Here is a 57,671-nt window from a genome sequence, read left to right on the forward strand (position 1 = left end):
GATCCTCGGCGATCCCGCGCAGGACGACCATCGGGGCGTGCGTATGACAGTTGATCAGTCCGGGCAGCGCGACCTGCCCCCGCCCGTCGATGACCTCACCACCCGCCATCCCCACGGCATCGGCGGCATCGACGAGGGCGTCGACGACCCCGCCCCGCACCACGATCGTGACACCCTCCCGAAACCCCACCTTCTCGCCCTCGCCCTCGCCCTGCACGAGCACGGTGCAGGAGGTGATCAGAAGATCGGCACTCGGGTTCATCGCGCCACGGTACGGCGGTGGGGGCCTGGGGGGATCCGAACCGGGCGTCTGGTCGCCGGGCTGCCGTGAGGACGACGCCTTCCCGACCACGAACCCGAACCCGAACCCCGACGAATCTCCGGGCGGCGGCAGCGAGGTCGAATCACGCGCCGGTACGGGTGGGGCTCGGGGAGCGACGACGATCGGGCGCCGGAATGCTCGGCGTGAAACCCGGCGTCTTTTGCCCCCACACGGCCCTCATCAGCTCCCGCCGCTGCTCCGGCGCCGGCAGCCGCCGGAACATCGCCGGACCGCCCTCTCGGTGGACGCAATCGATGCCGTAACGGTGCAGAAGTTCGACATCCCATGGCTGGGGCGCTTCCGGAAAGAGCGCGGCGAGACTACGGGCGGGCTCAGGACTGTGCGGCGCATAGTCGAGCAACTGCCCCAGTGCCTCCCTGACATGCCCGTGCGCGGCAGTGCTCTTCGCCTCGACCACCTCGGCCCCCGCCGCTCCCCGCACATAGAGGTCGGTGATGCCCGAACGGCAGTAATACCGCTGCGCCGACTCGCCCCGCGCATGGAGAAACGCCCGATACTCCTTGACCAGTTGGGCTTCGAACCGATCGACGACGACCATCCGCCGCGCCCGCTGATAGCCCGTCCGGCGCGTACGCATCTCCTCGGCAGCCGCGACCCGGACCGGGTCCGGGACCGGGACAGGGACCGGGACAGGGACAGGGACCGGGACAGGGACCGGGACAGGGACAGAGACCGGATTCCAGTCCGGGTCCCGGTCGTCCGGATCACTGCCCGGCTCCCCAGCCCCACCGGCCGACACGAGCGCCGACTCCCACGCCACACTCGTCGTGATCATGAAGTCCTCCAACACCGACCGTGCCTTGTCGCCCCGCAGAAGCAGCTGGCCGGGGTAGCTGAAGGCGGGCTGATAGCCGAGGGACGCGTTCAGTTCCGCGTACGGAATCTCGGCGTCGACCAGGTCCAGCAGGCTGTACACCGTGTGCCAGCTGTCCCCTCCGGGCTGCGGCGGCCAGAGCAGATCGGCGAGCGAGCGATTGCGGAAGACGGCTCCGACCTCTCCTATAGCGCGCACCTTGCTCTGCCCGGTGAAGAGCACGACGTCGCCCGTCCGCACCTCGCGGAACTTGCTGTCGTGGGCGGGAGTCGCACCCCAGAACCGGGCCGTCCCCTCGGGATGCAGGCCGAGCAGCAGCGCGCGGTGCTCGGCCGTCAGCTGGGTGTCGTACCGGTGCTCGGTGAACGCGACCTGCTGCTCGACCGTGTCCTTCCAGTGTTGCCGTGTCGCGGCGCTGCCGTACGACGGTGAAACAAGCACCCGGGCCATATCTTTCGCTCCCGTCATGGCTCCATGTGGAACCAATGGATCTCTCGGATCTAGTGGATCTAGAGGTCTGTCGTCCCTGCGGGGCTCATGATCCCAATGAGCTGCTGTGTCCTGGTGATCGCCGCGGTGAGAACATCACCCGCGCCCGCGCCCGCGTGCTCGTCCTTGTGCTCGTGCTCGGCCTCGTCCGGGCCGGTGGTCAGGGACGTGATGATGTCGTCCACCGTCCGTAGGTCCGCCCGTTCCAGGAGCCGCTTCTCGTTGGTCACCCATTCTCCGCGTGCGGCCAGGACGCCGTGGGCCGCGTGGGCCGCCGCGACCGCGATGAAGCCCGCGGTCTCCGTACGGCGGCTGGCCGGGGCGTGGTTGGCCTGCGCGTAGGCGAGGGTCGCCCGCGCTGTGCCGAGCCAGCGGGTGGGGGCGGTCACCCGGAGCCTCTGCGGATAGGCCGCGGGCCGTGGCAGCGACCCCCGCAGCACCCGGTTGATCGCCAGTTCCGCCAGCAGCAGATAGGTCGGGATGCCCGCCAGGTGGAAGAGCAGGGGCTCGATCTGGAAGTCGCCGTTCTCCGCCTCCGCCGTGACGCGGTCCACGGTGTCCAGGTCGCGGTAGTGCACGTCCACCCGGCGCCCGTCGATCGTCAGCCAGGCGCCGCCGTTGAAGACGCCGCCGCCCCAGTCGCCGATCTCGGAGACCTCGCCCGGCCAGCCGATCGCGCGCAGGTCGGACGGGGCGAAGGGGCCGCGGTAGTAGACGGCCATGTCCCAGTCGCTGTCGGGGCGATGGGTGCCCTGGGCACGGGACCCGCCGAGGGTGACGGCGCGGACGGTGGGGAGGGCGGCGAGGCGGTCGGCCGTGTGTTCCAGGAACGCGGCGTCGTTCTCCCGGAACACCTCGTCGGAGGGGGCAGGCATACGGGCTCCCGGTGCCGGTCGGGCAAACGGGGGCAGCCTATGGGGGGATTCGGCGGCACGCGAACCATAAATCGTCGGCACGCGTACCTCGATACCGCTGACCGGTAATTCGCGTGCGCCCGGCGCCCCCGCGCGGCAGCATCGACCGCACGATCGACAAATGCCGCACAACCGAGAAATGGAGCCCCCCTTGCTCAAGCGCGTCACCGTCCCGTCCCTCTTCCCTCCGCCCACCTACTCCCACGCCACCGTCGTCGAAGCCGGTACCAGACTGGCGTTCCTCGCCGGGTCCGTCCCGGTCGACGGGGACGGGAAGGTCGTCGGAGAGGGTGATGCCGTACGGCAGGCCGGGCAGGTCCTCGCCAACCTCGGCGAGCAGCTCCGGGCCGTCGGCAGCGATCTGGAGCATGTGGTGAGCACCGACGTCTACGTCGTCAGCCCCGACCCGGCCGTACTCGCCGCCGTCTGGGAGGTCGTACAGGCGTCCGAACTGAGCGCCGGACCGCACTCCTCGACGCTCATCGGCGTCGCCGCCCTCGGCTATCCGGGGCAGCTCGTGGAGATCACCGCCACCGCCGTCGTACCGGAGAGCGACCCCAGCGAGGGCGACCGTACGGAGGATTCCGTACGGGACTAGAGCCCACCCGGCGGCGGCTCGGGCTGCGACATCGAACGACATCGAACGACGCGGACGGCGCGGACGGCGCAAACGGCCCCTGCCGTGCCCGGCGAACGCCCCGTGGTCTCCTCGCCCTACTCGGCGAACGCCGCGCGGCCGTCCGGGGCCAGCCCCGCCGCCCGTGCCGCCGCGCGGAGCGCCTCGCGCAGCATCTCGGGGGTGAGCCGGCCGGTGAAGGTGTTGCGCTGGCTGACGTGGTAGCAGCCGAGCAGGTCGGGGCCGCCGTCGAGCCGTACATGCGTCCCGTGGGCGAAGGCCGGGCGGGGGCGCGGCACGGTCCAGCCCGCCTCGGCGAGGGCGGGCAGCGTGGCCTGCCAGCCGTAGGCGCCGAGGACCAGCACGGCCCGCAGGGTCGGCCGCAGCAGGCGCAGTTCCTCCACCAGCCAGGGGCGGCAGGTGTCCCGTTCGGCGGGGGTGGGCTTGTTGTCGGGCGGGGCGCAGTGGACCGGCGCGGTGATCCGGACGCCGTGCAGGACGAGACCGTCGTCGGCGGCGACGGACGTCGGCCGCGAGGCCAGGCCGACGTCGTACAACGCCCGGAACAGGACGTCTCCGGAACGGTCGCCGGTGAACATCCGTCCGGTCCGGTTACCGCCGTGCGCGGCGGGCGCCAGGCCGACGATCAGCAGCGGCGCGTCCGCCGGGCCGAAGCCGGGGACCGGGCGGCCCCAGTACGTCCAGTCCGCGTACGCGGCCCGTTTCGTGGCGGCGACCTCCTCACGCCAGGCGACCAGCCGGGGACAGGCACGGCAGCCGGCGATACGGCGGTCCAGGGCGGCCAGCGCTGAAGCGGCGCACGCGCTCCCGGGGGAGGCGTCCGCGCCGGGCGCGCGCCCGCCGGGAACCTGGCCGCTCTCGTCCATGCCACCACCGTACGACCGCCCCGCCGCCCCGCCTCCCTCCTCCCCTCCCCCGGTTACGTCCAGACCGCCCCCACCGCAACGAACCCGCAGATCAGCACGAACAGAATCCCCAGCAACGGCGTCACGAACCGCAGATATCTGTCGTAGCCGACCTTCGCGAGGGCCACGCCACCGATGGTGACGGCGGTCGTCGGCACCCACAGGTTCATCCAGCCGCTCGCCGACTGCCACGCGGTGACGACGACCGCGCGCGAGACGCCGGCGAAGTCGGCGAGCGGGGCGAGGATCGGCATGGCGAGCGTGGCGTGGCCGGAGGTGGACGGGATCAGGAAGGCCAGCGGCAGGTTCACCACGAACACCAGGATCGCGAAGACCCCGGAGGAGGTGTCCGCCACCACGCCCTCGATGGAGTGCAGCACGGTGTCCGTGATCTCGGCGTTGTTCATGATGACGGTGACCCCGCGAGCCAGCACGATCACCAGCGCGGGCGAGATGAAATCCGCCGCCCCCCGCACGACCGTCGCACTCAGCTTCTGCTCCCCCATCCGCGCCACCAGCCCCACCAGCACCGCCGCGCACAGGAACAGCGCGGCCAGCTCCGGGAAGGACCAGCCCAGCTCGAAGCCGTACGGGATGGCGTCCGCGTCGCCCGTGAGCGCGCTGGACCAGGGCACCACCGAGAAGATCATGAAGGCGAAGACCAGCACCATCACGCCCAGCACGGCCTTGTGCAGCCCGGTCAGCTCGGGCACCTCGTCGCTCGGCTCCTGGTCCCGGTCGCCGGGCAGGAACCCGGTGAGCGAGCGGGCCGGATCACGCTGCACCCGGCCCGCGTACCGGATCACATACGCCACCGTCACCACCGTCAGCACCACCCACATCACGAACCGCAGTACGATCCCGTCCCCCAGCGAGATACCCGCGGCGGACGAGGCGACCCCGGTCGCGAACGGGTTGACGGTCGAGCAGAGCACCCCGATCCCGGCACCCAGGATGATCGTGCCGACGGCGACCATCCGGTCGTAGCCGAGGGCCAGCATCAGCGGCACGATCAGCCCGTAGAAGCCCAGAGTCTCCTCGGCGAAGCCCTCGACCGTGCCGAGCACCGAGAACACCACCATGATCCCGGCGATCAGCAGCGCCCCGCGCTCCCGCAGCCGGTGGGCGAGCCGGGCGATCCCGCGATCGAGGGCGCCGGTCGCGAAGACGACCGTGATGAACGCCCCGATCGCCAGCACGAACAGAAACACCCCCGCACTGCCGTACAGCGCACCCACCAGCTCCGGCCCGACCCGCCCGGTCCGCTGGTCTTGGATGCCGTACAGACCGTTGACCGGGGAGAGGAAGAGGTCGTTCAGCCGGTCGGCGAAACTCTGCCCGGAGTCCACCCGGTGGTACGTGCCCTGGATCGGAGCGCCGGACCTGTCCCGGTCGTACACACCGGACGGGATCAGAAAAGCGAGCAGCCAGACCGCGATCGTGACGATGACCAGGACCGTCAGCGCACTCGGGAAGCTGAACTTCCGCCGTGGCTCCCCGATCTCCGCCCCGGCGCCGTTTCCGTTTCCGGCGCCGTTTCCGTCCCCGGGCTCACCCCCACTCTCACCCCCACCCCCACTCCCCTTCGCGCTCCCTTTCCCGTTCCCGCCCGGACTGCCGCCACCGGCACCCCCCTGGGTGACCGTCATCCGGACGCCCCGGACGTCCCGGAGGCCCTCGACGCCCCGGACCCTCCGGACGGCCTGACCTGGGCCTCCGGCCCGGCCTCCCCCGTCGCCCCGCCCCGGTGGAATCCACTCGCATACCGCTCCACGAACCCGCACATCGCCACGACCGTGTTCCGCAGCTCCGAGAAGAGCACCCGTTCGTTCGGGGCGTGCAGATTGCAGCTGGCGTCCTGCGCGCCGAAGAGCAGCACCTCCGCGTCGGGCGCGGCCTGCGCCAACCCGTTGACCAGCGGAATCGACCCACCGGTCGCCACATACGACGTCTGGCTCCCCCACGCCGCCGCGAGCGCCTCCCGCGCGGCACGGTAGGCGGGCCCGTCCGTCCGCGCCTCGTACCCCGGCCCGGTGTCACCGGCCGTCACCGTCAGCGGCACCCCGAACGGCTGGAGCGGTCGCAGATGCTCCAGCAGCAGCGCCTGCGCCTCATGCGGGTCCTGGCGCGGATGGAACCGCAGATTCAGCTTCGCGCGGGCGTACGGTACGACGGCCGACGCGGCGTGATCGACGCTCGGCGCGTCCAGCCCGATCACGGTGATCGCCGGCCCGCTCCACAGCCGTTCGCCCAGACTCCCGCTGCCGATGAGCGGCACCCCGTCGACGACCCCCGCCAGTTCCCGGAACTCCTCCTCGGTGTACCCGGCACCCTCCCAGTCCTGCCGCCGCAACCCCTCCACGGCCACGTCCCCGTGCACGTCGTGCAGGGTCGCGAGCGCCTTGAGGAGCACGAGCAGCGCGTCCGGCGCGGCGCCCCCGAACTCCCCGCTGTGTCTCGGCTCCGCCAGCGTCCGCACCTCCACGACCACCTCGGCCGCCCCGCGCAACCCGGTCGTCAGCGTGGGCGTACCCGGCCGGAGGTTGCCGAGGTCGGCGATCACCATGGCATCGCACGCGAACCGCTCCGGATCGGTCGGCGGATACCCGTCGAACGGGCTGCCGTACTCCTCCTGCCCCTCGAACACGATCTTCACCCCGACCGGCGGACGCCCCTCGAACGCCCGCAACATCCCCAGGTGCGCGATCACATTCGCCTTGTCGTCCGCGATCCCCCGCGCCCTGAGCCCGCCCGCCACGGCCGTCGGCTCGAACGGCGGCGACAGCCATAGCGACTCGTCGCCCGGCGGCTGCACGTCGTAGTGCGAGTACAGCAGCACGACGGGCGCCTCCGGATGCGGCGGCGGAATCTCGGCGTAGATCACCGGCGCGGTGTCGGGCAGGTCGATCCGCTCCACATGCGCCACCCCGGCATCACGCAACAGCCCGACCAGCAGGTCATACGCCTGCTCCACCGGTCCCGCCGGAAATCCGGGAAACGCCACCGAGGGAATCGCCGCCAGCCGCTCCAGATCGGCCGTCAGTCCATCCATCAACCCGTCGACCTTGGCCACCACGTCCACACCGGCCTCCCTCACTCACCGTCGATGCCCACCGTCGAAACCCACCGTCGAACGGCCCACAGTCCAACACCCTCGACCACCCTCGACTCCCCGTCCCGCCCCCGCATCCGGGGTGGACCGCCGGAGTGTCCGGCACCCTGGAAAAGGGCTCCGTCGCACCGCCCGCCCCCGACTAAGGTCGAAGCCATGAGCACTCGGAACCGCACGCAGGCCCCGACCGGTGACCACACCACCGCCCCCGGTCCCGAGCGGCCCACCGGAGGCCCCCATCACGGGCGAGTTCCGACGTCCCGGCGCGGCGACGACAACGCCCGCGACACCGTCGGCGCCGGACCGACCGGGGAAGCCCGGCCGACCCGAGAGGCCGGTCAGGCCAAGGAAACCGGTCAGTCCAGGCAGACCGGCCCGACCGAGAACGCCCGGCAGGGCAAGCCGGACAAGCAGGCCAGACGGGCCAAGCAGGGCAAGCGGTCCCGGCAGACCGACATGGCCGAAGGCGACCAGGACGACACAGTCGCCGAAGCCCGCAGCGCCGACGAGCCCGACGACCCCAGGGACCACTGGCCCCCCAGTCACGCGAAGCCCGGCCACGCCGACCTGACGCCCCCCGCCCACCGAAGCGGACAGGCCCGCACCCGCGACAGCGCCACGGAGCCGACACAAAGCACCGCCGGGCCGACCGCTGACGCCCCCGAGCCGATCAGCGACGACTCCCAGCCGACCGGCAACGGCTCCGAGCCGCACGGACGCCCTGCGTCCTCCCCCTCCCCCGAACCCGACGCCCCGGAGAACACCGCCGCCATCGCCGCCGCCGACGCCGCCCGCCCAGCGACGGGCGAAACCGTGCGCATCGACAGCTGGATCTGGTCGGTGCGCCTGGTCAAGACCCGTTCGGTCGGCGCCGCCGCCTGCAAGGGCGGCCATGTCCGGGTCAACGGAGAGCGCGTCAAGCCCGCGCACTCCGTCCGGATCGGCGACGAGGTGCGCCTGCGCCACGAGGGCCGGGAACGGGTCGTGGTCGTCAAACGCCTGATCCGCAAGCGCGTCGGCGCCCCGGTCGCCGTCCAGTGCTACATCGACAACAGCCCGCCGCCCCCGCCCCGCGAGGCCGTCGCCCCCGCCGGTCTGCGCGACCGTGGCACCGGCCGCCCCACCAAGCGCGACCGCCGCGAGTTGGAGCGTCTGCGCGCCCTGCGCGAGCAGGGCACCAACTTCGGCGACCCCGATCGCCGTCAGGGCCGGTGACCGGACGCGAGCGACTCGGTCTCAGAGGAGGAGTGGGCCCCTGCTCACGCCTCCCCCTCAGCACACCCCCAGAATCCCCAGAACCCCCCAGAACCTCCATCACCCCCGCAGTACACCTCCCAGCACCCGCCCCAACTCCACGTTCCGCCCCCGCCGCGCCCAGGCGATCAGACCCAGCGGCACAAGGAGGATGAGAGGTGTCGCCGCGTTCTCCCCATGGAACTCGGTGAGCTGGACGACGAACGCCCCCACCATCAGCGCCCCCAGCCCCATGGCCGCCGCCGACTGGAGCAGCGGAATCACCAGCCCTATCGCCCCGGCCAGCTCCAGCGCCCCGATGGTGTACATCCCCGCACTGCCCCAGCCCATGGCGTCGAAGGAATCCACGGCCGACGGGTGGGCGATCAGCTTGGGCAGGGCACTGGCGGTCGCGTAGAACAGCGCGAGCAGTATCTGGATCGCCCGCAGCGCGATCCGGGCCCGCCGACCCCTGGCCGGGGACGATACGACGGCACTCACCACGGAGGCCGTGGCAGCCGCAGAGCCCGCAGGAGCCACGGAGGCGGCGGAAGCCACCGAGGCCGTGGGCGCGGTGGAAGAAGAAGGGGAAGTCGTGGCAGCCGGGGACTTGGGCATCGGGTCTCCTATGTGAAGCGGTCCGTTCATCCGTCACAGAGGTAGACCCCCAACGCGCCCGAGACTCATCGGTGCCGGGCACCTTCAGCACCGAGGCGTTCACGAGTCATCGCACACCCCACTCGGCTTCCCCGACTCAACGTCGGCATCCCGCTTCGGCCGGGCCCCCTACCCCTCCACCGGCACCGCCCGCACCCATATCCGATCCTCCGTCAGATACTCAGCCACGCGCAGCCCGCTCTCCACCAACGTCTCCTCGAACTCCTCCCGCGTCATCGGGCGGACGACGAACGTGTGAGTCCAGGCGGCGTCCGGGAACTCATACTCCGCCCGGACCGAGTTCGTCCCGTCGCCCAGCGGCTCGGACGCAGCGATCCGGATGGTGAAGCCGTGGGGGTCGACGCGCTCGCGGGGCACCTCGGTGTGGTAGTTCTCCCCCTCGCGCTGGATCAGCACGCTGCCGCCCGGCGCGAGGTGCCGCAGGCAGGTCCGCAGCATGCCGCGCCGCACCTCGGGGTCTCCGGTGTGGACCAGGAACGAGGCGAGCAGCACCGCATCGAAGGTCTCGTCCAGGGCGAGGCTCTCGATCGGGCCGCATATGGTCCGGGCCCCCTGGACGCGTTCGAGCATGTCCGGGGACTCGTCCACCGCCGTGACCGTGAAACCGCGCTCCACCAAGGGGTGGGTCGTCCGACCGACACCACTGCCCAGTTCCAGGATCCGCGCGCCCGCCGGGACGGCTGCGGTGATGATGTCGGGCTCGTTGCCCACCGGCAGCCGCGAGTACAACTCCACCGCGCAGCCGTCCGGCGTGATGGCACCGGGTCCCGTGCCTTCGTATCCCTCTCGCATTTCCAGCCTCATGCCCGTCCAACGGCCCGCCCTCGCACCCCCGTTCCCACCCCACCCACCTTCACCCGTACGTATGAACCAACCTCGCACAAGCAACCCTCACGACCGCCCGCCCCACCCCAGTCAGGGCAAAGTCCCCTATACCTCCCACGGAAGCGCTGCCGGACGCACGCACCGGCCACCGCATCGCGGCGAGGTCCCGCAGCGCCTCGGAAAGATCACCGACGCCCGGCAGCATGTGCACACACCCTCGCCGAAGAGTACGTTTCCAACAGGAGCAGTGATCCCGATGCCGATGCGTACGGGCAACGAACCGCGGACGGCGCGCAGTGCGCTGCGGGCCCGCTTCTGGCTGAGCGTGTGGGGGATGTTCTGGGCGATCTTCGGGACGGCCGTCTTCATTCTGACCGGTCACCCGGGCTGGGCCGCCGCGTGCGGTGTCCTGTGGCTGGTGGTCACCATCGACATGACCATGATCCTCCGCCACATCCGCCAGGGCCCGCACTACCAGCCCGGCCGGGACGTCCCCCCGTACGAGCCACCGCACGAGCCACCGAGACACCACCGTACGTAACCGATCGACCACGTTCGATCGCCGAGACGCACCGGAAACGAACTCGCAGCGACAGCGGGCCGCTCACAGATCGAACCGTGCCGCCTTCACATACTCCGGGTTCGGGTCCAGCGCGGCGGCCAGCCGGAAGTGGCGGCGGGCCTGGTCGGGCCGCCCCTGGCGTTCGTAGGTGCGGGCGAGGGCGAAGTGGGCGAACGCGTTGTCCGGCTCGCGTTCCAGGACGACGCTGAATTCCAGTTCGGCGGGCCGCAGTTGCGCGGCGGCGAAGAAGGCCCGCGCGCGCAGCAGTCGCGCGGCGGTGTTCTCGGGGTGCGCGGCGATGACACGATCCAGCAGCTTCACCGCACCCCGCGGATCCCGCGCGGCGAGCAACTGCTCGGCGGCGCGGAAGTCGATGACATGCGTCTCCGGCGTACGTCCGGTCGATCCGCTGGTCTCGGGCACGGCAGAGTCCTTCCCTCGATAGAGGATTTCAACGCCCGCAAGGGACGCCGCTATTCCTCCGAGGGCCACGGGACGAGCAGAAATCAACGGGACCGGAAGAAACCCACGGCACCGACCGAGGACTACCGGCCGACGACCGAGACCTACGGAACCGGCCGCGCCCGGCGCTCCAGCTCAGCCCACACCTCCCGCACCCGGCCGCGCAGCTCGTCCAGCGGCACATCGTTGTCGATCACGATGTCCGCGATCTCCAGCCGCTTCTCTCGGGTCGCCTGCGCGGCCATCCGCGCGCGTGCGTCGTCCTCCGTCATGCCCCGCAGCCGTACCAGCCGGTCCAGCTGGGTGGCGGGGGCCACGTCGACGACGATCACGACGTCGTACAGCGGGCCCAGCGCGTTCTCCGCGAGGAGGGGTACGTCGTGGACGACGACGGCGTCCTCGGCGGCGGCCGTCTCCAGCTCCCTCGACCGCGTGCCCACCAGCGGGTGCACGATGGAGTTCAGTACCGCCAGTTTCCCGGCGTCGGCGAAGACGATGGATCCCAGCTTCGGCCGGTCCAGGCTCCCGTCCTCGGCGAGCACGTCCGGCCCGAACGCCTCGGCCACGGCCGCGAGTCCGGGCGTACCCGGCGCCACGACCTCACGCGCGATACGGTCCGCGTCGATCAGCACCGCCCCGCACTCCACGAGCAGCCGCGACACCTCGCTCTTTCCGGCGCCGATCCCGCCGGTCAGACCAACGGACAGCATGGCCGCGCCTCCACCTCACCACCCCCGCCGAAACGGGGAACACCCATCGAGAACCGACACCTGAGCCGACACACACCGACACCCACCCCGCCGACCGGCGCCACCAGCCACCAGCCGACAGCCGACAGCCGACAGCCGACAGCCGACAGCCGACAGCCGACAGCCGACAGCCGACAGCCGACAGCCGACGCTACCGGATCAGCCGTCCCCCTCCCGCTCCGCCAGGAACCGCTCGAACTCCCGCCCGATCTCGTCCGCCGACGGGATCTCCACCGGCTCGGCGAGCATGTTGCCACGCGTCTCGGCGCCCGCGACGGCGTCGTACTGGTGCTCAAGGCCCTGCACCAGCGCCGTCAGCTCCTCGTCGCCCTCCTGGATCTGCCGGTCGATCTCGGTCTGCGTACGGTGGGCGTCCGTGCGCAGCGCGTGCGCGATGCCGGGCAGGACCAGGCCCGTAGCCGCGGTGATCGCCTCCAGCGCGGTCAGGGCCGCGTCCGGGTACGGGGAGCGCGCGATGTAGTGCGGTACGTGCGCGGCGACGCCGAGGACGTCGTGACCGGACTCCATCAGCCGGTACTCCAGCAGCGACTCCGCGTTGCCGGGGACCTGGGCCTCCTCGAAGGGACTCTGGTGGCCGGGGACCAGGTCGGCTCGGTTGCCGTGCGGGGTCAGGCCCACGGGGCGCGTGTGCGGGACGCCCATGGGGATGCCGTGGAAGTTCACCGACAGGCGGACGCCGAGGCGTTCCACGACCTGCCGGACGGCCGCGGCGAAGCGCTCCCACTCGACGTCGGGCTCGGGGCCGGACAGCAGCAGGAAGGGCGCTCCGGTGGCGTCCTGGACGATCCGGACCTCGATGCTGGGCTCCTCGTAGCCCGTCCACCGGTCACGGCGGAAGGTCAGCAGCGGGCGGCGGGCGCGGTAGTCCACCAGACGGTCGTGGTCGAAGCGGGCGACGACCTGGTGGGGCAGCGAGTCGAGGAGCCGGTCGACGATCTGGTCGCCGGTCTCGCCCGCGTCGATGTATCCGTCGAAGTGATAGAGCATGACAAGGCCGGCGGACTCCTGGGCGAGCGCCATGTCGACGACGGCCAGGCCCTTCGGCTCCCACGTGTACAAACCCTGCGGATCAAGCACTGTGACCGCTCCTCCTCGTGTTCCCCCTCCACAACGTGATGCACGGCACGGGCATTCCCGCCCCCACCCCACTCCCGCGCCCCGCCCACGTCACTCCCACCCGGCTCTCACCCGGCTCTCACCCGGCTCCCACGCGGCCCCTCTTGACGCCCCGTCACCGCTCCCCTACCTTCCCGAACACCCGCAAGTTCACATCCCCACCCGCAATCTATGTACATGAACAGCGTCCATCCATACGGGGCTCATCGCGCACCCATGCAGCCCCCGCAGCGCTACCCGCCCCGAAAGCCACCTGAACGCCCCCACCGACAGGAAGGCCCACCATGCGCACCCGTACGCTGCTCACCTCCCTGCTCACCCTCACCACCGCCACCGGCGGCCTGCTGACCACGGCCGCCCCCGCCCCGGCCGCCACCGCTGCCGCCGGCACCACCGCGGCGGTCATCGAGGTCTCCACCGCCGCCCAGCTCAAGTCCGCCCTGATCGCGGTCCGTCCGGGCGACACGATCCAGTTGGCCGACGGCACCTACACCGGCAACTTCAAGGCCACGACACCGGCCACCCCGGGCGCCCGCATCACCCTCACCGGCTCCGCGAGGGCCGTCCTGACGGCGGGCGGCGGCAACGGCCTGCACCTCAACGGCGCGTCCTACTGGACGGTCAGCGGGCTGACCCTGACCGGCGGGCAGAAGGGCATCATGATCGACGCCGCCACGGGTGTCGTCGTGGACGGCGTGACGGTCCACGGCCTCGACATGGAGGGCGTCCACTTCCGCAAGTCCAGCACCGACGGCCTGATCAAGAACTCACGGATCTACGACACCGGGAACGACGGCCGGGGCATGGGCGAGGGCGTGTATGTCGGCACCGCCAACACGCTCACCGACAACAGCGACCGCGTGCAGATCCGGAACAACGTCATCGGCCCCGATGTCGGCGGCGAGGCCATCGACATCAAGGAGGGCACCACGGGCGCCCAGATCGTCGGCAACACGTTCGACGGCCGTGGTTTGACCGGCGCCAACTACGACGACTCCTGGGTCGATGTGAAGGGCAACAACGTCCTGGTCGAGAACAACACCGGCGTCAACACCACGAACGACGGCTTCCAGACCCACACCCAGCAGCCGGGCTGGGGCTGCGGCACCATCTTCAGAGGCAACAGGTCGACACTCACCGGCGCCACCGGCTCGACGCGACTGGCCATCAACGTCACCAACTCCGGCCCCGCATGCGGCACAACCGTCCACAGCAGCAACACGGTGACCGGCGGCAACGCCCTGACCAACATCCCCGTGACGCCGTAGAGAGGGGCGCGGGAACTGCGCGAACGCCCCCACCCACCGGCACCCGAAACACCATCGGAGAACGCAGAGGGACCGCACCTCGAAAGGTGCGGTCCCTCTATCGGCTAAACCTCAGCGGCAGCGCTCAGCTCTGACCACCGGCCAGCTTCTCGCGCAGCGCGGCCAGCGCCTCGTCCGAAGCCAGCGCGCCGGAGTTGTCCGGGCCCTCGGAGGAGTACGAACCGCCACCGCCGGACGCGGCCGGAGCCGCACCCGCCGCGTCGCCGCCCTCGGCGGCAGCAGCCGCGTCGGCCTCGCGGGACTTGATGACCTGCTGCTGGTGCTGCTCGAAGCGGCTCTGCGCCTCGGCGTACTGGTTCTCCCACACCTCACGCTGGGACTCGTAACCTTCGAGCCAGTCATTGGTCTCGGGGTCGAAGCCCTCGGGGTAGATGTAGTTGCCCTGGTCGTCGTACGACGCGGCCATGCCGTACAGGGTCGGGTCGAACTCGACGGACGCCGGGTCGGAACCGAAGGACTCGTTGGCCTGCTTCAGCGACAGCGAGATCCGACGACGCTCCAGGTCGATGTCGATGACCTTGACGAAGATCTCGTCGTTGACCTGGACGACCTGCTCCGGGATCTCCACGTGGCGCTCGGCCAGCTCGGAGATGTGGACCAGACCCTCGATGCCCTCGTCCACGCGGACGAACGCACCGAACGGAACCAGCTTCGTGACCTTGCCGGGCACGACCTGGCCGATCTGGTGGGTGCGGGCGAACTGCTGCCACGGGTCTTCCTGGGTCGCCTTCAGCGACAGGGAGACCCGCTCGCGGTCCATGTCGACGTCAAGGACCTCGACGGTGACCTCCTGGCCGACCTCGACCACCTCGGAGGGGTGGTCGATGTGCTTCCAGGAGAGCTCGGAGACGTGGACCAGACCGTCGACGCCACCCAGGTCCACGAAGGCACCGAAGTTGACGATCGAGGACACCACACCGGACCGCACCTGGCCCTTCTGGAGGGTGGTGAGGAAGGTCTGGCGCACCTCGGACTGGGTCTGCTCCAGCCAGGCGCGGCGGGACAGGACCACGTTGTTGCGGTTCTTGTCCAGCTCGATGATCTTCGCTTCGAGCTCCTTGCCGACGTACGGCTGGAGGTCGCGGACGCGGCGCATCTCGACGAGGGAAGCCGGCAGGAAGCCACGGAGGCCGATGTCGAGGATGAGACCACCCTTGACGACCTCGATGACGGTACCGGTGACGATGCCGTCCTCTTCCTTGATCTTCTCGATGGTGCCCCAGGCGCGCTCGTACTGGGCGCGCTTCTTCGAGAGGATCAGGCGGCCTTCCTTGTCCTCCTTCTGAAGGACCAGGGCCTCGATCTCGTCACCCACGGCGACGACCTCATTGGGGTCGACGTCGTGCTTGATCGAAAGCTCACGGCTCGGGATGACACCTTCGGTCTTATAACCGATGTCGAGCAGGACCTCGTCCCGGTCGACCTTCACGATGACGCCGTCGACGATGTCGCCGTCGTTGAAGTACTTGATCGTCTCGTCGATCGCGGCGAGGAAAGCTTCCTCGTTACCGATGTCGTTGACCGCTACCTGCGGGGTGGTGGCGGTGGTCTCGGTGCTGCTCGTCATGTGGGAAAGGGCTCCGGTACGGACATTGAAGTCGTAGGCACTGCTACGCCGGGAGCCCGTTTCGCTCTGAAGAAGCCGGACAGCTTAGGAAGCACCACCGAAATCACTGGTGACGCCTCGACAACCGAGGGGACATACAACAGATGCGAGCGCAGCCTGCTACGTCTGAGGAGCGCAGGCCCGCAGCGCAACTTGTAGCATACGGGGGCAGCCGGGCAGGGTCAATGCGCGAAGGCGCACACCCGGGGCGGATCGCCGCATTCCCGGCACAAGAACCGTCCTGCGAGGCCACGCGGGCCCTGCGGAACCTCTTCGGTGCCGCCCCCGCCCGGGGCCGGCACGACAGCAGAGACGGCAGAGTACGACGAGGGAGCGGATCATCCAAGAGCGCGTATCACCCGAGCCGCAGCCGGTGCCGGAGAGTGCCGGGGAGCCCCTTCCGCCGGGGGCCGGGGAGTTGCCGGAACCGGAGGCCACCCGCCGCGACGCCGGGGCCGCGGAGAGTTCCCGCGCCAATCGGGGCTGGTGGGACCGCAACGCGGACGACTACCAGGTCGAGCACGGCACGTTCCTAGGGGACGACCGGTTCGTGTGGGGTCCCGAGGGTCTGGACGAGGTGGAGGCCGAGCTGCTCGGCCCGGCACAGGAGCTGAAGGGCAAGGACGTCCTGGAGATCGGCGCCGGCGCGGCCCAGTGCTCGCGCTGGCTGGCCGCCCAGGGCGCGCGTCCCGTCGCCCTGGACCTGTCCCACCGCCAGCTCCAGCACGCGCTGCGGATCGGGGTCTCCTTCCCGCTGGTGGAGGCCGACGCGGGCGCGCTGCCGTTCGCGGACGGCTCCTTCGACCTCGCGTGCTCCGCGTACGGGGCACTGCCGTTCGTCGCCGACCCGGTGCGGGTGCTCACAGAGGTGCGGCGGGTGCTGCGACCGGGCGGGCGGTTCGTGTTCTCGGTGACCCATCCCCTGCGCTGGGCCTTCCCGGACGAGCCGGGCCCCGAGGGGCTGACGGTCGCGGCCTCGTACTTCGACCGCACTCCTTATGTCGAGCAGGACGACGACGGCCGCGCGGTGTACGTCGAGCACCACCGCACCCTGGGCGACCGGGTCCGCGACATCGCGGCGTCCGGGCTGCGGCTGGTGGACCTGGCCGAGCCGGAGTGGCCGTCCTGGAACACCTCCGAGTGGGGCGGCTGGTCCCCGCTGCGCGGCCGGCTGATCCCCGGGACGGCGATCTTCGTGTGCGTACGGAACTGAGCACGTGATCCGTCACGACGCGCTGGACGCCCTTCCCGTACGAAGTGCCCTTCCCGCGCTCGCCGAGGCGCTGGCGGGGCCCGGGGCGGCCGTCCTGGTGGCGCCGCCCGGGACCGGGAAGACCACCCTGGTGCCGCTGGTGCTCGCCGGGCTGCTCGGCGACGGCGCGCCCGCGCGGAGGGTGGTCGTGGCCGAGCCGCGCCGGATCGCGGCCCGCGCGGCGGCCCGCCGGATGGCGTGGCTGCTGGGCGAGAAGGTCGGGGCCCGCGTCGGGTACACCGTGCGCGGGGAGCGGGTGATGGGACGGCACGCGCGCGTGGAGGTCGTCACGACCGGTGTGCTGCTCCAGCGGCTCCAGCGCGACCAGGAGCTGCCCGGCGTCGATGTCGTCGTCCTGGACGAGTGTCATGAGCGGCATCTGGACGCGGACACGGCCGCCGCGTTCCTGTGGGACGTACGGCAGGCGCTGCGGCCGGAGTTGCGGCTGGTGGCGGCGTCGGCGACGACGGACGCGCAGGGCTGGGCACGGCTGCTGGGCGGGGCGCCCGTGGTGGCGGCCGAGGGGGCCTCGCACCCGGTGGAGGTGGTGTGGGCGCCGCCCGCGCGGGCGGTCCGGCCGCCGCACGGGATGCGGGTCGATCCGGTGCTGCTCGCGCATGTGGCGTCGGTGGTGCGGCGGGCGCTGGCCGAGCGGTCCGGGGACGTGCTGTGTTTTCTGCCGGGCGTGGGCGAGATCGCGCGGGTGGCGGGGCAGCTCGGGGATCTCGGCGGCGTGGAGGTGCTCCAGGTGCACGGGCGGGCTCCGGCGGCGGTGCAGGACGCCGTGCTGGCGCCCGGGGAGCGGCGTCGGGTGGTGCTGGCCACCTCGGTCGCCGAGTCGTCGCTGACGGTTCCCGGGGTGCGGGTGGTCGTGGACTCGGGGCTGGCGCGCGAACCCCGGGTGGATCATGCCCGGGGGCTGAGCGCGCTGACGACGGTACGGGCCTCGCAGGCGGCCGGGCGGCAGCGGGCGGGGCGGGCCGGGCGCGAGGCGCCGGGGGCGGTGTACCGGTGCTGGACGGAGGCCGAGGACGGGCGTCTGCCGCGTTTTCCGGCGCCGGAGATCAAAGTGGCCGATCTGACGGCGTTCGCGCTTCAGGTGGCCTGCTGGGGCGATCCTGACGCTTCCGGGCTGGCGCTGCTGGATCCGCCGCCGGCGGGGGCGATGGCGGCGGCGCGGGAGGTGCTGACGGACATCGGCGCGGTGGACGCCGGCGGGCGGGCGACCCGCCGGGGTGTGCGGCTGTCCCGGCTGGGTGTGCACCCCCGGCTGGGGCGGGCGCTGCTGGACGCGGTGCCGTCGGTGGGGGTGGAGCGGGCCGTCGAGGTGGTCGCGCTGCTCGGCGAGGACGCGCCCCGGGAGCACGGCGACGACCTCGCCGCGGCGGTGGGCGGCGCCCGGCGCGAGGAGGTGCGGCGACTGCGGGGCGTCGTGGCCGACCTCGCCGACCCGCCGGACGGTGACGCCCGCAGCGGCGAAGCGCGCTTGGACGCGCATCCCGCTGGCGTGGTCGCCGCCCTCGCCTACCCGGAGCGGGTCGCCAAGGCGGACGGCGGGGCGTATCTCATGGCGTCCGGCACCCGCGCCGAACTCTCCGCCGGTTCCGCCCTGCGCGGCGCCCCCTGGATCGCGATCGCCGTGGCCGACCGTCCCGTCGGAAAGGGGCACGCGCGCGTACGGCTCGCCGCCGAGGTGGACGAGGGGACCGCGCGGCGGGCGGCGGGGGCGCTGTACACGCGGGGCGAGGAGGTGCGCTGGGCCGACGGGGACGTCGTCGCGCGGCGGGTGGAGCGGCTGGGGGCGATCGAACTGGCGGTGCGGCCTCTCAAGGACGCCGATTCCGGCCTCGTACGGGATGCGCTGCTCGAAGGGCTGCGCAGGGAGGGGTTCGGGCTGTTGCGGTGGGGGGCGGGGGCGGTCGGGTTGCGGCAGCGGCTGGGGTTCTTGCGGCGGCATCTCGGGGAGCCCTGGCCGGATGTGTCCGATGACGCGCTGCACGCGCGCGTGGACGAGTGGCTGGAGCCGGAGCTGGGGCGGGCGCGGCGGCGGGCGGATCTCGCGCGGATCGACGCCGGGCAGGCGCTCGGGCGGCTGCTGCCGTGGGCCTCGGGGGAGGCCGTACGGCTGGATGATCTTGCTCCGGAGCGGATCACCGTACCGAGCGGGTCGCGGGTGCGGGTCGACTACGGGGATCCGGAGCGGCCGGTGCTCGCGGTGAAGCTCCAGGAGATGTTCGGGCTCCAGGAGTCGCCGACCGTCGCGGGGGTGCCGGTGCTGGTGCATCTGCTGTCCCCGGCGGGGCGTCCCGCGGCGGTGACGGCCGACCTCGCGTCGTTCTGGAAGGACGGCTACCTGGGCGTACGGGCGGAGCTGCGCGGGCGGTACCCGAAGCATCCGTGGCCCGAGGATCCGGCGGCGGCCGAGCCGACGCGGCACACCAACGCGCGGCTCAGGCGCTGACCGGTTCGGGTGCGGCGGTCTGTCGGGGGGGCGGGGCCGCCCCGGCGGCGGGCGCGGGCCTTCAGGCAGAGCGCGAGGGCTGGCAGGAGGACGCCGGGGGTGAGGAAGCACCGGGGCAGGTACGCGCAGTTCCTCGCGGTGGATCTCCTCGGCGTGGACGGGGTGCCGGTGAGGGGCCGGGCGTACGGCGAGGGCGCCCCGTCCGTTGTGGTGGAGTGGAGGGGCGCCCTCGTGGGGTGGAGCGGGTCGGTCAGGCCGATGGGGAGGCGCTCGGGGAGGCCGGGGTGCTCTCGGAGGCCGTCGGCGTCGGGGTCGGCTCGGGGGCGGGCTTGGTCACCGTCAGGTCCAGCGTGAGGGTGGCACCGCCGGTGGTGGTGACGCGCAGCTTGAATGTGCCGGCGGTGTCGTCCGCGTAGATCTTGGGCAGCTTCAGCCGGCCTTCGGCGTCCGTCGTCAGGTCGGTCAGGGTGCGGATGGCGTTGCCGTCCGCGTCCTTGAAGTAGGGGCCCTCGGTATTGGTGGCCGGTTCGGCGGCGGACGTGATGAAGGTCGCCGTGGCGGCGACCCCGTCCGCGGCGGCGTCCTCGTACGTCGCCGCCAGCTCGATCTCGTCGGCGAACTCACCGCCCGCCAAGCAGGTCAGCGCGGGTTCCCCGACGAGGGCGAGGGTATCGGCGGCGCGTGCCGTGACGGTCGCCGTGTAGTCGAGGCCCGGGATCGTACGGCCGACGAGTGTGGCGCGAACGGTGAAGTCGCCCGTCTGCTCGCCCGCCTGGAGGGCCGGCGCGACCGCCTTGCCGGAGGCGTCGGTGACCGCCACGGCGACCTGTTCGCCGCCGGTGAACGTGGCGTCGGTGTCGCCGAGGATGGTGAAGCGGACCCTGACCTTCGCGACGGCCTTGCCGGCCTCGGTCTCCGCCCGCGCGGTGGGCTTGGCGGCGAACGCGTCGCCCGCCATCGCCGTGAGGTCCGCGGTCCCCGCGTCCTCCAGGTGGTCGACCGTGTCGGTCGGCGTCGGCGGGGTGGTGGGCGGCGTGGTGGGAGGTGTCGTCGGCGGCTTCGTGGGGGGCGTGGTGGGCGGCGGGGTCGTGCCGGGCGGGGCGCTCGGCGGGGTCGACGGGCCCCCGGTCGCGGGGGGCGTCGTCGGCGGGGCGGTGGCGGGCGGCGGCGTCGGCGAGGCGGCGGGGTCGTCGTCGCTGCGGTTGACCGGGAGCGTGCCGGTGCCGTCCGGGACCTCGTGGGTGCCCTTGCGGTAGTACTCCAGCCAGGACATGACGGTGTTGACGTACTCCGTGGAGTTGTTGTAGCTGAGGATCGCGCTCCGCAGATCCGTCGACGTGGACAGGTCCCAGCCGAAGCGGCACAGGTAGTGGCCGGCGGCGAGGGCGGCGTCGTAGATGTTGTTCGGGTCCTCGACGCCGTCGCCGTTGCCGTCGCGGCCCGCCCAGGCCCAGGTCGACGGGATGAACTGCATGGGGCCGACAGCCTGGTCATAGCTGGCGTTGTCGTCGAACTCGCCGTTGTCGGTGTCACGGATGAGCGCGAAGCCGTTGCCGTCGAGCTCCGGGCCGAGGATGGGGGTGAGGGTGGTGCCCTCGGCGTCCACATTGCCGCCGCGGGCCTGGCCGGACTCCACCTTGCCGATCGCGGCGAGGAGTTCCCAGGGCAGATTGCAGCTGGGAGCGGCGGAGGCCAGTTCGGCGGCGGCCTTCTTGTAGGCGTCGAGGACGGTCGCGGGTATCCCCGCCTCGGCGTCACCGGTGGCGACCGCGGTGCCGTCGGCCGTCGTGCTCGGCGCGGGGGTCGGGGTGGTCAGCGGCGGCAGGTCCGTGTAGTAGGGCGAATTACCGGTCGCGCTGTCGTCCACGCCCTCCTCGGACGAGACCTGCGAGTCAGCGGTGCTCTGTCTGCCCTGGTCACCGGTGGTGACCCCGGGAGCCTGGGACGCGGACAATGCCGCGACCGCCAACGCGGCCACGGCGGTGGTCGCCGCTCCCTTGCGCAGCCGACTGCCGAAATGCGCCGCCATGTACGGAAACCCTCCCATGGACGCCCCAGCGCCCTCCAGTTTCTGCGACCCCGGATGCGACCCCGACATTGCACCCGCGTCGCACGGAATTTCACCCCCGCGCGTCAACCCAGGTGACCCTACGACAACTTCCTTTGCACGGGCACCCGTTCCTGCCCGATTTTCACCACTTGGCCATGTGCCGTTGTCCACCAGTGGTCGCGCAGGTCTCCTGGGCACGCGGACCAGGCTTCCATGGCCGCCCCGGATACTGAAGAGCGCGAGCGGTCGACGAACCGGGGCGGTTCGGTGAGCGTCTGCCACGAAGAGCCCTTTTCCGCCGACGCCGGGAGTCCGTTGTGCCGTTCACGCTCAGCCATGCGGCGGCCGTCCTGCCCCTGATCCGCACCGATGGCACGGGACGCGGCCGACTGGTCCCGAGCATGCTGATCGCCGGCACCTTCGCGCCCGACATGACCTATTACGCGGCGAGTGTGCTGTCCGGTGCGATGGAGTACGGCGATGTCACGCACTCCTTCTGGGGAGTGCTCACCGTCGATGTGGTGGTGGCCTGGGCGCTGGTCGGCCTGTGGCTGCTGGTGCGTGAGCCGCTCGTGGCGCTGCTGCCGCCGTCCCGGCAGCACCGGGTGGCCGCCCTGCTGCACTGCGGGGCGCCCCGCGCGCGGGTACGGCCGTCGACGGTCGCGTGGTGGTACCTGTCCGCCGCGCTGGGCTCCCTGACCCATGTGGTGTGGGACGCCTTCACTCATCTCGACCGGTGGGGCATGCGGGTGTTCCCGGTCCTGGGCGAGGAGATCGCCGGGTCGCCGCTGTACTGGTACTTGCAGTACGGGGGGTCGGCGGTGGCGGCGGTGGTCATCGGGGGGTTTGTGCTGCGGGGGTTGCGGCGGGGGGCGGGTGTGGGTGCCGGTGCCCGTGCTGGTGCGGGTGAAGGACCGGGGGCGGGCGCTTCGGGGGTGGCGGGTAGCGGGCTTGATGGGGGGTTTGCGGGGGTGCCGGGCAAGGGGGTGGACGGGAGGCCCTCGGGGGTGGGGGGTGGCGAGTTGGAGGGGAGGCCGCCGGGGATGTCGGGCAACGGGCCGAAGGGGAGGCCCTCGGGAGTGCCGGTGGGCGTTCCTGTGCTGTCCGGGCGGGACCGGTGGCTGGCGTGCGCGGTGATCGGGGGGATCACGGTGCTGGCGGCGGTGCAGCGGGCGACGCGCTGGTGGGAGCAGTGGAGTTCGGTGGCGAAGCCGTACGAGCTGATTCCGACGCTGTGTTTCGGGGGCGGGGCCGGGCTGTTGGTGGGGGTCGTGTGGTACGCGGTGACGGTCCGGGTGTGGCGGCCGGCGCGGCTGGGCGGGGAGCGGGGGGATGCCGGTGAGCGGCGGGTGGGGGTGCGGCGGTAGGCGGGGGTGGTGGGCCGGGGCGGGGCGGTGGCCCGGGGGCCGTGGCCCGGGGGGGGCGGTGGCCCAGGGGCCGTGGCCCGGGGGCGGTAGCCGGGGCGGCGGATTGAGGGGGCGGAGGTCGCTGGGGGCTGGGGCGGCGTGGTGGAGGTGCGGCGGTGGCTGGGGGCTGGGGCGGCGACGGGGGTGGCCGCGATTGGCTGGGGGCTGGGGCGGCCTCCTGGGGTGACGGTGGCGGTAGCTGGGGGCCGGCCGTGGAGTGGGGCAGCGGGCCATGTCGTCAGGGTCCGGGGTGCCGCGCGGCGCGTGGCGGCGTCGCCGCGTCCGTGCGGGGTCACCGCATGCCGTACGGCCGCTCACGCCGTGAGCCTGGTATGCCGCCCGGGGTTCGTCCGGGCGGCACGGGCCGGAGGGTCCTGTCGGCATCGTCAGACGGCGCCTGCCGGCCCGGGATCCTCGGCGTGCGGCAGCTCCCGCGCCGCGCGGGTCGGGCCCGGCCGGGACGCCGTGAGGGCGGGGGCGGTGAACACCGTCAGGGTGCGCGGTCTGCGGGTGCGGGGCAGCAGGGTGCGGAGCAGGGCCACATAGCCGCGGGTCAGGTCGGTCCACAGGCGTCGGCCGGGCCGGTCGCCGGGGCGGGCCGGGACCGGCTCCTTCGCGGGGGTGAACCTGTGCCGGAGGGCCTTCGCCTTGTGACGCAGGGCCTCGGCCGGGCTCAGGGCGAGGCGGGCGGTGCTTGCGTCGGTCGCGAAGACCGGCACCGGCGGGAGCGGCATGGCGGGCGCCGGCCAGCGGTGGAGCATGCGTATACCCATGGCGGCATCCTTACGGGCCGAAGGCCTGGGGGGCGCCTTCGCGGGGGCCAAGGGAGTGACGGGGTGCCGGGGCGGGTGGCGAGCGGGCGAGTTCGGGGGCGGCCTCGGAGGGTGGGGTGGCCGTACGGGCTCGCGGGCGGCCTGCGCGGTGGGGCGGGTGACGGGTTCCGGTTGTGGGGCGGACCTGGGAGGGCGGGGTGGGCGCGGGCTCGTGGACAGGCTCGGGGCGGGAGAACCGTACCGGCCTAGGGACGGGCAGGGGAACGGGCCAGGAGCGGGCTGGAAGGCGGGGCAGGCGTGCGGGCTCGTGGACGGGCTGGAGGGCGGGGCCGTTGCACGGGTCCGGGGGCGAGCTGGGGGGGGCGGGCCTGCACGTCAGGGGCGGGCGGGAGGGTGGGACGGGCCTGCGCGTCAGGGGCGGGCGGGAGGGTGGGACGGGCCTGGCGGGCGGCCGGTCCGTGTGCCGGGCGGACCCCGCTGAGCGGGGAAAGCCGACCGGCTTCCCACCACCCCCCAGGACCCGCCCGCCCCAGCCCGATCGTCAGTGCGCCGCCGACTCCCAGTCCGGCCCGACTCCCACCGACACGTCCAGTGGGGCTCTGAGGTGGACGGCGTTGGCCATCTCGTGGCGGATGATCTCCTCCGTCGCCGCGCGTTCGCCCGGGGCGATCTCCAGGACGATTTCGTCATGGACCTGGAGCAGCATGCGGGAGGTGAGGCCGGCCTCACGCAGGGCCCGGTCCACGTTCAGCATGGCGATCTTGACGATGTCGGCCGCCGTGCCCTGGATGGGCGCGTTGAGGGCCATGCGCTCGGCGGCCTCGCGGCGCTGGCGGTTGTCGCTGTTGAGGTCGGGCAGGTAGCGGCGGCGGCCGAAGAGCGTCGCCGTGTAGCCCGTCGCCCGTGCCTCGTCGACCGCGCGGCGCAGATAGTCCCGTACGCCACCGAACCGCTCGAAGTAGGCGTCCATCAGCGCGCGGGCCTCCCCGGCGTCGATGTTCAGCTGCTGTGAGAGGCCGAACGCGGACAGGCCGTAGGCCAGGCCGTACGACATCGCCTTGATCTTGCGGCGCATCTCGGCGTCCACCGCGGCCGGCTCGACGCCGAAGACCTGGGCGGCGGCCGTGGTGTGCAGGTCCTCGCCGGAGGTGAACGCCTGGATGAGGCCCTCGTCCTCGGAGAGGTGGGCCATCACGCGCAGCTCGATCTGGCTGTAGTCGGCCGTCATCAGCGACTCGAAGCCGCCGCCGACGACGAAGCCCCGGCGAATCGCGCGGCCCTCGTCGGTGCGCACCGGGATGTTCTGGAGGTTCGGGTCGACCGACGAGAGGCGGCCGGTGGCGGCGACCGTCTGGTTGAACGTGGTGTGGATCCGGCCGTCGCCCGCGACGGTCTTGATCAGGCCCTCGACGGTGACCCGCAGCTTCGCCTGCTCGCGGTGGCGGAGCATGATGACCGGCAGTTCGTTGTCCGTCTGGGTCGCGAGCCAGGCCAGGGCGTCGGCGTCGGTGGTGTAGCCCGTCTTGGTCTTCTTCGTCCTCGGCAGGGCCAGCTCACCGAAGAGGACCTCTTGCAGCTGCTTGGGCGAGCCCAGGTTGAACTCGTGTCCCGCCGCCGCGTGCGCCTCCTTCACCGCCTGCTGGACGGCTCCGGCGAACATCTGCTCCATGGCCTCCAGGTGGGCGCGGTCGGCCGCGATGCCGTGCCGCTCCATCCGGGCCAGCAGCGCGGACGTGGGCAGCTCCACGTCCCGCAGCAGATCGGCGGCGCCGACCTCCGCCAGGCGGCTCTCGAACGCCTCGCCCAGGTCGAGGACCGCGCGGGCCTGCACCATGAGCGACTCGGCCTCGGCGCCCTCGTCCGCGCCGAAGGCGAGCTGGCCGTCGGCCGCGGCGGCGGGGGCCAGCTCGCGGTGCAGATACTCCAGGGACAGCGCGTCCAGGTCGAAGGAGCGCCGGCCCGGGTTGACCAGATAGGCCGCGAGCGCCGTGTCCATGCCCACTCCGGCGATGCTCCAGCCGTGCTCGGCGAAGACCCGCATGGCGCCCTTGGCGTTGTGGAACACCTTGGGCCGCTCCGCGTCCGCCAGCCAGGACACCCACGCCCGCTCGTCGGCCTCGTCCAGCTGGGCCGGGTCGAACCAGGCGGCCGGTCCTGCCGCCGAGGCCAGCGCGACCTCGGCTACCGAGCCCGCGCCCAGCGCCCACGTGTCGACGGTGGCGACGCCCAGGAGCCCGGTGCCGTGCTCGCTGAGCCAGCCGGCCAGCTCGCCGGTGCCCAGCACCGCGCCGTCCAGCTCCACGCCTTCCGTGATGACCGGGGTGTCCTCGGCCTCCTGCGCGCCGGGATCGACGGCGAACAGCCGCTCGCGCAGCGAGGGGTTCCTGATCTCCAGGGTGTCCAGCACCATGGCGACGGCCTTGCGGTCGTACGGCATCCGGGCCAGGTCGGTCACGGAGCGGTCCAGGCCGACCTCGCGCTCCAGCTCGGTGAGCCGGCGGTTCAGCTTCACGGACTCCAGGTGGTCGCGCAGATTCTGCCCGGCCTTGCCCTTGACCTCGTCGACCCGGTCGACCAGCTCGGTGAAGGAACCGAACTGGTTGATCCACTTCGCGGCCGTCTTCTCCCCGACGCCCGGGATGCCCGGCAGATTGTCGGACGGGTCGCCGCGCAGGGCCGCGAAATCGGGGTACTGGGCGGGCGTCAAGCCGTACTTCTCGAAAACCTTCTCCGGGGTGAAGCGGGTCAGCTCGGAGACGCCCTTGGTCGGATACAGCACCGTCGTGTGCTCGCTGACCAGCTGGAACGAGTCACGGTCGCCGGTGACGATCAGCACCTCGAAGCCCTCGGCCTCGGCCTGCGTGGCGAGCGTGGCGATGACGTCGTCCGCCTCGAAGCCGTCGACGGCGAACCGGGGCGCCTGCATCGCGTCGAGCAGCTCGCCGATCAGCTCCACCTGGCCCTTGAACTCGTCCGGGGTCTTGGAGCGGTTCGCCTTGTAGTCGGTGAACTCCTGCGAGCGCCAGGTCTTGCGGGACACGTCGAAGGCCACCGCGAAATGCGTGGGCTCCTCGTCGCGCAGCGTGTTCGCCAGCATCGACGCGAAGCCGTAGATCGCGTTCGTCGGCTGGCCCGTGGCGGTCGTGAAATTCTCCGCGGGCAGCGCGAAGAACGCGCGGTAGGCCAGCGAGTGCCCGTCCATGAGCATCAGCCGGGGACGGCCGCCGCCGGGGGTGGACTCGGTCTTCTTCGATGCTTTTTCTGCCACGCCCCGATCCTGCCACGCCCCACTGACAGTCGGCCCCCACCCAGGTCCCTGCCCACCCACGGTCCCGGCCCACCGGCCCACCCACGGTCCCTGCCCACCCACGGTCCTGGACCACCGGCCGTCCCAGCCCACCGACGTCCCGGCCCGGCGCACGGCCCGCTCGATGCCCGCCGCCCGGCCACCCCTCATCACGAGCCGCGAGCCGCAGGCCGCAGGCCACAGGCCGCCAGCCGCACTGACCGCCCCGGCCACCCCCCATCACTGTCAGTGGCACGTGGGAGGATCGACGACGTATCTCACCTACGCATCACGAACGCAGTCGTAAGGAGGCCCCGCGATGGCGACGAAGCCACCGAAGGCCGACCCCGTCCAGGACGCGCCGCAGGTCGACGGGCCGCAGCACGCGGCGGCCGGGCTGCCCGCGATCGGGCACACCCTGCGCATGGCCCAGCAGCAGATGGGCGTGCGGCGCACCGCGCTGACGCTGCTGCGCGTCAACCAGAAGGACGGCTTCGACTGCCCCGGCTGCGCCTGGCCCGAACCAGACCACCGGCACGCGGCGGAGTTCTGTGAGAACGGCGCGAAGGCGGTCGCCGAGGAAGCCACCCTGCGCCGGGTCACCCCGGAGTTCTTCGCCGCGCACCCGGTCGCCGACCTCGCCCACCGCAGCGGCTACTGGCTGGGACAGCAGGGCCGCCTCACCCACCCCATGTACCTCCCCGAGGGCGGCACCCACTACGAGCCCGTCTCCTGGGACCGCGCCTTCGACATCGTCGCCGGGGAACTGACCGCGCTCGCCTCCCCCGACGAGGCCCTCTTCTACACCTCGGGACGCACCAGCAACGAGGCCGCGTTCCTCTACCAGCTCTTCGCCCGCGAGTTCGGCACCAACAACCTCCCCGACTGCTCCAACATGTGCCACGAGTCCTCCGGCTCGGCCCTCACCGAGACCCTCGGCGTCGGCAAGGGCAGCGTCCTGCTGGAGGACCTCTACCAGGCGGACCTGATCATCGTCGCCGGGCAGAACCCCGGCACCAACCACCCCCGCATGCTCTCCGCGCTGGAGAAGGCGAAGGCGGGCGGCGCGCGGATCATCAGCGTCAACCCGCTGCCCGAGGCCGGCCTGGAGCGCTTCAAGAACCCGCAGACCCCCAAGGGCCTGACCACCGGCGCCGCGCTCACCGATCTGTTCCTCCAGATCCGCATCGGCGGCGACCAGGCCCTGTTCCGGCTGCTCAACAAGCTCATCCTGGAGACCGAGGGCGCGGTCGACGAGGAGTTCGTCCGCGAGCACACCCATGGCTACGAGGAGTTCGCGCGCACCGCCCGCGCGGCCGACTGGGACGAGACGCTCACCGCGACCGGCCTGTCCCGCGCGGACATCGAGAAGACCCTGGACATGGTCCTCGCCTCCCGCCGCACCATCGTGTGCTGGGCCATGGGCCTGACCCAGCACAAGCACGCGGTGCCCACCATCCGCGAGGTCGTCAACTTCCTGCTGCTGCGCGGCAACGTCGGCCGCCCCGGCGCGGGCGTGTGCCCGGTGCGCGGCCACTCCAATGTGCAGGGCGACCGCACCATGGGCATCTTCGAACGCCCCGCGCCCGCCTTCCTGGACGCCCTGGAGAAGGAGTTCGGCTTCGCTCCCCCGCGCGCCCACGGGTACGACGTCGTACGGGCCATCCGCGCGATGCGGGACGGCGCGGCCAAGGTGTTCTTCGCCATGGGCGGCAACTTCGTCTCCGCCTCCCCCGACACCGACGTCACCGAGGCCGCCATGCGGCGCGCCCGCCTGACCGTGCACGTCTCCACGAAGCTGAACCGCAGCCACGCGGTCACCGGCGCGCGGGCCCTGATCCTGCCCACGCTCGGCCGCACCGAGCGCGACCTCCAGGGCGGCGGCGAGCAGTTCGTGACCGTGGAGGACTCCATGGGCATGGTCCACGCCTCACGCGGCCGGCTGGAACCCGCCAGCGCGCACCTGCTGTCCGAGCCGGCGATCGTGTGCCGCCTCGCCCGCCGCGTCCTCGGCACCGAGTCCCGTACCCCCTGGGAGGAGTTCGAGAAGGACTACGCCACGATCCGCGACCGCATCGCGCGCGTGGTGCCCGGTTTCGAGAACTTCAACGCGCGCGTGGCGCACCCCGGCGGATTCGCGCTGCCGCACGCCCCACGCGACGAGCGCCGCTTCCCCACCGCCACCGGCAAAGCGAACTTCACCGCCGCGCCCGTGGAGTACCCCGCACTGCCAAAGGGGCGGCTGCTGCTCCAGACGCTGCGCTCGCACGACCAGTACAACACCACGATCTACGGCCTGGACGACCGCTACCGGGGCATCCGGCACGGCCGCCGGGTCGTGCTGGTCAACCCCGAGGACGCCCGCCGGCTCGGCGTCGCCGACGGCTCGTACGTCGATCTGGTCGGCGAGTGGAAGGACGGCGTCGAGCGCCGTGCGCCCGGCTTCCGCGTCGTGCACTACCCGACGGCAGTGGGCTGCGCGGCGGCCTACTACCCCGAGACCAACGTCCTCGTCCCCCTGGACGCCACCGCCGACACCAGCAACACCCCGGCCAGCAAGTCCGTCGTCGTACGTCTGGAACAATCGAGAACCGACTGAGCGTTTGCTCAGGCGCCCCGCGGACAGGCGCGGGCGCTGGACCGGATCGACGAACGGAGTCGGGCACCATGGGCGAGCAGCGGCGAGTGCAGTTCCCGCAAGACGTCATCGACGAATACGCGGCGCTCGGCGTCGACCTGCCCGCACTGTTCTCCGCGGGACATCTCGGCCGCCGCATGGGCGTGGAGATCGTGGAGGCGTCGGCGGACCGCGTGGTCGGCACCATGCCGGTCGAGGGCAACACCCAGCCCTACGGACTCCTGCACGGCGGCGCGTCCGCGGTCCTCGCCGAGACCCTCGGCTCGGTCGGCGCCATGCTGCACGGCGGCAGCCGCAAGATCACCGTCGGCGTCGACCTCAACTGCACCCACCACCGCGGCGCCCGCTCGGGCCTGGTGACCGGCGTGGCCACACCCGTCCACCGGGGCCGCTCGACAGCGACGTACGAGATCGCGATCACCGACGAGTCGGACCGCCGGGTGTGCACCGCCCGCCTGACCTGCCTCCTGCGCGACGTGAACCCGGACGACGAGGAACGCGTCCGCACGGGCATCTGACATCCCGGGGCGTCCTGCCGCTCCGGGTACACCCCAATACTCCGGAGCACCCCACCGCTCCGGAGCGCCCGCCGGAGCATCAGCGTTCCGAAACGCCGACGCCCCGGCGTTCCGGCGTTCCGGAACGCCCACACCCGAAAAACCCCGGCGTCCCGAAGCACCGCCGTCCGGGACCCCGGCATCCCGAGACCCCTCCGCCCTGGAACCACACCCCCGCACCCCCGTTGCCCCGACGCACCCCGCCCCCTAGCGTCGATGCATGGCAACGGGCCGGGGCAGAACAACAGCGGGCCGCCCTCACGCGGCGACGCCCCTCACGCCGCCGCCGAGGACCACCACACCCGCCAGCCCCACCCCACCCCGCACAACCGCGGCGATCACCCTCACCCTGCTCACCGCCACCCTCCTCACCGGCTGCGCCACCCCCACCCCAAGGGCCGCCCCCACCCCAGGGGCGACTTCCACCCCGGAGACCACCCCGGCCCCCACCCCACCCGCCGACCTCTGCGCCCGGCTCATCTCCCACTGGTCCCGTGAACTCCTCGCCACGGACACCTACGGCGACTACCAGTCGATGGGCCTGTCCAATGGGCAATACGCCATTCTCATGGACGTCGTGGACGCCGCCCGGACCGAACTGACACGCCAGGGCCGTGCCGCGGCCGAAAAGCTGCTGGACCGCCTGGCCGACGAGCGGTGTGCGGCGAGGTACCGCGACGGCAACCCGACCTCGGGGCCCTGGAGTTGACCGGCATCGGCCCCGTGGAACCCGGCGAAGGCACCCACGCCTGGGAGCCGCCCCCGACCGCAGAGACGCCGGGCCACCGCCCCCGACGGTCCACCCGTCGCCACCCCAGGCTCCTCGCCGCCGCCCTCGCCACCGCCCTGGCGGTGACCGCCGGCTACCTCTACGCCACCCGCCCCGAGCTGCCTCCGCCGCCCGAGGCGCCGTATCCCTCGCAGGTCACCGACGTGACGTACCTCGCCCCCGAGCACCCCGCCACCGAATCCGCGGCCTTCCGCTTCGCCGTGCTGGTGACCGTGCGTTCCGGCCCCGAGGTGACCGTGGCCGACATCGGCCAGCCCTACCCGGGACTTTCCTTGATCACAAATCCGCGGACACCTTTCCCCACAACCACCGGAATGCCACGCAAGATCACTATTACCTTCACAGCAGCCGATTGCGGAAAAGTGCCACGGAACGCCGGACTCCCTTTTCTGGATGTAACTCTACGTAATACGCGCGCAATAGAAGAACACAGTTTCATCCTGGGTGAGCGCTATGCGCAGGACCTCTCAGACGCCCTCCGAGCAGCCTGCGGCAACCAATCCGCGACATCACCAAATCACTAGAACGCTCCTGATCGCGGGCTTCTGGTCCTGCATGTCTCACTATGTGGACGGGGCGAATCGGCTGGAATTCCATGCTTCCGCCCGGCCAGTACCGCTCTGCATTACGTCGTGTCATAACAAGAGAGTCACAGCATTGGTCAGATACTCCTCCACGTTCCCCGCACCCGCTTAGAGTCACCGCCAGTCACCGCGCCATCGGGATTCGACGCCATTCGGCGTCCGCTTCGGACCCAGCGCTCGACTCGGCTTCTTCCACCGGGAAGATCCGCGCCAGGGAAAGGACTGATCGTGCGTCAACGTTCGCTCATCGCCATGACCGCCGTACTGGCGGCGGGAGCGCTCACCCTCACCGCCTGCGGTTCGCGCGACGAGGGCAGCAGCTCCGACTCCGGCAGCGACAGCACCACCGTCGTCATCGGCGTCGACGCCCCGCTGACCGGCGACCTGTCCGCACTGGGTCTGGGTATCAAGAACTCCGTCGACCTCGCCATCAAGACCGCGAACAAGGACAACTACGTCGACGGCGTCACCTTCGAGATAGAAGCGCTCGACGACCAGGCACAGCCCTCTTCCGGCCAGCAGAACGCCACCAAGCTCGTCGCCGACAAGGAAGTCCTCGGCGTCGTCGGCCCCCTCAACTCCTCCGTCGCCGAATCCATGCAGAAGGTCTTCGACGACGCGGACCTGGTCGAGGTCTCCCCCGCCAACACCAACCCCGCCCTCACCCAGGGCGCCGACTGGCAGACCAGCAAGGTCCGCACCTACAAGTCGTACTTCCGCACCGCGACCACCGACGCCATCCAGGGCCCCTTCGCCGCGCAGTACCTCTTCAACGACGCCGGCAAGAAGAAGGTCTTCGTCATCGACGACAAGAAGACCTACGGCGCCGGCCTCGCCGCCACCTTCTCCGCCGAGTTCGAGAAGCTGGGCGGCGACATCGTCGGCACCGAGCACATCGACCCCGAGACCAAGGACTTCTCCGCGGTCGCCACCAAGGTCAAGTCCTCCGGCGCCGACGTCGTCTACTACGGCGGCGAATACCCCCAGGCCGGCCCCCTCAGCAAGCAGATCAAGGCAGCCGGCGCCAAGATCCCCCTCGTCGGCGGCGACGGCATCTACAGCGCCGACTTCATCAAGCTCGCCGGCACCGACGGCGCCGGAGACTTCGCCACCTCCGTCGGCGCACCCGTCGAAGAACTCCCCTCCGCCACCGAATTCGTCGCCAACTACAAGGCCGAGGGATACAAGGAGGCCTACGAGGCCTACGGCGGCTACTCCTACGACTCCGCCTGGGCGATCATCGAAGCCGTCAAGAAGGTCGTCGACGACAACGACGGCACACTCCCCGACGACGCCCGCGCCCAGGTCACCGCAGCCATGCAGAACGTGTCCTTCGACGGCGTGACCGGCAAGGTCTCCTTCGACGAATTCGGCGACGCCACCAACAAGCAGCTCACCGTCTACTCCGTCAAGGACGGCGCCTGGAGCGCAGTCAAGTCGGGCACCTACGAGGGCTGACCCAACCCGCACTCCCCACACCGAGCCGCGGGGGGGGGGGGGGGCCCCGCCCCCCCCCCCCCCCGCCCCCCCAGCGGCGATTCGAGCCGGCGCGTTCTAGACCCACACCACCCCCACACAACGCGCCGCACCACTGGCGCCCCGCGCGGACTCACATCCGGGCGATCTCGCTTCCGGGCACATCCTCTCCGGTCACCACCCCGACTCATCGACCCTCTCGGAGGACATGCGGTGAACGAACTGCCGCAGCAGCTGGTCAACGGCCTGCTACTGGGATCCATGTACGGCCTGATCGCCATCGGCTACACGATGGTCTATGGCATCGTCCAGCTCATCAACTTCGCCCACGGCGAGATCTTCATGGTGGGCGGCTTCGGCGCCCTCACCATCTACCTCTACGTACTGCCCGACGGCACCACCATGTGGGTGGCCCTACCACTCATGCTCCTCGGCGGCATCATCGTCGCCGTCCTCGTCGCCATAGGAGCGGAACGCTTCGCCTACCGCCCCCTGCGCACCGCCCCACGACTCGCACCCCTCATCACCGCCATCGGCCTCTCACTCGCACTCCAGCAAGCCGTCTGGGCCTGGTACCCCGACGCCCGCTCCGCCATCACCTTCCCCCAGATCGACGGCGGCCCCTTCGAAATCGGCAACGTCACCATCCAGACCGGCGACATCTTCCTCATCGCCGCAGCCCCCATCAGCATGGCGATCCTCGCCTACTTCGTCATGAAGACCCGCACCGGACGCGGCATGCAAGCCACCGCACAAGACCCGGACACCGCCAAGCTCATGGGCATCAACACCGACCGCATCATCGTCGTCGCCTTCGCCCTCGGCGCCGCCTTCGCCGCCGTCGGCGCCGTCGCCTACGGCCTCAAATACGGCGAAGTCCAATTCCGCATGGGCTTCATCCTCGGCCTGAAGGCATTCACCGCAGCCGTCCTCGGCGGCATCGGCAACATCTACGGCGCCATGCTCGGCGGCCTCGTCCTCGGCGTCGCCGAAGCCCTCTCCACCGCCTACATCGCCGACATCCCCGGCATGGAACAGTTCGGCAGCCAGTCCTGGGCCAACGTCTGGGCCTTCGTACTCCTCATTCTCGTCCTCCTGTTCAGGCCCCAAGGCCTGCTCGGCGAGCGCGTCGCGGACAGGGCGTGATGCAGCGATGACCACACAGACCACCACACCCGAGACCCCGCGCAAGGCCACCCCCGGCAAACACGCCGGCCTCATCGGCCTGCCCCCCACCCTCGGCCGCGCCCTCGCCACCGGCGGCGGCGCACTCACCATCATCACCACCTTCCTCGCCTGGACCTGGACCACCGACTTCCCCGGCGACCTCACCGTCTACGGCTACCCCGGCGGACTCCAGGTCCTCGTCCTCATCAGCGGCGCCCTCACCACCCTCTTCGGCCTCGCCTCCTACGGCATCAAAGGCCTCGACAAACTCACCCCCGCCAACGCCGACAGCGCCCTCAAACTCGCCGCACTCGGCACCTTCGGCACCGCCTGGTTCACCATCATCGCCATCAGCGTCCAACTCGGCGGCGCCGTCAACCTCGAACCCGGCGCCTACATCGCCGCCCTCACCACCCTCACCGCCGCCCTCGGCGCACTCGCCCTCCCCTTCCCCTGGCCCGAACGCGAACCAGCCGACCCCGAAGACAGCAACTGGGAACAATTCACCCACCACCTGCGCGGCACCACCGCCATCATCAAAGCCGCCTTCGTCACCGGCCCCATCACCCCGGCCCGCAAACTCCCCGGCTACGCCGAAATCCTCATCATCGTCGCCGCCCTCACCATCGGCCTCACCGTCTTCACCTACGGCATCGGCACCGAGTACGACGAACTCTTCATCGGCTTCCTCATCACCGCCGGCTTCGGCATCGCCGCCACCGCCAAAGCCGGACTCATCAGCCGAGTCTCCGCCGTCACCACCAAACACCGCACCGTCACCATGCTCGGCGCATTCGTCGCCGCAGCCGCCTTCCCCTTCACCCAGTCCGACGACCAATACGCCACCATCGGCGTCTACATCCTCATCTTCGCCACCGTCGCCCTCGGCCTCAACATCGTCGTCGGCCTCGCCGGCCTCCTCGACCTCGGCTACGTCGCCTTCCTCGGCGTAGGCGCCTACACCGCCGCCATGGTCTCCGGCTCCCCCTCCTCCCCCTTCGACATCCAACTGCCGTTCTGGCTCTCCGCCCTCCTCGGCGCCGCCGTCGCCATGGTCTTCGGCGTCATCATCGGCGCCCCCACCCTCCGGCTACGCGGCGACTACCTCGCCATCGTCACCCTCGGCTTCGGAGAGATCTTCCGCCTCGCCGTCCTCAACATGGACGGCACCTCCGGCCCCGACATCACCAACGGCTCCAACGGCATCTCCTCCATCCCCAACCTCAACATCCTCGGCTTCGACTTCGGCGAAGAACACACCATCGCCGGCTTCACCATCGCCCGCTTCGCCAACTACTTCCTGCTGATGCTCCTCATCACCCTCATCGTGGTGATCGTCTTCCAGCGCAGCAGCGACAGCCGCATCGGCCGCGCCTGGATCGCCATCCGCGAAGACGAAACCGCCGCCCTCGCCATGGGCATCAACGGCTTCCGCGTCAAACTCATCGCCTTCGCCCTCGGCGCCGCACTCGCCGGCCTCGCCGGTACCGTCCAAGCCCACGTCACCTACACCGTGACCCCCGAGCAGTACCAGTTCGCACACGTCGTGCCACCCAACTCCGCATTCCTGCTCGCCGCAGTCGTCCTCGGTGGCATGGGCACCATCAGCGGCCCCCTCGTCGGCGCCGCCCTCCTCTACCTCATCCCCGCCAAGCTCCAATTCCTGGACGACCTCCAGCTCTTCGCCTTCGGCCTCGCCCTCGTCCTCCTCATGCGCTTCCGCCCAGAAGGACTCATCCCCAACCGGCGCCGCCAACTGGAATTCCACGAAGAGACGGAAGCACCCACAGTCCTCAGCAAGGCAGGGGCCTGACCCATGACAACCCAGACCACCACCGGCCAGGCCGTCCTCGACGCCCGCGGAGTCACCATGCGCTTCGGCGGCCTCACCGCCGTCCGAAACGTCGACCTCCAGGTCAACACCGGCGAAATCGTCGGACTCATCGGCCCCAACGGCGCCGGAAAAACCACCTTCTTCAACTGCCTCACCGGCCTCTACATCCCCACCGAGGGAGAAGTCCGCTACCGAGGCACCGTCCTGCCACCCAAATCCTTCAAGGTCACCGCCGCAGGCATCGCCCGCACCTTCCAGAACATCCGCCTCTTCGCCAACATGACGGTCCTCGAAAACGTCCTCGTCGGCCGACACACCCGCACCCGAGAAGGCCTCTGGTCCGCCCTCCTCCGCGGCCCCGGATTCCACCGCGCCGAAGCCGCCTCCCGCGCACGCGCCATGGAACTCCTCGAATTCGTCGGCCTCGCCAACAAAGCCGAACACCTCGCCCGCAACCTCCCCTACGGCGAACAACGCAAACTCGAAATCGCGCGAGCACTCGCCAGCGAACCCGGCCTGCTCCTCCTCGACGAGCCGACCGCCGGCATGAACCCCCAAGAAACCCGCACCACCGAAGAACTCGTCTTCGCCATCAGAGACAAAGGCATCGCCGTCCTCGTCATCGAGCACGACATGCGATTCATCTTCAACCTCTGCGACCGCGTCGCCGTCCTCGTCCAAGGCGAAAAACTCGTCGAAGGCGACAGCGCCACCGTCCAAGGCGATGAACGCGTCATCGCCGCCTACCTCGGCGAACCCTTCGAAGACGCACCCGGCGCCGCCGAACTCGCCGAAGTCGAAGCCGCGGAAGCCGCCGCCGAAGCCGCCACCGACACACCGGCCACACCACCCCCGGCCGAACCCGCCGACACCCCGCCGGCCAAGGAGAACGACCGATGACCGCACTCCTCGAAGTCGAAGACCTGCGCGTCGCCTACGGCAAGATCGAAGCCGTCAAAGGCATCTCCTTCACCGTCGAAGCCGGCGAAGTCCTCACCCTCATCGGCACCAACGGCGCCGGCAAAACCACCACCCTACGCACCCTCTCCGGCCTGCTCAAACCGGTCAGCGGCCAGATCAAATTCAACGGCAGATCCCTCAAAAAAACCCCCGCCCACCAAATCGTCTCCCTCGGCCTCGCCCACTCCCCCGAAGGCCGCCACATCTTCCCCCGCATGACCATCGAGGACAACCTCCGCCTCGGCGCGTTCCTCCGCAACGACAAACCCGCCATCGACAAAGACATACACCGCGCCTACGACCTCTTCCCCATCCTCGGAGAACGCCGCAAACAAGCCGCAGGCACCCTCTCGGGCGGCGAGCAGCAAATGCTCGCCATGGGCCGCGCACTCATGTCGCAACCCAAACTCCTCATGCTCGACGAACCCTCCATGGGACTCTCGCCGATCATGATGCAGAAAATCATGTCCACCATCGCCGAACTCAAATCCCAGGGCACGACCATCCTCCTGGTCGAACAGAACGCCCAGGCAGCCCTCTCCCTCGCCGACCACGGCCACGTCATGGAAGTCGGCACCATCGTGCTCTCCGGCACCGGCCAAGACCTCCTGCACGACGAATCGGTCAGAAAGGCCTACCTCGGCGAAGACTGACCCACCGCCCCCGCACGAATACGACGAGGCCCGCGCCCCCATCAAAAAGGGACGCGGGCCTCGGCACGCTCAGCCCGGCGGGGCCGGCCGACTCCGCGGAATCAGCCCTTCTCCCCCTTCTCACCCTTCGCCGCCTTCTTCTCCGCCGCGTCCTCGATCACGGCCTCCGCGACCTGCTGCATCGACATCCGACGGTCCATCGACGTCTTCTGGATCCAGCGGAACGCGGCGGGCTCGTTCAGCCCGTACTCCGTCTGAAGAATCGACTTCGCCCGGTCCACCAGCTTCCGCGTCTCCAGCCGCTGGGAGAGGTCGGCGACCTCCTTCTCCAGCTCCTTGAGCTGCGTGTACCGCGAGACGGCCATCTCGATCGCCGGGACGACATCGCTCTTGCTGAACGGCTTGACCAGATAGGCCATGGCCCCGGCGTCCCGGGCCCGCTCCACGAGATCCCGCTGCGAGAACGCGGTCAGCATGAGCACCGGCGCGATGGACTCCTCGGCGATCCGCTCGGCCGCCGAGATGCCGTCGAGCTTGGGCATCTTCACATCCAGGATGACCAGATCGGGCCGCAGCTCACGGGCCAGCTCCACCGCCTGCTCCCCGTCACCGGCCTCCCCGACGACCGAGTAGCCCTCCTCCTCCAGCATCTCTTTGAGGTCGAGCCGGATCAGGGCCTCGTCCTCAGCGATGACGACACGGGTCGTCAGCGGAGGAACGTGCGACTTGTCGTCGTCGGACACGTCTTGGGGCGACTCGGGGGCGGTCACGGGGGCTCCTCGTTCAGGGCAGGCAGATACTGCTGCCAAGAGCGTACCTAGCTGCGGTATGGTGGGTGAGCGGCGGGTGACCGCCAACCTTCGTTTTCAAGGAAAGCCCCGGTAGCCCAGCGGCAGAGGCCCGGTGCTCAAACCACCGCAAGCGTGGGTTCGAATCCCACCCGGGGCACTTTTCCTTCAATTCCAAGGTCACCATCACAAGCGGATGACCACATTCTCGTGAACATCCCTTTTTCCCTGCGTGCCGCCGCGATCATTCGCGCAGTCTGGCCACATGGAGCAACACAGCCCTTCGATTCGCGCACAAGCCGTCGCACTCATGCGCCAAGGCGTGCCCAACCGCACAGTCGCCGCTCGCCTCAATGTCCCGCGAGGGACTGTCGGGTGGTGGCGCAGCGAGGACCGCAAACTGCGCGGGGAAACCTACGAGAAGCCCACGGACTGCCCCCACTGCACCGGCATCGAATTCGACAGGGTTGCGTACGCCTATCTTCTGGGGCTCTATCTCGGTGACGGCCACATCGTCTCAAGGCACAAGCAGCACCACTTATCCGTCTTCTGCAACGCCACCCAGACCGGCCTGATCGCCGCCGCCGAAGACGCCATGCGGAAGGTGATGCCCCTGCCCAGCGTGAGACAGCGCTACACGCCGGGCTGCATCGAAGTGAAGTCCTACAGCAAGCACTGGCTCTGCCTGTTTCCCCAGCACGGCCCCGGCAAGAAACACGACCGCCGTATCGCCCTCGAACCCTGGCAGCAGGACATCGTCGACGCCCACCCCTGGGAGTTCATCCGGGGCCTCATCCACTCCGACGGCTGCCGGACGACGAACTGGACGACCCGACTCATCGCCGGTGAGCGTAAGCGCTACGAATATCCCCGGTACTTCTTCACCAACACGTCGGACGACATCCTGCGTCTCTTCACCGACACCCTCGACCAGGTCGGCATCGAGTGGCGGCAAGCAAACAGCAGCAACATCTCGATCGCCCGGAGGGCCTCCGTCGCGCTCATGGACACTCACGTCGGGCCCAAGTACTAACCTGGCCGGCGAGGTCAGCGTGTCGACTCGCCGATGTGGTGCACCCGCACCAGGTTCGTCGTTCCCGATACCCCGGGTGGGGAGCCGGCCGTGATCACGACCGTGTCGCCCGGTGCGCAGCGGGCGTGCCTCGTGAGGAGTTCGTCCACCTGGTCGACCATCGCGTCGGTGGAGTCGACGTGGGGGCCCAGGAACGTTTCGACGCCCCAGGTGAGGGTGAGCTGGGAGCGGGTGGCGGGGTCGGGGGTGAAGGCGAGGAGGGGGATCGGGGAGCGGTAGCGGGAGAGGCGGCGGGCGGTGTCGCCGGACTGGGTGAAGGCGACGAGGAATTTGGCGCCGAGGAAGTCGCCCATTTCGGCTGCCGCGCGGGCGACGGCGCCGCCCTGGGTGCGGGGTTTGTTGGTTTCGGTGAGGGGGGGCAGGCCCTTGGCCGGGAGGTCTTCTTCGGCCGCTGCGACGATCTTCGCCATGGTGCGGACGGTTTCGATGGGGTACTTGCCGACGCTGGTCTCGCCGGAGAGCATCACGGCGTCGGTGCCGTCGATGACGGCGTTGGCGACGTCGCTGGCTTCGGCGCGGGTGGGGCGGGAGTTGTCGATCATCGAGTCGAGCATCTGGGTGGCGACGATGACCGGTTTGGCGTTGCGCTTGGCGAGTTTGATGGCGCGCTTCTGGACGATCGGGACCTGTTCGAGCGGCATTTCGACGCCGAGGTCGCCGCGGGCGACCATGATGCCGTCGAAGGCGGCGACGATGTCGTCGATGGCCTCGACCGCCTGGGGTTTTTCGACCTTGGCGATGAGGGGGAGGCGGCGGCCCTCCTCGTCCATGATGCGGTGGACGTCGTCGGCGTCGCGTCCGCTGCGGACGAAGGAGAGGGCGATGACGTCGAAGCCGGTGCGCAGGGCCCAGCGGAGGTCTGCTTCGTCCTTGTCGGAGAGGGCGGGGACGGAGACGGCGACGCCGGGGAGGTTGAGGCCCTTGTGGTCGGAGACCATGCCGCCTTCGAGGACGGTGGTGTGGACGCGGGGGCCGTCGACGGCGGTGACCTGGAGGCAGACTTTGCCGTCGTCGACGAGGATGCGTTCGCCGGGGGTGACGTCGGCGGCGAGTCCTCGGTAGGTGGTGCCGCAGGTTTCGCGGTCGCCCGGGATGTCGTGCTCGACGCTGATGGTGAAGGTGTCGCCGCGTTCGAGGAGTACGGGTCCTTCGGTGAAATGTCCGAGGCGGATCTTCGGGCCTTGAAGGTCGGCGAGGGTGCCGACGCTGCGGCCGGTCTCGTCGGCGGCTTTGCGGACGCGCCGGTAGCGTTCCTCGTGGTCGGCGTGGGCGCCGTGGCTGAGGTTGAAGCGGGCGACGTCCATTCCGGCTTCGACCAGGGCTTTGATCTGGTCGTACGAGTCGGTGGCGGGGCCCAGTGTGCAGACGATCTTCGCTCGGCGCATGTTTCGAGACTATTGCTTACCGGTGGGTAGAGAATTGGCCGGGCGTGACTACTCAACAACCTTTGGGTGAAGGGGTGTTGACAAGTATTGAATTGTGCGCCGGGGTGCTCTGATGAGCATTCTTTGCTGGTGCGCGGTTCAGAGGCTCGGGGGGTTCATGGTGAAGCGGGCATTGACGGTGGCGTAGACGTGCTGCCGTTGGGGTTCGAGGTCGAGGGGTGGGGTGGCGGCGTCCTCGGCTGTGGCGGCGTAGGCGACGCTGCGCATCGCGCCGCCGCCGAGGGGGTGCGAGGGGGGTGCTTCGGCGCCGGTGTCGGCGAGTTCGACGAGGGCGGCGAGGGTGGTGCCGAGGGCGTCGGCGTATTCGCGGGCGCGTTGGACGGCTTCCTGGACTGCTTGGCGGCGGGCCTGGCGGTGGGCGGGTGAGTCGGGGCGCAGGGCCCACCAGGGGCCGTCGACGCGGGTGAGGTCGAGGTCGGCGAGGCGGGTGGTGAGTTCGCCGAGGGTGGTGAAGTCGGTGAGTTCGGCGGTGATGTGGACGGCGCCCTGGTAGGTGCGGATGTGCTCGCCGCGGCCGTGTTTGGTGAGGAGGGGGTGGATGGAGAGGGTGCCGGTTTCGATGTGTTCGACGGTGTCGCCGTAGGACCGGATGAGGTCGAGGGCGGTGGTGTTGCGGCGGGTGAGGTCGTCGAGGGCGGTGCGGCGGTCGCGGCCCCGGGCGGTGACGGTGATGCCGATACGGGCATATTCGGGGTCGACTTCGAGGTGGGCTTCGCCGCGGACGGCGATGCGGGGGGCGTCGGGGGTGCCGTAGGGGACATGGGTGGGTGGGGTTGTCATGGGTTCACTGTGTCAGTTGGGGGGTGTTGCCAGGTGTTGCACAGGCGGGGTCATCGGATCGCAACCTGTCGGGCCTGTTGCCTGCGGTCATGTGCGGGTCAGAATCTACGCGCGTTACGTGAGTGTGTTCGGCCTGGCGTGTGTGTTCGGCCCAAGGAGAGGACGTGTCTCGATGAACCGCAGGAAGTTTCTGGAGAGGTCGGCCGCGACGGGTGCGGGGGTGACGGTTGCCGGGGTGGCCGCCGCGCCGTCGGCGGGGGCGGCGGAGCAGAAGGGGCGGCCGGTGCGGCGCTATTCGTTCACGGTGATGGGCACGACGGATCTGCATGGCAATGTTTTCAACTGGGATTATTTCAAGGACGCGGAGTACGCGGACGCCCAGGGGAATGCGAAGGGGCTGGCGCGGATCGCGACGCTGGTGGCGCAGGTCCGTAAGGAGAAGGGGCGGGCGAACACGCTGTTGCTGGATGCGGGGGACACGATCCAGGGGACGCCGCTGACGTATTACTACGCGAAGGTGGAGCCGATCACCGCGAAGGGTGGTCCGGTGCATCCGATGGCGCAGGCGATGAATGCGATCGGGTATGACGCGGTGGCGTTGGGTAATCATGAGTTCAATTATGGTATCGAGACGCTGCGGAAGTTCGAGGAGCAGTGTGATTTTCCGCTGCTGGGTGCGAACGCGGTGGATGCGAAGACGTTGCGGCCTGCTTTTCCGCCGTATTTGATGAAGACGTTCCGGGTGCCGGGGGCGCCGTCGGTGAAGGTGGCGGTGCTGGGGTTGACGAATCCGGGGATCGCGATCTGGGACAAGGCGCTGGTGCAGGGGAAGCTGGCATTTCCGGGGTTGGAGGAGCAGGCGGCGAAGTGGGTGCCGAAGTTGCGTTCGATGGGGGCGGACGTGGTGGTGGTCTCGGCGCATTCGGGGTCGTCGGGGACGTCTTCGTACGGTGATCAGTTGCCGTATGTGGAGAATGCGGCGGCGAATGTGGCGCGGTTGGTGCCGGGGATCGATGCGATTCTGGTCGGGCATGCGCATGTGGAGATTCCGGAGCTGCGGGTGGTGAATGAGGCGACGGGGAAGGCGGTGGTGCTGTCGGAGCCGTTGTGCTACGCGGAGCGGTTGACGCTTTTTGATTTCGAGCTGGTGCTTGAGGGGGACAGCTGGCGGGTGGAGTCGGTGAAGGCGTCGTTGCGGAATTCGAATGCGGTGGCGGATGATCCGAAGATCGGCCGGTTGCTGGACGATGAGCACGCCAAGGTGGTGGCGTATGTGAATCAGGTGGTCGGTAGTGCGACCGAGACGCTGACCACGGTGGATGCCCGGTACAAGGATGCTCCGATCATCGATCTGATCAACAAGGTGCAGGAGGATGTGGTGCGGGCGGCTCTGGCGGGCACGGAGTTCGCTGCGCTGCCGGTGTTGTCGCAGGCGTCGCCGTTCTCGCGGACGTCGGAGATTCCTGCGGGTGAGGTGACGATCCGGGATCTGTCGGGTCTGTATGTGTATGACAACACGTTGGTCGCGAAGGTGCTGACGGGTGCGCAGGTGCGGGCGTATCTGGAGTATTCGGCGGAGTATTTCGCGCAGGTGGCGCCCGGTGTTCCGGTGGATGTGGCGCGGTTGACGAATGCGAATGGCCGGCCGGACTACAACTACGACTATGTGTCGGGGTTGTCGTACGACATCGATATTGCGCAGCCGGTGGGGTCGCGGGTGCGGAATCTGGTGTATGGCGGGGCGCCGTTGGATGATGCGGCGCGGTTCGTGTTTGCGGTGAACAATTACCGGGCGAATGGTGGCGGTGCCTTCCCGCATGTGGCGTCGGCGCAGGAGGTGTGGTCGGAGTCGACGGAGATCCGGACCCGGATCGCGGAGTGGGTGACCGCGAAGGGGGTGCTGGATCCGAGGGACTTCGCGTCGGTGGACTGGCGGCTGACGCGGGAGGGCACGCCGGTGTTCTGACGGGTTGTACGGGCTGTACGGGTTGTGGGGTGCCGGTCTCGGATTCCGGTCTCAGATTCCGTCCGTGAGGGGGGTGAGGGTGCGGGGGGTGCGGGCGGCCGGGATCCGGGGCTGGTGTTGTTCGAGGCCGAAGGTGGTGAAGGCGGTGCGGCGGGGCAGGGGGTAGGTCTCTTTGCCGGTGAGGGCGTTGAGGATGGTGGCGCTGCGCCAGGCGGCGAGTCCGAGGTCGGGGGTGCCGACGCCGTGGGTGTGGGTCTCGGCGTTCTGGACGTGGATGGCGCCGGTGATGGAGGGGTCGAGGACGAGGCGGAAGTCCTGGTCGATGCGGGGGCGTTCGCGGCTGTCGCGGCGTAGGTAGGGGTCGAGTCCGGCGAGGATGCGGTTGAGGGGGCGTTCGCGGTAGCCGGTGGCGAGGACGACGGCGTCGGTGGTGAGGCGGGAGCGGGTGCCCTGCTGTCGGTGTTCGAGGTGTAGTTCGATCTTGGTGGTGGCGATGCGGCCTGCGGTGCGGACCTGGACGCCGGGGGTGAGTACGGCGTCGGGCCAGCCGCCGTGGAGGGTGCGGCGGTACAGCTCGTCGTGGATGGCGGTGAGGGTGGCGGCGTCGATGCCTTTGTGGAGTTGCCATTGGGAGGCGATGAGGCCGTCGCGGACGGGTTCGGCGAGGGCGTGGAAGTAGCGGGTGTAGTCGGGGGTGAAGTGTTCGAGGCCGAGTTTGGAGTACTCCATGGGTGCGAAGGCCTCGGTGCGGCCGAGCCAGTGGAGTTGTTCACGGCCGGTGGGGCGGTGGCGCAGCAGGTCGAGGAAGACTTCCGCGCCGGACTGGCCTGATCCGATGACGGTGACATGGCCTGCGGTGAGCAGGGTTTCGCGGTGGTCGCGGTAGTCGGCGGCGTGCAGGACGGGGACGCCGGGGGCGTCGACGAGGGGGCGGAGCGGGTCGGGGACGTGGGGCTCGGTGCCGATGCCGAGGACGATGTTGCGGGTGTAGGTGCGGCCCAGGGCTTCGGCTTCGCCGTTGGTGTCGAGTTGGGTGTGGTCGACCTCGAAGACGTCGCGTTCGGGGTTCCAGCGGACGGCGTCGACCTGGTGGTGGAAATGCAGTCCGGGGAGGCTCTCGGCGACCCAGCGGCAGTAGGCGTCGTATTCGGCGCGCTGGATGTGGAAGCGCTCGGCGAAGTAGAAGGGGTAGAGGCGGTCGCGGGCGCGGAGGTAGCTGAGGAAGGTCCAGGGGCTGGCGGGGTCGGCGAGGGTCACCAGGTCGGCGAGGAAGGGGACTTGGAGGGCGGTGCCGTCGATGAGGAGTCCGGGGTGCCAGTGGAAGGCGGGGCGCTGTTCGTAGAAGACGGCGTCGAGTTCGGCGAGGGGGTGGGCGAGGGCGGCGAGGGAGAGGTTGAGGGGGCCGATGCCGATGCCGACCAGGTCTCGGGGGGTGTCGGGGTGGGGGGTGGGGGTGGGGACATGGCTGGGGTGGGGGCCGGCGTTGTGGCTGGGGGCCGGGTTGGGGGTTTCGGGGGTCATTCGGGGGTGTTTCCTTCCACCAGGGTCAGGAGGGCGGTCAGGTCGTCGGGGTGGGTGTGGGGGTTGAGGAAGGTGGCCTTGAGCCAGCGCCGGCCGTCGAGGTGGGCGCGGCCGAGGACGGCGCGGCCGGTGGTGAGGAGGTGGCGGCGCAGGGCGGCGAGGGAGGTGTCTGTGTGGGCCGTCGGCCGGAACAGGACCGTGCTGATCACCGGGTGGGCGTGGAGTTCGAAGCCGGGGTGCTGCTCGACCAGGTCGGCGAACTGGTGTGCGATGGCGCAGACCTGGTCGACGAGGGTGCCGAGGCCGGTGCGGCCGAGGGTTTTGAAGGTGACGGCGATCTTCAGGACGTCGGGGCGGCGGCTGGTGCGCAGGGAGCGGCCGAGGAGGTCGGGTAGTCCGGCGTCGGTGTCGTCGGTGGCGTTGAGGTAGTCGGCGTGGTGGGTGAGGGCGGCGAGTTCGGCGGGGTCGCTAAGGGTGAGGGCGCCTGCGGCGAGGGGCTGCCAGCCGAGTTTGTGCAGGTCGAGGGTGATGGTGTGGGCGGCGTCGAGGCCGGTGAGCCGGTGGCGGTGGCGGTCGCTGAAGAGGAGGCCGCCGCCGTATGCGGCGTCGATGTGCAGTCGGGCGTGGTGGGCGCGGCTGCGGGCGGCGATCTCGGGGAGCGGGTCGATGAGTCCGGCGTCGGTGGTGCCCGCGGTGGCGGCGACGAGGTGGGGGCCGGGGTGGGTGGTGAGGGCCGCGTCGAGGGCGGTGGGGTCGAGGGTGCCGGTGGGGGCGGGTACGACGACGGGGTCCGGGAGGCCGAGCAGCCAGGCGGCGCGGGGCAGGGAGTGGTGGGCGTTGGCGCCGCAGACGAGTTGGAGGGCGCTGCCGTGGGTCTCGCGGGCGAGGAGCAGGGCGAGGAGGTTGGATTCGGTGCCGCCGGTGGTGATGAGGGCGTCGGCGGCGCCGGTCTCGCGGGCGAGGGCCTGGGTGACGAGGGTTTCCAGTTCGGAGGCGGCGGGGGCCTGGTCCCAGGAGTCGAGGGAGGGGTTGAGGATCGCGGCGGCGAGGTCGGCGGAGGCGGCGACGGCGAGCGGCGGGCAGTGCAGGTGTGCGGCGCACAGCGGGTCGGCGGGGTCGGCGGCGCCCTGGGCGAGGAGGCGTACCAGGTCGTGCAGGGCGTGGGGGTCGCCGTCGTCGGGGAGCAGATCGCCGACGGTGTCGCGTACGAGGGCGGCGATGGCCGCCGGGCCGCCTGCGGGGAGGGGGCCGCCGCGGGCTCGGTTTCCGGCCTGGAGGGCGTCGAGGACGGTGTCGAGCAGCGGTCTCATGGCGTCGGGGCCGTGGGGGCCCGATGCCAGGGGTGGGGTGGGCATGGGTCCTCCGGGCGGGCAGCGGGGTTACAGCTTGGACGGGGGGTGCGCTGCCGCGCCCGGGAAGTGCGGGGATCGGACCCGAAAGGGGGTACGGGCGGTGGTGGTGGGCCGGGTGGGGATGGTAGGGCGGCCCGGGTGGTCGGGGGGCCCGGGGGCCCGGGGGCCCGGGGGCCCGGGGGCCCGGGCGGTCGGGGGGCCGGGTGGTCGGGGCCCCGGGGCTATTCCTGGCCGGTGGTGCCTCGTACCTTCAGTGCGCGTTCCAGGTCGTCGAGTTGGTCGATGAGTTTGCGGCGCAGGGCGGGGGTGGGGTCGGCGTCATCGAGGCAGGTTCGTCCGAGGCGGAGGGTTTCGGTGTCGACGGCGTGGACGGGGAAGGCCCAGCGGCCGGCGGCGTCGGCGATGGCGGGGCCGCGGCGGTGGGCGAGGGTGACGGCGTCCGCGAAGTAGCGGGGGACGTATTCCCGTAGCAGATCGGTCTGTTCGGGCTGCCAGAAGCCTTGGGCCGTGGCGTTGAAGAGGTAGTTGGAGAGGTCGTCGGTGGTGAACATGGCGGCCCAGGCGGTGTGTTTGGCGTCGGGGTCGGGCAGGGCGGCGCGGCAGCGGGCGGCGCCTTCCTGGCCGGTGGCGCTGGGGTCGCGGTCCAGTTCGGCGGCGATGGCCTGTTCGTCGGTGGCGCCGAGGACAGCGAGGCGGGCGAGGATGCGCCAGCGCAGCTCGGGGTCGAGTTCGGGTCCGCCGGGGACGCTGCCGTCGGCGAGCCAGGCGGCGAGGGTGTCGGGGCGGGTGGTGACGTCGATGAAGTGGCGTACGGCGATCAGGCGCAGGCCGGGGTGGGTGCCGTCCTCGGTGCGGCGGATGAGGTCGCGGCACAGGGCGCTGAGGGTGGCGAGGGCGGCGGGGCGGGCCTGGGGGGTGAGGTAGCGGTCGGTGATCTGGGTGCCGGCGAAGGAGAGGACGCCCTGGGCGAGGGCGAGGTCGGTTTCGCGTGGGAGGTGGGCGCGGGCGGTGTCCAGGTAGGCGGTGGGGGGGAGTTCGCCGTCGCGGACGGCGTCCCTGAGGGCGTTCCAGACGACCGCGCGGGTGATGGGTTCGGGGAGGCCGGAGAGGCGGGTGCGCAGGGTGGTGAAGGATTCGCGGTCGAAGCGGATCTTGGCGTAGGTGAGGTCTTCGTCGTTGAGGAGGAGGAATGCGGGGCGTTTGCCGATGGGTTCGGGTTCGGTCTGGGGGATGTCGAGGTGGCGGCGGTCGCGCAGGGTGAGGCGGCCGTCGTCGTCGGCGAGGTCGAGGTCGTAGAGGCCGACGGCGATGCGGTGGGGGCGGGTGCCGGTGTGGTCGACGGTGAGGGTGCAGGTGCCGTGGTCGCCGCGGGTGACGCGGGGGGCGAGGGTGTCGACGCCGGTGGTGCGCAGCCAGGCGTCGGCCCAGGCGTGGACGTCGCGTTCGGTGGTGTGGGCGAGGGAGTCGATGAAGTCGGCGAGGGTGGCGTTGGCGAATTTATGGCGGTCGAAGTGGGTGTTGATGCCGGCGAGGAAGTCTTTCTCGCCGAGCCAGGTGACGAGTTGGCGCAGGGCGGAGGCGCCCTTGGCGTAGGAGATGCCGTCGAAGTTGAGCATCGCGGAGGCGGTGTCGGGGACGGCTTCGGGGGCGACGGGGTGGGTGGAGGGACGTTGGTCGGCGTCGTAGCCCCAGCCTTTGCGGATGACGCCGAAGTCGGTCCAGGTGTCGGTGAAGCGGGTGGCTTCGATGAGGGTCTGGTAGCCCATGTATTCGGCGAAGGACTCGTTGAGCCAGATGTCGTCCCACCACTTGAGGGTGACGAGGTCGCCGAACCACATATGGGCCATTTCGTGGGCGATGACCATGGCGCGGGTCTGGCGTTCGGTGTCGGTGACGGCGGAGCGGTAGACGAAGTCGTCGCGGAAGGTGACGAGGCCGGGGTTCTCCATGGCGCCGGCGTTGAATTCGGGGACGAACGCCTGGTCGTAGGAGTCGAAGGGGTAGGGTTCCGCGAATTTCTCGTGGTAGCGGTCGAAGCACTGGCGGGTGATGTCGAGGAGTTCGTCGGCGTCCTGGTCCAGGTGGGGGCCGAGGGAGCGGCGGCAGTGGATGCCGAAGGGCAGGCCGCGGTGTTCGGTGCGTACGGTGTGCCAGGGGCCGGCGGCGACGGCGACGAGGTAGGTGGAGATGGGCGGGGTGGGGGCGGCTCGCCAGTGGCCCGCGTGCTGTTGTTCGGTGATGCCGTTGGAGAGGACGGTCCAGCCTTCGGGGGCGGTGACGGTGAGGTCGAAGACGGCCTTGAGGTCGGGCTGGTCGAAGGCGGCGAAGACGCGCTGTACGTCGTCCATGAAGAGCTGGGTGTAGACGTAGGTCTCGTCGTCGCTGGGGTCGGTGAAGCGGTGCATGCCTTCGCCGGTGCGTGAGTAGCGCATACGGGCGTCGACGTGCAGTTCGTGGTCGCCCGCGGTGAGGTTTCTCAGGGGCAGCCGGTTGCCGTCGAGGGTGTCCGGGTCGAGGGGATGTCCGTCGAGGGTGACCGAGCGCAGCTCGGCGGGCTTCAGCTCGACGAAGGTGTCCGCGTCCGTGCGGGCGCTGAACCTGATCAGGGTACGGGAGTCGAAGGTGTCGGCCCCGGTGGTCAGGTCGAGGTCGATGGCGTACCGCTGGACGTCGAGGAGCTGTGCACGGGTCTGCGCTTCGTCGCGCGTGAGAACGGACATGGACGCCATGCTGCCCGATGGGTCTGACATCGCACAGGGGCGGTCCGGTTCGTGCTCGGATCGCGACCTGGGGTGGGGGGTTGTGGGGGCGGGCGTGGGAGGCGCGTTCGGGGGAGGCGGTGGTGGGGCGTGCGCGGGGGCGTGCCGGGGGGCGTGTGGGGGTGGCCGGGGGGGGCGTCGCGGGATGTGGGTGGGGCGGGTCGGGGCCGAGGGGGTTCGGCGGTCTGACCGAGGGGGTCGGGTGATCTGACCGAGGGGGGTTCGGCGGGCGGGCCGGAGGTGGTGTGGTGGTCAAGCGGAGGTGGTGTGGTGGTCAAGCGGAGGTGGTGTGGTGGTCAGGCGGAGGTGGCCCTCGGGATGTCCCGTTGGGTGGGGATGCGGGTGGGGCGGGGGCGTTCGCGGATTGCGCTCTGGCGGGGGCGCGGGGCGCACAGTTCGCGGAGTTCGCGTATTTCGCGCTCCTGTGCGCGGTGGCGGGCGTGGGCGTCGTAGAGGTAGCGGACCTTGGTGCGCAGGGCCCAGGGGTCGATGGGTTTGATCAGGAGGTCGGCGACGCCGAGGTCGTAGGCGGCCGTGGTCAGTTCATGGTCGGGGTCGAGGCCGGTGAGCAGGACGACGGGGATGTGCTGGGTCTGTTCGAGGCGGCGCAGATAGCGCACGACCTCCAGGCCGTCCGCGCCGGGTGTGCGCACGTCGAGCAGCAGGAGTCCGATCCCGCCGCGCAGCACCTGTTTGAGTGCCTCGTCGCCGCTGGCGGCCTGGGCCAGCGGGCGTTCGAGCGGGGCGAGCGCGCTCTCCAGGGCGTACCGCGTGTCCTTGTGGTCGTCGACGATGAGGATCCTGGCTTCCGACTCCATGGCCGGACCTCCCCTCCACCTGGGCTCCCACCCTATGCGTCCGGAGCCTACGGGGAGTGCTCGTCGGTTGACGAGGAGTACTCGATGAGAAAGTCTCCCGCGCGGGTGCGCGTCACTCCCCGTGGCCCAGGGTTCGGTCGGCTGGTGGTTCCGGCCGGTCAGCGGGGCGTTGAGTGATGGTTTGCGACGGTGTCCTCGGCGATGCCCTCATGGTGGCGGATCACTTCGGCGATGATGAAATTGAGAAACTTCTCAGCAAATGCCGGGTCGAGTTTGGCGTTCTCTGCGAGGGCTCTGAGCCGCTCGATCTGCCGGGCCTCGCGCGCCGGGTCGGCGGGCGGCAGCTGGTGCCGGGCCTTGAGGTGGCCCACCTGCTGGGTGCACTTGAAGCGTTCGGCGAGCATATGGACGACCGCCGCGTCGATGTTGTCGATGCTGTCGCGCAGCCGGTCGAGTTCCTCGCGCACGGCGGGGTCGACGTCTCCGGTACCGGTGTAGCTGGTGGTCATGGGCGACCACCCTACGTGTCGGGGGTGGGGTGGCGGCGGGGCGTCCGGGGATCGTCCCAGGGGGCGGACAGGGAGTGTCTCAGGATCCGACGCGGTCGGGCTTCAGTCCTGGTCGAGGGCCTGGTCAGGGGCCTGGTCGGGTGCGGGGTGGTCGGGTGCGGGGTGGTCACGTGCGGGGTGGTCACGTGCGGGGCGGTCGGGTGCGGGATGGTCGGGCACGCGCGCGAGGGGCTTGTGGAAGTGGACGTCCTGGTGGCCGCCGGGGACGCCGTCGATCCTCCCGGTCTCCCGGAAGCCGAGCGCGGCGTAGAAGCCGGGGGCCTGGAAGGTGTACGTGGAGACGGTCAGGTCGGTGCAGCCGCGCCGTAGGGCTTCCTCCTCGGCCGCCCGCATGAGCCGGGTCCCCCAGCCCTCGTGGCGCCGGTCCTCACGCACCCACAGCATGTCCACGGAGCACAGGCCGCCCCAGAACCAGCCGGTGAGCCCGCCGATCCGGGTGCCACCCGCCGGGTCGGTGACGGTGACGGAGAAGTCCTCGGGCAGGGGGACGGCGGTGGCCCGGGTGTTGAAGGCGGTCAGTTCGTCGTCGAGCCACTGCTGGAGATCGTCGTCGGGGCCGCCTACTCGCGGTACGGGCCCGGTGGGGGGTTCGACGGCGGGTTCGACGGGCGATTCGGTGGGCGGCTCGCTGGTCACGGGCCGACCGTAGCCGCGGGGGCGGCGGCCGGGCATCCGGATTTCCCCGCCGTACAGTGGAATCGGGTGGTTCACGGCGTCATGGGGGTACGGGCGTGGCGAACGGCGGGCCGGTCGAGCACGGGTTCCCGCATCTGGAGACGGTGCGGGCGGCCATCACAGCGCTGTACAGGAGGCTGTCGTACGACACGATCCGGACGTTCTCGGCCAGTGTGGTGCCGGCCGATGTGGCGTTCGCCGACGCGGACGATCTGTATCTGGGCGCGCAGCGGGTGGCGCGCGAGATCGTGCGGCACTACCGGTTGCCGGATGCCCGGCTGATCGTCGCGTTCCGTGCGATGCAGCATGCGGCGAACATCGAACTGACGGCCGGTCCGGAGTATTTCGTGGAGCTGAACGACCGGTTCCGTACGCATCGGCGGGACATCGGCGCCGCGCTGGCGCACGAGGCGATGCATGTGTATCTGCATCGGCTGGAGCTGGCGTTCCCCGGCACACGGGACAACGAGATCCTCACGGACACGGCGGCGGCCTATCTGGGCGCCGGGTGGCTGCTGCTGGACGCCTATCGGGAGGATGCGGCGTCCTCCCAGAAGCTGGGCTATCTCACGCCTGAGGAGTTCGGTTACGTCCTGGCGAAGCGTGCCCTGGTGTTCGGGGAGGATCCGTCGCCCTGGTTCACCAGCGCGCAGGCGTACACGGCGTATGTGACGGGCATGGCGCGGGCGCGTCGTGACGGGCAGCAGCCGCCGCTGACGGCGGCGGGCTGGGCGGGCCGCCGCCGTTATGCGCGCGACCGGCGACACGCCCAGGATCACGCCATGGCCGAGGCGCATGGCGTGTCGTACGCCTTCTCCGGCGCGGGTCCACTGCGTGTGTCGTTCCCGTGCCCGACCTGCCATCAGCGGATCCGGGTGCCGGTACGGGGGCGGGTGCGGGCGCGGTGTGCGTTGTGCGGGACGGTGCTGGAGTGTGACACGTAGGGGGTGGGTTTTGTGGGGGCGGGGGCTTGCGTTGGGTGGGTGTCGGCGGCCAATGGAAAATCCCGCGTACGGCCAGCGTGATTCCCCACTGGATTGCCACACTCAGTAGTCGCAACCCTGGGCGGTCTTCGACGACTCGCGCGAGTCCGCCGTGCGGTCATCGCAGTGGAACCCCCTCGCCATCGGCGCCTGTTCAAGGGAACACTGCGGCCATGGAGTTCCTCTGCTACCACCGCGACCGCACTGGCTCACTGTCGCTGCGCTACGAACTGAACGATGCGCACTTGTCCTACATGGACGGATTCGCGAAGGAGATGATCGCCCGAGGGCCGACCTTCGCTGACGACGGCGAGACCCTCACCGGCAGCGTGCACATCCTCGACCTGCCCGATCCCGCTGCCGCCCGCGCGTTCGCCTTCGACGAGCCGAACTACCAGGCCGGCGCCTACCGGGACGTACTCGTGCGACGGTGGCACAACGCCCTGGGGCGCACCATGTGGGACTTCCCCGGCGGCCGGACCGGAGGCAACCGATACCTGGTGCTCGGCCTCGGCACAGGAGAGGCCACCGACCTCGCGCTGCCGCCCGAGCCGAAGGAGCTGATTGCCTACGGACCGCTGCTGTCCGACGACGGGACTCTCTGGCTGGGCACGGCGGCGTTGCTCCGGGCCCCGGACCCGGCCACCGCACGCGCCATCCTCACCCACGACCTGTACGCCGACATCGAGGTGCACAACTGGGAGTCCGGCGGGCGGCCGTCATGAACGAGGCGCCCACCGGTGCCATCGCGGGCGCATCACGCTCTGTAGAGGAAGTGGCCGCCAACGGGGAATTGAAGTGGCCACGGGCGGGGAGCTGAAGTGGCCACGGGCGGGGAGAACCAACTGGCCGCTATCAGGTGGGGCCCGTGCGTGGGAGGGTGGCCTCGTCCAGGGCCCGCAGCGCGCCGGTGCGAGTACAGGGCGACATGCGCGCCCAGGCCGGCCGGGTGGACCGCGCTCGGTCCTCCCCCGCGCCGCCCGACGGGCGTTCGGACCGCTTCGACGATGCGTGTCTCGGCCATGATGCCTCCCTCACCTTCGGGCGGGCTGCTTCTGTACGGCGATCCCGTCCAGCACCATCGGTCCTAGGGATGCCGGCTGCTGACGGAGACGACCTCGCCGGTCATGCAGGGCGAGCAGCCGCGCACCTGGTCAGGGCCATCACACCGGCCTTGGCGGCGGCGCAGTGCGCCTGTCCGGCCAGCTCGCCACCGCCGCGCAGGCCTCGGCGTCGGCCTCACCCCGCTCGACCCGACCGTCGAACAGGTCCGGTTCGCAGTGCCCGTCGGCTCCTTCCAGGCCGTCGAGCACGGCCCGTACGGCATCGCAACCGCACGGCGGCACTCCCGGCCCCGGGCAACGGCAACGGCTCACCGCCGCCCCTCCCCACCCCTCAACTCCCCCCGCTCCCCCGCTCCCCCACAACCTCCGCCGCCCCCTCACCATGGCCCGCACGCGCCGCCCGCTGCTCCGCGTACTCCTCCGGCGTCGGCTTCGGCACCTGTGTGTCCGGGCCGAACATTCCCCGGGCCAGCCGCGCCCGTACCCGTTGGGAGACGCGGACCCGTCGCCGTACACCACCGGCGTCGGCCGGCGGCCCGATCTCGTAGGGCTGGGGCTGCTCGTGCTGGGTCAGGGCGTACAGCTCGGCTCGCGGCAGTGGCTCATGGACCTCGATGAACTCGCCGTGCGGGAGGCGGGTGATGGTGCCGGTCTCCCGGCCGTGCAGCACCTTGTCGCGGTCGCGGTGCTGGAGGGCGAGGCAGACCCGTTTGGTGACGTAGAAGGCGAGGACGGGGGCGACGAAGAAGGCGATCCGGACGAACCAGGTGATGGAGTTGATGGACAGATGCAGATGGGTGGCCACGATGTCGTTGCCGCCGCCGATGAGCAGCACGGCGTACAGGGTCAGCCAGGCGGCGCCGAGGGCGGTGCGGACCGGGGCGTTGCGCGGCCGGTCCAGGAGGTGGTGTTCTCGGCGGTCGCCGGTGATCCACGCCTCGACGAAGGGGTGGACGCCGATGGCGAGCAGGATCAGCGGGAACAGCGAGAACGGGATGAAGACGCCGAGGACGAGGGTGTGGCCCCAGAGGTTGATCTCCCATCCCGGCATCACCCGGATCAGTCCCTCGGAGAAGCCGAGGTACCAGTCGGGCTGGGCGCCGGTGGTGACCAGGTCGGGGCGGTAGGGGCCGAAGGCCCAGACGGGGTTGATCTGCGCGATGCCGCCCATGAGCGTGAGCACGCCGAAGACCAGGAAGAAGAACCCGCCCGCCTTCGCCAGGTAGACCGGCAGGAAGGGCATCCCGACCACGGACTCCCGCTTCTTGCCGGGCCCTGGGTACTGGGTGTGCTTGTGGTGAACGATCAGGATCAGATGGGCCGCGACCAGGCCCAGCATGATCCCCGGCAGCAGCAGCACATGGATCGGGAAGAACCGCGAAATGATGTCGTGCCCCGGGAACTCCCCGCCGAACAGGAAGAAGGAGAGATACGTCCCGACGATCGGGATGGACAGGATGGCGCCCTGCGCGAAGCGGACGCCGGTCCCGGAGAGCATGTCGTCGGGGAGGGAGTAGCCGGTCAGGCCGGTGATGATGCCGAGGAAGAGCAGCGTCCAGCCGAACAGCCAGTTGATCTCGCGGGGCTTGCGGTAGGCGCCGGTGAAGAACACCCGCATCATGTGCACCAGCATGCCGGTAACGAAGACCAGCGCGGCCCAGTGGTGGATCTGACGGATCAGCAGCCCGCCGCGTACGTCGAAGCTGATGTCCAGGGTGGACTCGAAGGCACGGGTCATCAGGACGCCGTTGAGCGGCTCGTAGGAGCCGTCGTACACCACCTCGGCCATGCTGGGCTCGAAGAACAGCGTCAGATAGACGCCGGTGAGGATCAGGACGACGAAGCTGTAGAGGCAGATCTCGCCGAGCAGGAAGGAGGGGTGGTCGGGGAAGGCCTTGCGCATGTTGGCCCTGGCGAGACCGTAGAGACCGAGCCGTCCGTCGGCCCAGTCGGCGAGCCACTCACCGCGCGGGACGGTCCCCCCGCGTCCCCCGCTTCCCCCGCGCCCCTCGACTCCGGATTCAGCGCCCGCCGCGCCCCCGCTCTCCGGTCGCGCGCCGCCCATGCCGTCGCCTTCCCGTCCGATGCCCTCAGGGTGGCACGGGCCCCGATGCCGGGCCAGAGGTGTCAGCAAGCGGGTGAGCGGGGTGCCTGCCCGCTCGCGCGGACGGCACAAGAGGCGGCGCCTGCCCAGGTCCGGTCGGGGACGAGGCAGACGCCGTCTGCGGGTGGTCGGGGGGACATCCCTGGAGCGTCCCAGGAATGTCCCCCGGACATCCCGCCCGTACGCCGTTGTACGGGAGGTCTTATGGAGGGGGCCGCCGTATGGGAGGGGGCCGTCGGTCAGACCATCAGGGCCCGGTCCGTGGGCCGGATCGGCGCCGGCAGCTCGCTCGCGCCGGTCAGGAACCGGTCGACGCCGCGGGCGGCCGAGCGCCCCTCGGCGATGGCCCAGACGATGAGCGACTGTCCGCGGCCGGCGTCCCCGGCCACGAAGACGCCCGGCACATTGGTCTGGTACTCGGCGTCGCGGGCGATGTTGCCGCGCTCGTCGAGGTCCAGGGCGAACTGCTCGACCAGGCCGTTGTCCCGGTCGGTGCCGGTGAAGCCCATCGCGAGGGTGACCAGCTGGGCGGGGATCCGGCGCTCGGTGCCGGGCCGCTGGGTCAGCTTGCCGTCCACGAACTCCACCTCGGTGAGGTGCAGCCACTGCACATTGCCGTCCTCGTCGCCCTCGAAGTGGGTGGTGGAGACGGAGTAGACCCGCTCGCCGCCCTCCTCGTGCGCGGAGGTGACCTTGTAGAGCATCGGGAAGGTCGGCCACGGCTGGGCGGTGGGGTGCCGGTCGTCGCCCGGGCGGGGCATGATCTCCAGCTGGGTCACCGAGGCCGCGCCCTGGCGGTGGGCGGTGCCCACGCAGTCGGCGCCGGTGTCGCCGCCGCCGATGACGACGACGTGCTTGCCCTCGGCCGTGAGGGGCGGCGTCACATAGTCGCCCTCCTGGACCTTGTTGGCCAGCGGCAGATACTCCATGGCCTGGTGGATGCCCTTCAGCTCCCGGCCGGGCACCGGCAGCTCACGGGCGGTGGTGGCGCCGACGGCCAGCACCACGGCGTCGTACCGCTTCTTCAGGTTGGTGCCCGACAGGTCGCGGCCGACCTCGACGCCGGTGCGGAACCGGGTGCCCTCCGCGCGCATCTGCTCGATACGGCGGTTGATGTGCCGCTTCTCCATCTTGAACTCGGGGATGCCGTAGCGGAGCAGGCCGCCGATGCGGTCGGCGCGCTCGTAGACGGCGACGGTGTGGCCGGCCCGGGTGAGCTGCTGGGCGGCGGCCAGGCCCGCGGGGCCGGAGCCGACGACCGCGACCGTCTTGCCGGACAGGCGCTCCGGGATCTGCGGGGCGACGTCCCCGGTCTCCCACGCCTTGTCGATGATGGAGACCTCGACGTTCTTGATGGTGACGGCCGGCTGGTTGATGCCGAGGACACACGCCGACTCGCAGGGGGCCGGGCAGAGCCGGCCGGTGAACTCCGGGAAGTTGTTCGTCGCGTGCAGGCGCTCGGAGGCCGCCGCCCAGTCCTCGCGGTAGGCGTAGTCGTTCCACTCGGGGATCAGGTTCCCGAGCGGACAGCCGTTGTGGCAGAACGGGATGCCGCAGTCCATGCAGCGGCCGGCCTGCTTGCTGATGATCGGCAGCAGGGAGCCGGGGACGTAGACCTCGTTCCAGTCCCGCAGGCGGACGTCGACCGGGCGGGAGGTGGCGACCTCGCGGCCGTGGGTGAGGAAGCCCTTCGGGTCAGCCATTGATCGCCGCCTCCATCATCTTCTCGGTGATCTCGGTCTCGGAGAGACCGGCTCGCTCGGCGGCGTCCTTGGCGGCGAGCACTGCCTTGTACGTGCTGGGGATGATCTTGGTGAAGCGGGCGGCGGCGGCCGGCCAGTCGGCGAGCAGCTTCGCGGCGACCGTGGAGGCGGTCTCCTCGGCGTGGCGGCGCACCACGTCGTGCAGCCAGTCCCGGTCCTCGTCCGAGAGGTCCTCGATCGCGCCGAGGTTGCCGGTGTTGACGTTGTCCCGGTCGAGGTCGATGACGTACGCGACGCCGCCGGACATGCCCGCCGCGAAGTTGCGGCCGGTCTCGCCGAGGACGACGGCGTGGCCGCCGGTCATGTACTC

At 70.6% G+C, this 57,671-nt stretch carries 47 protein-coding genes, 1 tRNA gene and 1 pseudogene (2 of these 49 cut by a window edge); 21 read left to right on the top strand and 28 right to left on the bottom strand.

Annotated elements, in window-relative coordinates:
• The 3 genes and pseudogenes from ACFXAZ_RS01405 to ACFXAZ_RS01415 all read right to left on the bottom strand — a co-directional run.
• Positions 1-262, bottom strand: a pseudogene (locus ACFXAZ_RS01405) (amidohydrolase) (it extends 1,117 nt beyond the left edge of the window).
• 142 nt (positions 263-404) lie between these two features.
• The gene (locus ACFXAZ_RS01410) at positions 405-1,625 is read right to left on the bottom strand and encodes a hypothetical protein (protein ID WP_384583265.1); all 1,221 of its coding nucleotides are present in this window, start codon (positions 1,623-1,625) and stop codon (positions 405-407) included.
• Positions 1,626-1,666: 41 nt separating this feature from the next.
• The gene (locus ACFXAZ_RS01415) at positions 1,667-2,521 is read right to left on the bottom strand and encodes a nucleotidyltransferase domain-containing protein (protein ID WP_384583268.1); all 855 of its coding nucleotides are present in this window, start codon (positions 2,519-2,521) and stop codon (positions 1,667-1,669) included.
• A gap of 190 nt (positions 2,522-2,711) precedes the next feature.
• On the opposite strand from ACFXAZ_RS01415, the gene ACFXAZ_RS01420 reads away from it, so the two are divergent.
• Positions 2,712-3,158 carry a RidA family protein gene (locus ACFXAZ_RS01420; RefSeq protein ID WP_384583587.1) on the top strand — a complete coding sequence of 149 codons (447 nt, stop codon included), beginning with the start codon at positions 2,712-2,714 and terminating at the stop codon, positions 3,156-3,158.
• 116 nt (positions 3,159-3,274) lie between these two features.
• On the opposite strand, the gene ACFXAZ_RS01425 is transcribed toward ACFXAZ_RS01420, so the two are convergent.
• From ACFXAZ_RS01425 to ACFXAZ_RS01435, 3 genes are read right to left on the bottom strand one after another with little or no spacing between them, the layout of a single operon-like run.
• The gene (locus tag ACFXAZ_RS01425; RefSeq protein WP_384583272.1) at positions 3,275-4,063 is read right to left on the bottom strand and encodes a uracil-DNA glycosylase; all 789 of its coding nucleotides are present in this window, start codon (positions 4,061-4,063) and stop codon (positions 3,275-3,277) included.
• A gap of 53 nt (positions 4,064-4,116) precedes the next feature.
• Complete coding sequence (locus tag ACFXAZ_RS01430) at positions 4,117-5,751, bottom strand: YfcC family protein (protein WP_384583275.1); 1,635 nt, start codon at positions 5,749-5,751, stop codon at positions 4,117-4,119.
• Positions 5,748-7,199, bottom strand: a complete 1,452-nt coding sequence (locus tag ACFXAZ_RS01435) for a M20/M25/M40 family metallo-hydrolase (RefSeq protein ID WP_384583278.1) — start codon at positions 7,197-7,199, stop codon at positions 5,748-5,750. Before ACFXAZ_RS01435 ends, ACFXAZ_RS01430 begins: the two co-directional genes overlap by 4 nt.
• A 684-nt stretch (positions 7,200-7,883) precedes the next feature.
• Here ACFXAZ_RS01435 and ACFXAZ_RS01440 point away from each other — a divergent pair.
• Complete coding sequence (locus tag ACFXAZ_RS01440; RefSeq protein ID WP_384583590.1) at positions 7,884-8,429, top strand: RNA-binding S4 domain-containing protein; 546 nt, start codon at positions 7,884-7,886, stop codon at positions 8,427-8,429.
• A 99-nt stretch (positions 8,430-8,528) separates the two neighbouring features.
• Here the strand turns inward: ACFXAZ_RS01440 and ACFXAZ_RS01445 are convergent, their stop codons facing one another.
• Entirely contained in the window at positions 8,529-9,065 is a 537-nt protein-coding gene (locus ACFXAZ_RS01445; protein WP_384583281.1) for a DoxX family protein, read from the bottom strand.
• A 168-nt stretch (positions 9,066-9,233) separates the two neighbouring features.
• On the bottom strand, positions 9,234-9,917 hold the full coding sequence (locus ACFXAZ_RS01450; protein ID WP_384583285.1) for a class I SAM-dependent methyltransferase: 684 nt from the start codon (positions 9,915-9,917) through the stop codon (positions 9,234-9,236).
• Positions 9,918-10,212: 295 nt separating this feature from the next.
• On the opposite strand from ACFXAZ_RS01450, the gene ACFXAZ_RS01455 reads away from it, so the two are divergent.
• The gene (locus ACFXAZ_RS01455; RefSeq protein WP_384583593.1) at positions 10,213-10,491 is read left to right on the top strand and encodes a DUF6343 family protein; all 279 of its coding nucleotides are present in this window, start codon (positions 10,213-10,215) and stop codon (positions 10,489-10,491) included.
• Positions 10,492-10,554: 63 nt separating this feature from the next.
• Here the strand turns inward: ACFXAZ_RS01455 and ACFXAZ_RS01460 are convergent, their stop codons facing one another.
• The 3 genes from ACFXAZ_RS01460 to ACFXAZ_RS01470 all read right to left on the bottom strand — a co-directional run bounded on the left by ACFXAZ_RS01460 (position 10,555) and on the right by ACFXAZ_RS01470 (position 12,821).
• On the bottom strand, positions 10,555-10,935 hold the full coding sequence (locus ACFXAZ_RS01460) for a tetratricopeptide repeat protein (protein ID WP_384583287.1): 381 nt from the start codon (positions 10,933-10,935) through the stop codon (positions 10,555-10,557).
• Between the two features lie 143 nt (positions 10,936-11,078).
• A complete protein-coding gene (gene coaE, locus ACFXAZ_RS01465) occupies positions 11,079-11,684 on the bottom strand; it encodes a dephospho-CoA kinase (RefSeq protein WP_384583291.1) in 606 nt (201 codons plus the stop codon).
• A 198-nt stretch (positions 11,685-11,882) separates the two neighbouring features.
• The gene (locus ACFXAZ_RS01470; protein WP_384583294.1) at positions 11,883-12,821 is read right to left on the bottom strand and encodes a PAC2 family protein; all 939 of its coding nucleotides are present in this window, start codon (positions 12,819-12,821) and stop codon (positions 11,883-11,885) included.
• A 323-nt stretch (positions 12,822-13,144) separates the two neighbouring features.
• On the opposite strand from ACFXAZ_RS01470, the gene ACFXAZ_RS01475 reads away from it, so the two are divergent.
• Complete coding sequence (locus ACFXAZ_RS01475) at positions 13,145-14,128, top strand: right-handed parallel beta-helix repeat-containing protein (RefSeq protein ID WP_384583297.1); 984 nt, start codon at positions 13,145-13,147, stop codon at positions 14,126-14,128.
• A gap of 124 nt (positions 14,129-14,252) precedes the next feature.
• Here ACFXAZ_RS01475 and rpsA read toward each other — a convergent pair whose 3' ends face one another.
• Positions 14,253-15,755, bottom strand: a complete 1,503-nt coding sequence (gene rpsA, locus ACFXAZ_RS01480; protein WP_384583299.1) for a 30S ribosomal protein S1 — start codon at positions 15,753-15,755, stop codon at positions 14,253-14,255.
• Positions 15,756-16,167: 412 nt separating this feature from the next.
• Between rpsA and ACFXAZ_RS01485 the strand changes: the two genes are divergently transcribed.
• Both ACFXAZ_RS01485 and hrpB read left to right on the top strand, forming a co-directional pair.
• The gene (locus ACFXAZ_RS01485) at positions 16,168-17,007 is read left to right on the top strand and encodes a class I SAM-dependent methyltransferase (protein WP_384583302.1); all 840 of its coding nucleotides are present in this window, start codon (positions 16,168-16,170) and stop codon (positions 17,005-17,007) included.
• A 4-nt stretch (positions 17,008-17,011) separates the two neighbouring features.
• On the top strand, positions 17,012-19,507 hold the full coding sequence (gene hrpB / locus ACFXAZ_RS01490) for an ATP-dependent helicase HrpB (protein ID WP_384583304.1): 2,496 nt from the start codon (positions 17,012-17,014) through the stop codon (positions 19,505-19,507).
• A gap of 250 nt (positions 19,508-19,757) precedes the next feature.
• Here hrpB and ACFXAZ_RS01495 read toward each other — a convergent pair whose 3' ends face one another.
• Complete coding sequence (locus ACFXAZ_RS01495; RefSeq protein WP_384583307.1) at positions 19,758-21,536, bottom strand: lytic transglycosylase domain-containing protein; 1,779 nt, start codon at positions 21,534-21,536, stop codon at positions 19,758-19,760.
• Between the two features lie 338 nt (positions 21,537-21,874).
• Here ACFXAZ_RS01495 and ACFXAZ_RS01500 point away from each other — a divergent pair, with 338 nt between their 5' ends.
• Positions 21,875-22,924, top strand: a complete 1,050-nt coding sequence (locus tag ACFXAZ_RS01500; protein ID WP_384583310.1) for a DUF4184 family protein — start codon at positions 21,875-21,877, stop codon at positions 22,922-22,924.
• 425 nt (positions 22,925-23,349) lie between these two features.
• Here the strand turns inward: ACFXAZ_RS01500 and ACFXAZ_RS01505 are convergent, their stop codons facing one another.
• Positions 23,350-23,736, bottom strand: coding sequence for a hypothetical protein (locus ACFXAZ_RS01505; RefSeq protein ID WP_384583312.1), 387 nt, complete (start codon positions 23,734-23,736; stop codon positions 23,350-23,352).
• 541 nt (positions 23,737-24,277) lie between these two features.
• The gene (gene polA, locus ACFXAZ_RS01510; protein WP_384583315.1) at positions 24,278-27,004 is read right to left on the bottom strand and encodes a DNA polymerase I; all 2,727 of its coding nucleotides are present in this window, start codon (positions 27,002-27,004) and stop codon (positions 24,278-24,280) included.
• A 337-nt stretch (positions 27,005-27,341) separates the two neighbouring features.
• Here polA and ACFXAZ_RS01515 point away from each other — a divergent pair, with 337 nt between their 5' ends.
• The 9 genes from ACFXAZ_RS01515 to ACFXAZ_RS01555 all read left to right on the top strand — a co-directional run bounded on the left by ACFXAZ_RS01515 (position 27,342) and on the right by ACFXAZ_RS01555 (position 37,681).
• On the top strand, positions 27,342-29,621 hold the full coding sequence (locus tag ACFXAZ_RS01515; protein WP_384583318.1) for an FdhF/YdeP family oxidoreductase: 2,280 nt from the start codon (positions 27,342-27,344) through the stop codon (positions 29,619-29,621).
• A gap of 68 nt (positions 29,622-29,689) precedes the next feature.
• Entirely contained in the window at positions 29,690-30,178 is a 489-nt protein-coding gene (locus ACFXAZ_RS01520; RefSeq protein ID WP_384583321.1) for a PaaI family thioesterase, read from the top strand.
• Positions 30,179-30,437: 259 nt separating this feature from the next.
• On the top strand, positions 30,438-30,926 hold the full coding sequence (locus tag ACFXAZ_RS01525) for a hypothetical protein (protein ID WP_384583324.1): 489 nt from the start codon (positions 30,438-30,440) through the stop codon (positions 30,924-30,926).
• A 143-nt stretch (positions 30,927-31,069) separates the two neighbouring features.
• Complete coding sequence (locus tag ACFXAZ_RS01530) at positions 31,070-31,531, top strand: Tat pathway signal sequence domain protein (protein WP_384583327.1); 462 nt, start codon at positions 31,070-31,072, stop codon at positions 31,529-31,531.
• A 288-nt stretch (positions 31,532-31,819) separates the two neighbouring features.
• A complete protein-coding gene (locus ACFXAZ_RS01535) occupies positions 31,820-33,049 on the top strand; it encodes a branched-chain amino acid ABC transporter substrate-binding protein (protein WP_384583330.1) in 1,230 nt (409 codons plus the stop codon).
• Positions 33,050-33,280: 231 nt separating this feature from the next.
• Positions 33,281-34,213 (top strand): branched-chain amino acid ABC transporter permease, encoded by a 933-nt coding sequence (locus tag ACFXAZ_RS01540; protein WP_384583333.1) that lies wholly within the window; start codon positions 33,281-33,283, stop codon positions 34,211-34,213.
• A 7-nt stretch (positions 34,214-34,220) separates the two neighbouring features.
• On the top strand, positions 34,221-36,047 hold the full coding sequence (locus ACFXAZ_RS01545) for a branched-chain amino acid ABC transporter permease (RefSeq protein ID WP_384583335.1): 1,827 nt from the start codon (positions 34,221-34,223) through the stop codon (positions 36,045-36,047).
• A gap of 3 nt (positions 36,048-36,050) precedes the next feature.
• The gene (locus tag ACFXAZ_RS01550; protein ID WP_384583338.1) at positions 36,051-36,968 is read left to right on the top strand and encodes an ABC transporter ATP-binding protein; all 918 of its coding nucleotides are present in this window, start codon (positions 36,051-36,053) and stop codon (positions 36,966-36,968) included.
• Entirely contained in the window at positions 36,965-37,681 is a 717-nt protein-coding gene (locus tag ACFXAZ_RS01555; protein ID WP_384583341.1) for an ABC transporter ATP-binding protein, read from the top strand. The genes ACFXAZ_RS01550 and ACFXAZ_RS01555 overlap by 4 nt, the downstream gene beginning before the upstream one ends.
• A gap of 101 nt (positions 37,682-37,782) precedes the next feature.
• Here ACFXAZ_RS01555 and ACFXAZ_RS01560 read toward each other — a convergent pair whose 3' ends face one another.
• Entirely contained in the window at positions 37,783-38,451 is a 669-nt protein-coding gene (locus tag ACFXAZ_RS01560) for an ANTAR domain-containing response regulator (protein ID WP_384583344.1), read from the bottom strand.
• Between the two features lie 105 nt (positions 38,452-38,556).
• Between ACFXAZ_RS01560 and ACFXAZ_RS01565 the strand changes: the two genes are divergently transcribed.
• Positions 38,557-38,629 (top strand) — tRNA-Leu (locus tag ACFXAZ_RS01565).
• 105 nt (positions 38,630-38,734) lie between these two features.
• Positions 38,735-39,502, top strand: a complete 768-nt coding sequence (locus ACFXAZ_RS01570; protein WP_384583347.1) for a helix-turn-helix domain-containing protein — start codon at positions 38,735-38,737, stop codon at positions 39,500-39,502.
• Positions 39,503-39,516: 14 nt separating this feature from the next.
• On the opposite strand, the gene pyk is transcribed toward ACFXAZ_RS01570, so the two are convergent.
• Together pyk and ACFXAZ_RS01580 are read right to left on the bottom strand one after the other, a co-directional pair.
• Positions 39,517-40,947 (bottom strand): pyruvate kinase, encoded by a 1,431-nt coding sequence (pyk, locus tag ACFXAZ_RS01575; protein ID WP_384583350.1) that lies wholly within the window; start codon positions 40,945-40,947, stop codon positions 39,517-39,519.
• 138 nt (positions 40,948-41,085) lie between these two features.
• Positions 41,086-41,787: an SIMPL domain-containing protein gene (locus ACFXAZ_RS01580; protein WP_384583353.1), complete on the bottom strand. Its 702-nt coding sequence runs from the start codon at positions 41,785-41,787 to the stop codon at positions 41,086-41,088.
• Between the two features lie 172 nt (positions 41,788-41,959).
• On the opposite strand from ACFXAZ_RS01580, the gene ACFXAZ_RS01585 reads away from it, so the two are divergent.
• On the top strand, positions 41,960-43,753 hold the full coding sequence (locus ACFXAZ_RS01585) for a bifunctional metallophosphatase/5'-nucleotidase (RefSeq protein WP_384583356.1): 1,794 nt from the start codon (positions 41,960-41,962) through the stop codon (positions 43,751-43,753).
• A gap of 51 nt (positions 43,754-43,804) precedes the next feature.
• On the opposite strand, the gene ACFXAZ_RS01590 is transcribed toward ACFXAZ_RS01585, so the two are convergent.
• The 6 genes from ACFXAZ_RS01590 to ACFXAZ_RS01615 all read right to left on the bottom strand — a co-directional run bounded on the left by ACFXAZ_RS01590 (position 43,805) and on the right by ACFXAZ_RS01615 (position 51,408).
• Entirely contained in the window at positions 43,805-45,274 is a 1,470-nt protein-coding gene (locus ACFXAZ_RS01590; RefSeq protein ID WP_384583359.1) for a lysine N(6)-hydroxylase/L-ornithine N(5)-oxygenase family protein, read from the bottom strand.
• Complete coding sequence (locus tag ACFXAZ_RS01595; protein WP_384583362.1) at positions 45,271-46,629, bottom strand: pyridoxal phosphate-dependent decarboxylase family protein; 1,359 nt, start codon at positions 46,627-46,629, stop codon at positions 45,271-45,273. The genes ACFXAZ_RS01590 and ACFXAZ_RS01595 overlap by 4 nt, the downstream gene beginning before the upstream one ends.
• 218 nt (positions 46,630-46,847) lie before the next feature.
• The gene (gene pepN, locus ACFXAZ_RS01600) at positions 46,848-49,346 is read right to left on the bottom strand and encodes an aminopeptidase N (RefSeq protein WP_384583365.1); all 2,499 of its coding nucleotides are present in this window, start codon (positions 49,344-49,346) and stop codon (positions 46,848-46,850) included.
• 335 nt (positions 49,347-49,681) lie between these two features.
• Positions 49,682-50,203: a two-component system response regulator gene (locus ACFXAZ_RS01605; RefSeq protein WP_384583367.1), complete on the bottom strand. Its 522-nt coding sequence runs from the start codon at positions 50,201-50,203 to the stop codon at positions 49,682-49,684.
• A 158-nt stretch (positions 50,204-50,361) separates the two neighbouring features.
• A complete protein-coding gene (locus ACFXAZ_RS01610) occupies positions 50,362-50,712 on the bottom strand; it encodes a chorismate mutase (protein WP_384583370.1) in 351 nt (116 codons plus the stop codon).
• Positions 50,713-50,814: 102 nt separating this feature from the next.
• Complete coding sequence (locus tag ACFXAZ_RS01615) at positions 50,815-51,408, bottom strand: GNAT family N-acetyltransferase (protein ID WP_384583373.1); 594 nt, start codon at positions 51,406-51,408, stop codon at positions 50,815-50,817.
• Positions 51,409-51,503: 95 nt separating this feature from the next.
• Between ACFXAZ_RS01615 and ACFXAZ_RS01620 the strand changes: the two genes are divergently transcribed.
• Positions 51,504-52,391: a hypothetical protein gene (locus ACFXAZ_RS01620; RefSeq protein WP_384583376.1), complete on the top strand. Its 888-nt coding sequence runs from the start codon at positions 51,504-51,506 to the stop codon at positions 52,389-52,391.
• A 212-nt stretch (positions 52,392-52,603) separates the two neighbouring features.
• Complete coding sequence (locus tag ACFXAZ_RS01625; protein WP_384583379.1) at positions 52,604-53,155, top strand: YciI family protein; 552 nt, start codon at positions 52,604-52,606, stop codon at positions 53,153-53,155.
• 438 nt (positions 53,156-53,593) lie between these two features.
• On the opposite strand, the gene ACFXAZ_RS01630 is transcribed toward ACFXAZ_RS01625, so the two are convergent.
• The 4 genes from ACFXAZ_RS01630 to gltB all read right to left on the bottom strand — a co-directional run.
• On the bottom strand, positions 53,594-53,743 hold the full coding sequence (locus ACFXAZ_RS01630) for a hypothetical protein (RefSeq protein ID WP_384583382.1): 150 nt from the start codon (positions 53,741-53,743) through the stop codon (positions 53,594-53,596).
• 82 nt (positions 53,744-53,825) lie between these two features.
• Positions 53,826-55,559, bottom strand: a complete 1,734-nt coding sequence (locus ACFXAZ_RS01635) for a cytochrome bc complex cytochrome b subunit (protein WP_384583385.1) — start codon at positions 55,557-55,559, stop codon at positions 53,826-53,828.
• Between the two features lie 278 nt (positions 55,560-55,837).
• Positions 55,838-57,301 carry a glutamate synthase subunit beta gene (locus tag ACFXAZ_RS01640; protein WP_384583387.1) on the bottom strand — a complete coding sequence of 488 codons (1,464 nt, stop codon included), beginning with the start codon at positions 57,299-57,301 and terminating at the stop codon, positions 55,838-55,840.
• A protein-coding gene (gene gltB / locus ACFXAZ_RS01645) for a glutamate synthase large subunit (protein WP_384583596.1) crosses the window boundary here: on the bottom strand, positions 57,294-57,671 show its end. It continues 4,215 nt past the right edge of the window; the window shows 378 of its 4,593 coding nt (coding positions 4,216-4,593); its start codon lies off the right edge, out of view — the gene reads right to left on this strand; its stop codon occupies positions 57,294-57,296. The genes ACFXAZ_RS01640 and gltB overlap by 8 nt, the downstream gene beginning before the upstream one ends.

This window comes from Streptomyces sp. NPDC059477, from assembly GCF_042749375.1.
In the GTDB taxonomy this organism is placed as follows: Bacteria; Actinomycetota; Actinomycetes; order Streptomycetales; family Streptomycetaceae; genus Streptomyces.

Excerpts from the sequence above, each read along its gene's own strand:
- ACFXAZ_RS01625 (WP_384583379.1), top strand. The coding sequence starts at position 52,604 with ATGGAGTTCCTCTGCTACCACCGCGACCGCACTGGCTCACTGTCGCTG.
- ACFXAZ_RS01640 (WP_384583387.1), bottom strand. The coding sequence starts at position 57,301 with ATGGCTGACCCGAAGGGCTTCCTCACCCACGGCCGCGAGGTCGCCACC.
- ACFXAZ_RS01445 (WP_384583281.1), bottom strand. The coding sequence starts at position 9,065 with ATGCCCAAGTCCCCGGCTGCCACGACTTCCCCTTCTTCTTCCACCGCG.
- ACFXAZ_RS01610 (WP_384583370.1), bottom strand. The coding sequence starts at position 50,712 with ATGACCACCAGCTACACCGGTACCGGAGACGTCGACCCCGCCGTGCGC.
- rpsA (WP_384583299.1), bottom strand. The coding sequence starts at position 15,755 with ATGACGAGCAGCACCGAGACCACCGCCACCACCCCGCAGGTAGCGGTC.
- ACFXAZ_RS01425 (WP_384583272.1), bottom strand. The coding sequence starts at position 4,063 with ATGGACGAGAGCGGCCAGGTTCCCGGCGGGCGCGCGCCCGGCGCGGAC.
- ACFXAZ_RS01410 (WP_384583265.1), bottom strand. The coding sequence starts at position 1,625 with ATGACGGGAGCGAAAGATATGGCCCGGGTGCTTGTTTCACCGTCGTAC.
- ACFXAZ_RS01475 (WP_384583297.1), top strand. The coding sequence starts at position 13,145 with ATGCGCACCCGTACGCTGCTCACCTCCCTGCTCACCCTCACCACCGCC.
- ACFXAZ_RS01455 (WP_384583593.1), top strand. The coding sequence starts at position 10,213 with ATGCGTACGGGCAACGAACCGCGGACGGCGCGCAGTGCGCTGCGGGCC.
- ACFXAZ_RS01570 (WP_384583347.1), top strand. The coding sequence starts at position 38,735 with ATGGAGCAACACAGCCCTTCGATTCGCGCACAAGCCGTCGCACTCATG.
- ACFXAZ_RS01520 (WP_384583321.1), top strand. The coding sequence starts at position 29,690 with ATGGGCGAGCAGCGGCGAGTGCAGTTCCCGCAAGACGTCATCGACGAA.
- ACFXAZ_RS01580 (WP_384583353.1), bottom strand. The coding sequence starts at position 41,787 with ATGACAACCCCACCCACCCATGTCCCCTACGGCACCCCCGACGCCCCC.
- ACFXAZ_RS01450 (WP_384583285.1), bottom strand. The coding sequence starts at position 9,917 with ATGCGAGAGGGATACGAAGGCACGGGACCCGGTGCCATCACGCCGGAC.
- ACFXAZ_RS01590 (WP_384583359.1), bottom strand. The coding sequence starts at position 45,274 with ATGACCCCCGAAACCCCCAACCCGGCCCCCAGCCACAACGCCGGCCCC.
- ACFXAZ_RS01525 (WP_384583324.1), top strand. The coding sequence starts at position 30,438 with ATGGCAACGGGCCGGGGCAGAACAACAGCGGGCCGCCCTCACGCGGCG.
- ACFXAZ_RS01505 (WP_384583312.1), bottom strand. The coding sequence starts at position 23,736 with ATGGGTATACGCATGCTCCACCGCTGGCCGGCGCCCGCCATGCCGCTC.
- ACFXAZ_RS01635 (WP_384583385.1), bottom strand. The coding sequence starts at position 55,559 with ATGGGCGGCGCGCGACCGGAGAGCGGGGGCGCGGCGGGCGCTGAATCC.
- pepN (WP_384583365.1), bottom strand. The coding sequence starts at position 49,346 with ATGTCCGTTCTCACGCGCGACGAAGCGCAGACCCGTGCACAGCTCCTC.
- pyk (WP_384583350.1), bottom strand. The coding sequence starts at position 40,947 with ATGCGCCGAGCGAAGATCGTCTGCACACTGGGCCCCGCCACCGACTCG.
- ACFXAZ_RS01545 (WP_384583335.1), top strand. The coding sequence starts at position 34,221 with ATGACCACACAGACCACCACACCCGAGACCCCGCGCAAGGCCACCCCC.
- ACFXAZ_RS01495 (WP_384583307.1), bottom strand. The coding sequence starts at position 21,536 with ATGGCGGCGCATTTCGGCAGTCGGCTGCGCAAGGGAGCGGCGACCACC.
- coaE (WP_384583291.1), bottom strand. The coding sequence starts at position 11,684 with ATGCTGTCCGTTGGTCTGACCGGCGGGATCGGCGCCGGAAAGAGCGAG.
- ACFXAZ_RS01605 (WP_384583367.1), bottom strand. The coding sequence starts at position 50,203 with ATGGAGTCGGAAGCCAGGATCCTCATCGTCGACGACCACAAGGACACG.
- ACFXAZ_RS01415 (WP_384583268.1), bottom strand. The coding sequence starts at position 2,521 with ATGCCTGCCCCCTCCGACGAGGTGTTCCGGGAGAACGACGCCGCGTTC.
- ACFXAZ_RS01555 (WP_384583341.1), top strand. The coding sequence starts at position 36,965 with ATGACCGCACTCCTCGAAGTCGAAGACCTGCGCGTCGCCTACGGCAAG.
- ACFXAZ_RS01585 (WP_384583356.1), top strand. The coding sequence starts at position 41,960 with ATGAACCGCAGGAAGTTTCTGGAGAGGTCGGCCGCGACGGGTGCGGGG.
- ACFXAZ_RS01595 (WP_384583362.1), bottom strand. The coding sequence starts at position 46,629 with ATGCCCACCCCACCCCTGGCATCGGGCCCCCACGGCCCCGACGCCATG.
- ACFXAZ_RS01550 (WP_384583338.1), top strand. The coding sequence starts at position 36,051 with ATGACAACCCAGACCACCACCGGCCAGGCCGTCCTCGACGCCCGCGGA.
- ACFXAZ_RS01430 (WP_384583275.1), bottom strand. The coding sequence starts at position 5,751 with ATGACGGTCACCCAGGGGGGTGCCGGTGGCGGCAGTCCGGGCGGGAAC.
- ACFXAZ_RS01515 (WP_384583318.1), top strand. The coding sequence starts at position 27,342 with ATGGCGACGAAGCCACCGAAGGCCGACCCCGTCCAGGACGCGCCGCAG.